We start from the raw sequence: 57,671 nt of genomic DNA, 5'->3' as shown, positions 1-57,671 counted from the left end.
CTACGCATTAGCCGGAATGGGGGGATTTTTTAGCGCGGTTTCTAAAGTTCCCATTACTGCAATTGTGATTGTTTTTGAAATGACGACAGACTTTAATTTAGTCTTACCTTTAATGGTGGTATCTGTGGTATCTTATCTGGTAGCGGAGAAGGTTGTTCCTGGTTCACTCTATGACAAACTTTTAAAATTAAATGGAGTTGTTATTCAAAAAAATAGTCCGACCCAAGGGATATTAACTCAGTTAACTGCTAAGGATGTGATGCAGTGCTTGGTGGAAACTTTGGAAGCAGAAATGACGGGAGATGAAGTGATTAAGGCTTTTTCTCGTTCCCATCATCGCGGTTTTCCTGTAGTAGAAAATAATAAATTAGTCGGCTTAGTTTCCCAAACTGATTTACAGAAGATTCGGAATCATCTTTTGCCCCATGAAACTCTTTTAAAAGAAATTATGACACCTAAGCCGGTGACGGTGACACCAGCAGATAGATTAAGTCATGTTCTCTATTTATTAGATAGATATCAAATTAGTCGTTTACCTGTGGTAGATGGTAAAAAATTAATTGGGATTATTACTCGCGCTGATATTATTCGTGCTGAAGCAGATCATTTGAATGGCGAAAATGGGGTGACAGGTCCCCAAGCAGAACCTTCTTATTTAGTTTACCAAACTCGATCGCCTAGTATTGGGAGAGGGAGATTATTAGTTACCATTGCTAACCCGGAAACCGCCCCCGTATTACTAGAAATGGCTGCCGCTATTGCCCGCGATCGCCATTATGAAATAGAATGTTTACAAATCATCTTAGTATCCCGTCACATTTCCCCAGCGGAAACCCCAGTCAACACCGCAAAAAGTCGCCGCTTACTCCGACAAGCCGAAAGTTTAGCCAAAAAACTGCACATTCCCATTCATACCCAAATTCGGGTCGCCCATGATGTTGCCCAAGCAATTTTAGAAACAACTAAGGAACGATACATAGATCTAATTTTCATGGGTTGGAAGGGAAATACATCTACCCCCGGCAGGATTTTTGGCAATGTTGTAGATACGGTAATTCGTCAAGCAAATTGTGATGTTGTTTTAGTAAAATTAGGCAATAATTGCCATTCATATCAACAATTTAAACGATGGTTAGTCCCTATGGCTGGGGGACCAAATGCACCCATAGCCATCAAATTATTACCGGCTTTAGTCACTTTGAAAAATGAGATAGAAATTCGCTTAACCCAAGTAGTTAAACCTGGGGAAACAGCACCTGATATGACAGTTTTAGAAGCATCTACCCGGCAATTAATGCGTCACCGTAATTTACAAGGCAATGTTGTTGCTGCATCTTTACAAGCTGAATCTGTCACCACTGGAGTAATTGAGTTGGTGAAAACTGAAGGTTTCGATGTTGTAGTCTTGGGTGCTTCCCGTGAGGGACTATTACAACAAGCCATTCAAGGAAACATCCCCGAAGCGATCGCCTCTGGTGTTGATATTACGGTAATTTTAGTCAGCAGCGCAATGTCTTAACTATGATTTATGTGATTTTAATGAGTTATTGACCATCTTTGTTCTGACAAAAAATATGCATCAAATTACATCATAAAAATCATAAAAACCATAAAAATCATAGTTTAGACACCATTATCGAGAAGCAAGCTGTGGATCTGCCCAAATGCTACCTCTTTCACCGAAAGTTACTGCCTGATCCCCTTCTGCTGAAATATCTACAGTTCTACCATCATTAGTCACTTGCAATAAAGGCCAATTTTCCTCCCCTAATTCACCAGCACGGAATAACACATTATTAGGTTGCTTTTTACTCCAACCTAACAAAATAGCTATTTTTTCGTGATCATCTTCGGATTGCACAGGACTAACTACATTGAGATGATTTTGTTGACGATTCCAAATTACAGCCTGATCTGTGGCATCTGCGGTATTAAAAATAGCCACAAATTTACGGGCTAAAAAGCGATCGCCTTTTTCAGACCAACTCACAGGCACTAATACACCCATATTTCCATCACGATCCGTTTCTACTGACAAACTAGCCTGTCTCTTTAACAGCGGATCAATTACCAAGCTAGTTGATGTCATCACCCGTAACCGCTTGGTTTGTCTATCTTCCACAAACAACACACTATTAACTCGGCTATTGTGCATTTCCGGTTTTACTTGCATTTGCACCCGACTATAAATCGCATACCTGCCATCAGGAGAAACTACAGGAATACTCCGATAGTAGCGGACACCAGAACCACCTTTCCCCCCAACCGCTTCTTGAGTAGCCAAAATCCATTGCCAAGGGATGGGGTGGGGACTACCTATAGGATCAGTTTGTGCCGTCTCTGACTCATTTTGCTGTTCACTAACAGGGATTTCTCCAGTTTTAGGTATAACTGTTGATGTTGCCAATTCCTTAGATACAGCATTCTCACTGACTGGAGAATTTAAATCAGCTTCTGCTTTTGCGTCTTGTGATTTTTGAATTAAATTAACTTGATTAACCGATGTTGGGTTTGGAAATTGTGCCACATTAACTGATGTTACAGTTTCACTAACAACATTATTCCCCACTTGATAACTTTCTCTTTCTATCCCTGAAGTCACGCCATCTTTCGGTAATGAATGTATCCCTTCACCAACGGATATTTTTCCTGTTTGAGAGTTAACTTGAGCAAATTGTAAATTTAACTGCTTAGTAGCAGAATTTTCTGTCAATTTTGGATGAGATTTGCTAATTCCCGAACTCACAATTGCTGCTTCTAATTGTTTCGCTAAGGTAGCATTAATAGATATTCCCACGAAAGGTGAAATTATAATAACTATGGCAATGTACTTGAGAAATGGTTGAACACGGAACCATCCTGACACCAAAAGGGGTTTAAGCATGATGAGACTCTCTAGGGGGCAGTTGCTAAGTGCGGGCAGTATTTATACGGAAATGGAAAAAAGCTATGACTATATGTATATCAACAAACCAAAAGCTTTTACGAGATAATTTAGAGACTTCCAAGAAATAAATTATCCCAAGAAACGAACCACAGAGGCACAGAGTACACAGAGAGAGAATTTTTGCATCAGTTTTGGGACATTTTTTTATTTGGAAGTCTCTTATTCAAATGTTGCATTGCTTTACAAAAGTTTTATTATCACCATTTACCCCCTCATAATCTTTACATAATATACAATCATGACGGGATAGAAGTTAACAGTAAATTACATCTGTTAATAAATACCATCATTATTGTCAGTTCAAGCAACATCCATATTTAATACCAGTAGAATACAGGTATGTTTATCAGGAGTGTAAATTCAAGCATTCAGCCGTCAGCACTTGATTAAGAATCGAATTGATCAGCATTCTGAATGTTAATTTACTGATGTCAGTCTCCCCCATTCAAAACCCCTAAAATCCGGTTTTGGCTGAACACCTACGTAGCCAAAATCTAGAGATGATATTAAAACTTGTCTTAGAGGTTGTTTTAAGTAGTGAGACAGAATTAATTACACAATTTTATTGCGTAAGCGTTGCGTGGCGTTAGCCATATGGAACGAAGTGAAATCAAGCAATTCCAAGGGTTGTGATTGCTTCCCTTCGCTCGCAATGACTGTAAATATTTTTTCCAATTACTTAAAAGTCTAAATTCATACTAACTGAGGCGAATATAATTCGTCAAAAAGTTTTCAAACATCCTTTTAAATCAAGTAATTTCCCAATAATATGCTTTGTTTCTGGCTGGATATAATAGCGCAGGACTTACCCGATCAGAACCTATATATTGGCAAATTCAGATTAACTGATGCACGATCAATAGTAAACAAAAACATTAAATTCATACACCAGAACAACAAACTGTAATTTACACTCGTAACCGCTGCGATTAAGCAAACACAGTCTACTTTGAACTTGGGCAATTATCGAATAATTTTGATTTAGTAGAGAAATGACCAACTCTAAAACACAGCCAGACGCACAAAATCCGTCAACAGTAGATGCAAATAATGATAGGCTTCCGAACCGAAAGCATCGCCGAACTAACTACCTGGACTATTGATAGTTTATCGAAGCTGTTTTTACTCAACTAATAGTAAACACTATACCATCAAACCATGAAAATTTATTTCCCATAATCAAAAATGCTCAACATAATTTTACTAATATTCAGATGTCGCAGTTGTCAGTGATGAGGAACACACTTACCATTAATTAATGACTCATGACTCGTAATTAATGATTAATAACTAATGAAAATAGTATTTTTTGGCACTCCAGATTTTGCGATTCCCACCTTTAAAAAACTCTTGGAAAACAGTGATTTTCAGGTACTTGCTGTAATTACCCAACCAGATAAACGCCGAGAACGTGGGAATAAACTGACACCTTCCCCCGTGAAAACCTTAGCTACAGATCATCATATTCCAGTATGGCAACCGGAAAGACTCAAAAAAGATGTTGAAACCTTAACACGACTCAAGCAGATGGAAGCAGATGTGTTTGTAGTCATTGCTTATGGACAAATTTTGTCTAAGAAAATATTAGATATGCCAAAGCTAGGTTGTGTCAACGTACATGGATCAATTCTCCCTCAATATCGCGGGGCTGCACCAATTCAGTGGAGTATCTACAATGGTGAAAAAGAAACCGGGATTACAACTATGCTTATGGATAAGGGCATGGATACAGGTGATATGCTCCTCAAAGCAACTACACCAATTAATTTACTAGATAATGCTCAGATTTTAGCGGAAAAGTTAGCGATCGCTGGTGCAGATTTACTCATAGAAACCCTATATAAACTAGAACGTCAGGAAATTACACCAACTCCTCAAGATCATGCCACAGCCACTTACGCATCTTTGATTCAAAAACCAGACTATGACTTAGACTGGGCAAAAAGTGCCATCCAATTACACAATCAAATTCGCGGCTTTTATCCTAACTGTATTGCCAGCTTCCGCAATCAACCATTGAAAATCATTGCTACTGTTCCCATAGAGTCAGCGTACATTCAAGAATTACCAGAGCAGTTACAGGAAAAAATTAACAAAATACCTAACTTATCAACTATATCAGGTCAACCTGGAGAAGTAGTAAATATTACTAAAGGACTAGGAGCAATTGTCCAAACAGGGGCAGGTTTATTACTGCTGCGGGAAGTGCAATTAACAGGTAAACGTCCCCAATCAGGATGGGATTTTGTCAATGGGACTCGATTAACTGTTGGTGAGGTAATTGGTAATGGGTAATTGGTAATGGGTAATTGGTAATGGGTAATTGGTAATTGGTGATTGGTGATTGGGTAACATCGTCTCTCCATCTGTTTCCTGTTCCCTGTTCCCTGTTCCCTAATTTTCATAGAACCGACAGGATTTACATGGTCCTTCTGGGTTAACAGCACAACGGATAATTTCTGAAAGAGCATTATAATGACAAGTAGCATCACCGATAACCCAACGTCCCTCTACTAAACTTTTTTCTTCCGGTCTTTGGGCTTTTTGGACATAAATAGCGATATTGTGTAAACTATAGCGTCCTCCTCTAAGCTGATATCTATGGCAACGCTCTAAAACTGCGTAGGTTTTACCTTCAAAATCAAGATAGTTTCCCGGTTGGGGTGTCCAATCAAGTTGTAACTTACCAAGAGACTGACGCGGATGTGTCAAAATTACCTCAGTGGGTAAAGAATTTAGCTCCATGATCAGTTTATGTGATGTGATTTACATACATATAGAGTATCGCAATATTTTGGCGATATTTTTGCTTCGTTCCCCATTTTTGTAGCAACGTTTGATGAAACGTCTTTACAGGATTATAAAGTCATTTAAAAGTTAATATTCCATTACAACTTAACCAGGGCTGATCAATCTATAGAGTATAGATCACAGGTATGATAGATGACCTCCAGAAAACGACTGTTAATTTACACATCTTTACAAATTGCCATGTTTGACAGGGAGTAAGTTGGGTAAACACTAAATGGCGATGTTGCTGATTACAGCTATATAACAGCAATTTTGGGGGATAAATTAGTTAAGGTGTCTATTACATTGTTTAAAGTTATGTAGCCTTTTGCTTACAAGCTATCAAGCCCTGGGGTAAACTATGCCTTGATTATGATTATTTCACCTCAGAAGAACACCCGAAAGGAGCAGTTTTTTCAATGTCTCATACCGTAAAAATCTACGACACCTGCATTGGCTGTACACAATGCGTCCGCGCTTGTCCTACTGACGTACTAGAAATGGTTCCTTGGGATGGCTGTAAGGCTGCTCAAGTGGCTGCTTCTCCCCGCACTGAAGACTGTGTAGGTTGTAAGCGTTGTGAAACTGCTTGCCCCACCGACTTTTTGAGTATTCGCGTTTATTTAGGCGCTGAAACAACTCGCAGCATGGGCTTGGCTTACTAAGAATTTCATTTCTAAATTCTTGGTCTTTTAGCGCTGAGGAGTGAGAGCGGGAGAAACATTTAGATTCTTTCCTCATTCCTCAGCATTTTTGTTGTCAGTTGTCCGTTGTCCGTTGTTCGTTGTCAGTTGTCCGTTGTCCATTGTCCGTTGTCCATTGTCCGTTGTTATATCTATTTGTTTCCTGTTTCCTATTCCTAATAACCAATGACCAATGACCAATGACCAATAACCAATAACCAATTTGCTAAAGTGGCTTATTCATTCCAGCAACTATACTTAAAATTTAATCATCCTGAAACTGGAGTGGTTTAAGCAATGTGTGGAATAGTTGGATATATAGGCACTCAGACAGCGACAGATATTTTACTGGCTGGATTAGAGAAATTAGAATATAGAGGTTACGATTCGGCAGGAATTGCCACTATTTTGGAAGGTGACGTGCATTGTGTGCGGGCTAAGGGTAAATTACTCAATTTGCGTTCTAAACTGGAACAAATCGAAAATCCTGCCCAAATAGGGATTGGTCACACGCGCTGGGCAACTCATGGTAAACCGGAAGAGTACAATGCCCATCCTCATTTAGATACGGCACTGCGGATAGCTGTGGTACAAAATGGGATTATTGAGAATTATCGAGAGTTGCGGGAACACCTGAAGGCACTAGGACATGAATTTCGCTCAGAAACAGATACAGAGGTAATTCCTCATTTGATTGCTGAGTGTTTAAAGCATACTCCTGAAAATCCTAATTCCCCTTCGGTGTTTTTAGACGCGGTGCGAGAAGCTGTAAGTAAATTAGAGGGGGCTTATGCTGTTGCGGCTATTTCTGCTGATTACCCTGATGAGTTGATTGTAGTTCGTCAACAAGCGCCTTTAGTGATTGGGTTTGGACAGGGTGAGTTTTTCTGTGCTTCCGATACGCCGGCGATTGTTCCTTATACCCGCGCTGTGTTGTCCCTAGAGAACGGCGAAATTGCCCGGTTGACTCCTTTAGGAGTGGAAGTCTATAACTTTGCGGGAAATCGTTTGAAAAAGCATCCTCGGACTCTGAACTGGAATCCCATTATGGTGGAAAAACAGGGATTCAAACATTTTATGCTCAAGGAAATCTATGAGCAACCGGGGGTGGTGCGGGATTGTTTAGAGGCTTATTTCTCAACAGTGGAGAATGGAGAAATTACTGCGGAATCACCGGTGAAATTGGATTTACCAGCGGAATTCTACGCAGATTTAGAACAAATTCAAATTGTTGCCTGTGGTACAAGTTGGCACGCGGCATTGGTGGGTAAATATTTATTAGAACAGTTGGCAGGAATTCCAACTCAGGTACAATATGCTTCAGAGTTTCGATACGCGCCTTCACCTTTAACTGCTAATACTCTGACTGTTGGGGTGACACAATCTGGGGAAACTGCTGATACATTGGCGGCTTTGGCGATGGAAAAAGAACGCCGACAGGGGAAAGAATCTAAGTATCAAGCGCGACTTTTGGGGATTACTAATCGCCCAGAAAGTAGTTTAGGGAATATGGTGGCGAATATTATCAATACTCATGGGGGAATTGAAATTGGTGTAGCGGCGACGAAAACTTTCATAGCGCAATTGATGGCGTTTTATGCTTTGGCGCTAGATTTGGCTTATCGTCGTCAGGAGATTAGTGATTCGAGATTTGAGGAAATTCTCACGGGTTTACGGCAGTTACCAGGGGAAATTGAAGCGATTTTGGAAACTCAAGAACGTTATATTGAACATTTGGTACATGATTTTTCAGAAACAAAAGATTTTATCTTTATTGGGAGAGGAATTAATTTTCCGATTGCGTTAGAAGGGGCTTTAAAATTAAAGGAAATTAGCTATATTCATGCCGAAGGCTATCCAGCAGGGGAAATGAAACATGGACCAATTGCGTTGTTAGATGCGAAAGTTCCGGTGGTGGCGATCGCTGTTCCTGGTAATGTATATGAAAAGGTAATTTCTAATGCCCAAGAAGCAAAAGCCAGAGATTCCCGTTTAATTGGTGTAACTTCTGTAAAAGATGGAGAAGCGGCGGAAATCTTTAATGATTTAATTCCGGTTTCGGAGGTTGAGGAAATTCTTTCGCCAATTCTCACAGTAATTCCATTACAGTTGTTAGCTTATCACATTGCGGCGCGGCGTGGTTTGGATGTGGATCAGCCGAGAAATTTGGCGAAGTCGGTGACTGTGGAATAAATTTTAACATCTGGTATCCTTTAGGCAAACCACGTTGTAGAGACATTTCCTGAAAAATCTCTACATCAGCATTAAACCATCCTGTAATTGATGAGATATGTAAGGGTAAAGCAAGAGCTTCATTGGTGTCAAATTAAGCTCAAATCCCTACCAAATCTCGTTCCTAGTCTCTGACTAGGAATGCAGTTGATGAGGCTCTGCCTCTAATATTATTGAAGGCAGAGCCTTCTAGAGTTCATTCCCAGTCAGAGACTGGGAATGAGATGACTTGAGTTCTTTGCGGGATAGAGGTTTTACGTTAAGTTGACACCAATGTTACCCCTACGATATATCGAAGTCAAGGTAATTCATGTTGATTTAATATCAAGACTTACGCAAAATATTCCTCAAACCCTCATTTCTCCGTGTTCTCTGTGTTCTCTGTGGTTCGTTATTCCGTGACTCGTGCATAAGTCCTAAATATCACTAAAATTAATAACATTGACAGGTTGGCTACCACTTTTTTGTTAATTTGTCAATAGGAAATTTTTGCGATCGCTCAAATTAGATCATTTCTGAGCAAATTCATGGCTAAAATTGTTGAGGGAATAGTTATTAATTTTGTAAAGTTTTGTATTAGCCTGGGAAATTAATTTCTGAACCTACTGTCAATAAAGAGTTTGAGACTAACATCTTCTGAAAGATCTAAAATTGACAATAATAACCCAATTATGAAATTCTCTGAAATTATAGCAAATCGCTGAAAGTATAGCAACCTCGTTGATAAATAGAAAAGATTCTCAATTAATTATTAAGGAAATATAAAGGCAAATTGCTAAAAGTTATAAATATCAAAAGTATTATTGATTTTCTATAATTTAAACTTATCATATAGCCATTATGAATAATATATCTGATAAATAGCATCTAGGATAAAACTAAGAGCATATTATTGGATTATAATTCTGAGATAGCGAAGCGCTGCTACAAGCAGTTCGCTCTTTCGGTACACAAACCCTAAATCTATCCAGATTAGCAGCTTTCACAATTGAAGATGGTATCATATATTCTCGGTTTGCTTGATTACGCGCGAGGAAATACAGCGATTTGAGATCAAACGCGGTACAAAGATGGTAAATTTTAAAGATGTGAAAAAAAGAAAATAATTGAAATATATGGCAGCAGCATATTCACCACCTTCATAATCTGAGTTAGTAGATTCTGACCATGAAAAATTCAGAAAGTAGGGGCGCAGGGTCTGCGCCCAGAAACGATTCATCAATAACAGCATGAAATTTATTTACCCCAACCCATAATGGCTATTAAGAATGGTTGCTTTATTTGCGCCATGCTGTACTAGAAAATTTTTGAACTTGTTTAAGTAGGTTGGTGTTGAAAATTGTCGTTATGGCAAGGCAAAAGGCACTCATGCAAGAGGCAAGAGTGAAGAGGGTTTGGGCGATTTTACATTTCTTTACACAGTTTGGTTTTATTGTGTTCACCTACTTATAGGAATCCGGTTTGATTCCTGATAGCGTTCACGTAGTGTGCCGTTCGCGGTAGCGTGCCGGAGGCATCAGGCATAGCGTGGCGTTAGCCATATTTTCCGTTGATTTAGGGAACAGGGAAGAAGGATTTCAGTATGTACCGAGTTCTGTATGGCTACGCCACGCAAGCTATCAAAAATCAAATAGGAGTCCTATAGGATAAATCTAATGATATAATTCTGCCATACTTGACGATAAGTGTGGAAGATGCTTGAATATCATTTAAGGAAAAAATTTTGACTACGTGAGTCACTTTTATCTAGTTTGGTTGTCTGTAAATTTCCTTAACGGTTTTATATAAGCAATAAAACTAAATAAAAGGCGGAAAAATTCAAATTTTTATACTCATAATAAGTCAAGATGAATATTTAACAAAAATTGACACCATGTCCAATCAGAAGGGTTACATCATACCTAGTTTGCATTCCATAGAGGCTGAACAGCCTTCTAAAATTAGTGATATTTTGTGTCGTAAACTAACTACTTTGTCTGTGATCACTGAGTTTTTTCCTCCAGACTATGCGGCGACAGGACAGTTGATTGAAGAGCTAGTCAAACAGTTGGAGAAACAAGGAATTAAGATTAGAGTATTCACTGGACAACCAGGATATGCTTTTACTACCGCTCAAGCCCCAGCCTTAGAACAATTAGGCAATGTTCGCGTTCAAAGATCCCGATCTACTCAGGTATGGTCTAATAGGATTCGCGGAAAAGCTGTTAATGGTGTTTTATTTACATTGCGGGTTTTTTTGCATATTATCAGAAATGCTGGTAAAAATGATGTATTTTTATTAACTTCAGCACCTCCTTTTTTATCAATAGCCGGATACTTAACTCATTTATTTTTAAAATTCCCCTATGTATGTTTAATATATGATTTGTATCCAGATATTGCGATCGCTTTAGGAGTAGTTTCTCATAAGCACTGGTTAGCCAAGTTTTGGTGGGCAATCAATCGCCAGATTTGGCAAAAATCAACAGGAATTATTGTCCTGAGTCCTGCTATGAAGGAGAGAGTCCTAGCAATCTGTCCAGAAGTGGCTGATAAGGTCTCTGTAATTCATAGTTGGGGAGATCCTGAGTTAATTGTCCCGATTGCCAAAGAAAAAAATTGGTTTGCTAAACAACATAACTTGGATAGCATATTTACAATTCTTTATTCTGGTAATATGGGTAGGTGTCATGATACAGACACCATTTTGGCAACTGCTAAACAATTGCAAAATGAAGAAATTCAGTTTGTTTGTATTGGTGGTGGACCCAAACGGGAAAGTTTTATTCAAGATGTCAAGCGGTTAGGATTAAAAAACTTTCTTTTTCTCCCCTATCAAGAAAAAAGTGTGCTACCGTATTCCCTGACAGCTTGTGATTTATCATTAGTTAGCGTAGAATTAGGTCTCGAAAGTTTAGTTGCACCTAGCAAACTCTATCCAGCCTTAGCTGCGGGAAGACCCATAGCAGCTATTTGCCCAAAAGATTCCTACCTGCGACAGCTAATAACAGATGGTCAGTTTGGTATCAGCATTGACAATGGAGATAGTGATAGTTTATCTAAATTTATTCTTAACTTAAAGAGCGATCGCCAACTTGCAGAAAAAATGGGTAATGCCTCCCGCGAATATTTGCAGTCAAACTTTACGCCAGAAATCATCGCTAAACAATACATCAATGTCCTAGAAAAATCTATAACTTGAAACGTCACTCCAGCCTAATCAGCATCAGTGTGTGAACAAATTCATTCAGAGGAAGAAGCAACAGGGAACAGAAAAAACTCATGTTTAAAAACATGAGATTGAAATAATGACACTGTTTTTTTCGGGCTACGCATCTTTTAAAAACATCTTTTTCTTGACTGAGCTTTAAACTGGTGCAAATGAGTGTTTCTTATCTGTTCCCTGTTCCCAGTTAAGAGTTCCCTTTTTTTGTAACTTTTGTTTCTTATCTGTTACTTGTTAAGAGTTCCCTTTTTTTGTAAATTTCAGACAACTCAGTTAACAAAATTTAATACCTCAGACAACGTTGAATCAGGAGTTGGGCTTTGATGGTCTTTTTGATCTAAGTCCCTCCCTTACAACCTTCTTACGATCTATTGTTTAGTTGGTGATCAGGAGGCCTAAGTGCAGAAAAGGTGTGAGCGAAATCGGAAACGTTCCCAACGGAGAGCCATTTATTGTCCCATACATAGTTGTTACATAGATAGTGTTAGCCAAAAACACAGACTATTTACCGAACAAGCCGGACAACTACAAGAACGCGGTATAGCCCGACGAGAAGCAATGATGTTAGTAGCAGCTAAAACTACAGTTTCTTTACAGGGTGAGTGGTTAGAGGCTTTTTGGTGCGAAGAGTGCCAAGAAACAAAATGGTATCATGTGCGTAAGCATGAATCCAAGTATGAGATATCTCTTGCCCCAGCCGAACTTTGGCAACAAGCAACAGGTGTCATTCATCCCCATCGCAATCCTTCTGTGGGAGAATTTACCTATAGGCAATCCCGAATGCTTGGGGGTAACAGTGTTAAAGACTTTTGGATAATGAACTGACATGAAAAAAGCTCTCATTTGTGGAGTATCTGGACAAGACGGATCTTATTTAGCACAATTGCTGCTCAATCGAGGCTATACAGTTTGTGGAACATCCAGAGATGCCCAAATATCACCTTTCCAGAACTTAGTTCACTTGGGTATTAAAGATCAAGTAAAGCTGGAGTCAATGTCCTTAACTGACTTCCGCAGCGTCTTACAGGTACTCACAAAAATCCAACCAGATGAAGTCTATAATTTAGCAGGACAAACTTCCGTAGGTTTATCTTTTGGACAACCTGTAGAAACTTTAGAAAGTATCGCTACAGGGACACTAAATTTATTAGAAGCCATTCGCTTTTTAGGCGCAACCATTAAAGTTTACAATGCAGGTTCTAGTGAATGCTTTGGTGATACTGGCAATGTAGCAGCAGAAGAAAATACTGCATTTCGCCCCAGAAGTCCTTATGCTGTAGCTAAATCTGCTGCTTTTTGGGAAGTAGCTAACTACCGAGAAGCTTACGGTTTATTTGCCTGTTCAGGAATATTATTTAATCATGAATCTCCCCTGCGTCCAGAAAGATTTGTCACTCAAAAAATTATTGCTACTGCCTGTCGGATTGCCCAAGGTAGTCAAGAAAAATTATATTTAGGTAATATGTCAATTCAGCGGGACTGGGGTTGGGCGCAGGAATATGTGGAAGCCATGTATTTAATGTTGCAGCAAGATCAACCTGATGATTATGTAATTGCAACGGGAGAAAGCACTTCCTTAGAAGATTTTGTCGCAGCAGCATTTACATCTGTAAATTTAGAGTGGCGTGATCATGTGGTGGTTGATAGTAGCCTATTCAGACCTACAGATTTGGCGATCGGTAAAGGTAATCCCCGCAAAGCCAAAATCCAATTAGGATGGGAAGCTAAATATAAGATGGCAGATGTGGTGCAAATGATGGTAAATACAAAGCCAACCAAGCAATTCAAATAGCAAAACAAGAATCCCAAAGGGCTGAACAAGAATCTCAAAGGGCTGAACAAGCTAATAGGGAGTTGTATGAATTAAAGCAAAAAATGCGATCGCTTGGTATTTCTCTTGACTAAGCCTTGATCAATAGACATCGCCAAAAAAGAAGCCTTCACTCTATAAAATAAAATAAGAAAATCAGATCCCCGACTTCTGAGAGAAGTCGGGGATCTGAAACTCTAGTAGTTCGTCAAATTTATTTTGACGGGTAATGATCGGAAAAAACTTCTGTTCTTCCCTCCACTACCTCCCCTACCTCCCCTACCCCCTACCTCCCCTACCCCCCCTACCTCCACTACCTCCCCTACCTCCCCTACCCCCCTGCTTCCCTTCACCCGTCATTTTCGGGTTGACAGACTACTAGGGTGGCGGTAATTGAGATATGCTTTGTTGATCTTGAAAGCGATCGCTAATTTATGAAATCTCAAATTAGTCCTTGGGGAAATTCTTTAGCCTTCACTCTATAAATAAAATAAGAAAATCAGATCCCCGACTTCTTAAAGAAGTCGGGGATCTGAAACTGTTGATCTTGAAGGCGATAGCGAAGCGCTGCTGCAAGCAGTTCGCTTGGTTACATGAAACTCTTTAGCAGGTATCAATTATTCAGATGAGTCAACCAAAATATACTGATAATAAAGATGACATTTGAATCAGAATCTCTGAACTTAACGAACTACTAATTAAATCTGTGTTATTCTATTATCCATCCATTAGGGACTTCCAATTAAAAAAATACCCAAAAATTTCTTGTGGTGCGGGACGAATTGCCCGCTAATAATCAAGGACGGGCAGGATGCCCATCCCACAAAATTGGGTAATTTATTTTTTGGTGTTCCCTTAGAGAACGGCGATCGCAAACCTGTATAAAATCAGAGTTACAAAAGATAGATTCGATTATTGTTGTCCGAGAGTGACAGAACCGGGATAGTATTGAACAGTGAGTTGGGCTTTGATGGTCTTTTTGATCTCAGTCCCTCCATGCAACCTTTTGAGGATCTCTATTAAGATCTTGATCAAGAGGCCAAAGTACCTTAACGGGTGACAAGGCGGTTGAAGATGAGATGTGGCAATAATTTGAGAAAATAAGGGAGTAAAAAAATAGGGACAAAGAAGCCCCCGAAGCAAAAAATGTTACCACAATCATATCAAACAATTTTCCGAAAGCATTTGAGTGAACAGCAGTATTTGACACTAGAGATATTGTTGTTATTAATACAGGCTCATCGCCAAGTAAAACTGTCAAAATTGGCCAGCTTGTTTCCCCAACCAATTAAATATGAAAGCAGGAAACGTAATCTACAAAGATTTTTAGGAATAGGTAAACTCTGCGTAAAATTATTATGGTTTCCATTGATAAAATATTGGATTAGACAATCGTTAACACCAAAACAACTGAATCGAGAACAGCGCCGTTATTTTCATAAAAAACAGTATCAAAAATATGGTTATTGGATGGTAGCACTGGATAGAACACAGTGGAAGGGGCGAAATATATTTATGGTGACATTGGTATGGGGTACTCATGCCCTACCACTATATTGGGAAACATTAAATCATGTCGGAAATAGTAATTTACAAACACAGAAAAGATTAATAAAGACAGCAATAAAGTTGTTAAAAAAATGTCGAATTGTGGTGTTAGCAGACAGAGAATTTCATAGTCCAAAACTGGCTAAATGGCTTGATGAGCAAGGAGTTTACTTCGCTTTACGCCAGAAGAAAAACCTTTATTTTCAAGAAAAACCTGAACAAGAATATCAAGTTCTTAAAAATCAAGGATTTAAGCCAGGAATGTCGAGATTTTATGAAAAAGTTAAATGTGGTAAAGGGGATGAATTAGGCTTATTTAATATCGCTGTTTATTGGAAGAGAAAATATCGGAACTCTGGACCAAAAGAACCTTGGTATATCTTGACGAATCTACCAACTCTCCAACAAACTTTATGCCTCTATAGATGTCGATGGGGAATTGAGCAATTCTTTAAGGATTGTAAAACTGGTGGTTATAATTTAGAGGATACTAAAGTAAATGAAACTCGCTTTTTAGCTTTAGTATTATTGATTGTCATTGCTTATAGTTTAGCCACTATGCACGGTCAACGGATGAAAAAATTAGGTATAGAGACTTATGCCGGACGTATTCAACAACATCAGGACAAGTACCCACGTCAAAGTGATTTTAGCTTTGCTCTCTACGGACAACTATGGATTTATGGTATGGAATTATGGGCTGATTTAGCTCTGAATTTAATCAATCTCAAGCCTCATAAACGCCTCTTTTTTCAACGGGGCTTTCAGGCTCTATCCCTTATGAAACAAGCTCTTTAGCCGCCTTGTCACCCGTTAAGGTCTGATACAGTTATTCGCACGATTTTCAATGCTAACCTACTTATACTATTCAAAGACTTTAACCAAGAAAATTTGATGAAAAGATTACTTGTAACAGGCTCATCAGGTCTAATCGGTTCGGAAGTATGTTTATACTTTGCTTCTATTGGGTGGGAAATTCATGGTGTTGACAATAACCAAAGAGCAGTTTTCTTTGGATCTCAAGGAGATCCGCGCTGGAATCAACAACGACTGCAAAACTCCATTAAAGGGTTTGTTCATCATGAAGTAGATATCCGCGATCGCCAAGGGGTACTCAATTTAATTGAAAGTCTCCAACCAGATGCTATCGTGCATACAGCAGCCCAACCTAGTCATGATCGGGCAGCAGCCATTCTTTTTGATGATTTTGATACAAATGCAGTAGGAACTCTGAATTTATTAGAGGCTGTGAGGCAATTTTGCCCAAAATCGCCCTTTGTGCATATGTCCACAAATAAAGTTTATGGCGATCGCCCGAACACAATTAAACTCAAAGAATTAGATACCAGATGGGATTATGATGATCCTATTTATGAGCATGGTATTCCAGAAACTTTTATTAAAAATCCTCGCATAGCAGAAGTATATAATCTTGGAGGAGGTAAGCAAAATAGCTGCTCAATTCTAGAAGCATTTAATTTAACTGAAAAATATAGTAATAAAGCCATGCTTTCTACTTACGTACTAGAAAATCGTATTGGTGATCACATTTGCTATTATTCCGATTTAACAAAAATGCGTGAACATTATCCTCACTGGGATATTACAATTTCCTTAGAAGAGACAATTAAATAGATAGTTGAATCTTGGCAACAGCAATTAAATACAGGAGATAATTAACAATGTATCAAAGTGATGTGTATAGCAAACCTAGCTATGAGCCATTACCTCCTCAACAAACACTGCCAACGATGTATGATTTACCTAGCGAAGATCCAGAGGAGCCAGGTTTGCCAGACGAATTTCACCTGTTACAACCAGAATTATTGCGTAGCACCTTTCGTCCACCTTCTTATGCAAGGTATCAGCTTACCTAATGATCAATAGGGTTGAGAAATTGTCCAGTCTGAAAGTCATTATTACTAATTTTATGTCTAAATCACCTCTCTACGAAACAGATTTCATGGATTGGTTAACTCAACAAAAATTAGCCTTAGCTAGTCGAGATATCACAGCTTTGGATTGGGAGAATTTGGCAGAAGAGTTAGATGCTATGGGTATTAGTGAAAAAAATGAGTTAAAAAATCGGTTAATAATTTTATTAACTCATTTGCTAAAATGGCAATACCAATCTTCTAAACGTTCTATTAGTTGGTTTACCACCATTGCTAACCAAAGAGATGATTTACAAGATCTACTTAATGAAAAACCAAGTTTAAAACAATATATTCCTGATATTTTACCCAAAGCTTATCGAAATGCGAGAAGAGAAGCATCAGCAGAAACAGGTTTAGCATTAAGTACGTTTTCAGAAATTTGTCCTTATGATATACAAGAAATATTAAGTCCTGAATTCTTGTGTAACACGACAGATGATTTTGAAAAAGCTATGTAGTGAGCTAATCAATCATGTATCAGATAAATCCACCATTATCTTTCCCTGAAACTTGTCCTTATTCTTTAAGAGAAATTCTCAATTGATAGTTTTTTTATCAAATATTTGCAAAATAACATTCCCCTGGCAGTGGAATTAATTGCTTTATCTGAAATCATAGATCAAGATATATTGTATGGTGCTGTGACTACTGGGAATTTGTGGCAATTTGGTAAATTAGATAAAATTGAAAAAACTATCTATCAAGATTTAAACCTTTTTAAGATTCCTGATGATTTGCTATATTTAGGTAAAATTTTATTAGGTATTTTAGCGTAATATTGGGAAGCAAGTATTCAGAAACTTTCTTGAAACTTATGAAGTATGAGTTAAAGAAAAGCAAAAATTGCACCATTGATTATAATGAAATTATGTTACTATTAGAGGATGTTTTAAAAGTTTTTAATGTATAAATAAACCCCTCTCCAAACCTCTCCCCGACGCGGGGAGAGGCTTTGAAACCCATCCTCGAATATTCATTTAGTCTATCAAATACCCTTTTGTCGTCTAGGGTGGCGGTAATTGAGATATGCTTTGTTGATCTTGAAAGCGATCGCTAATTGATGAAATCTCAAATTAGTCACTTGGGAAATTCTTTAACCTTCACTCTATAAATAAAATAAGATAAGATCCCCGACTTCTTAGAGAAGTCGGGGATCTGAAACTGTTGATTTTGAAAGCGATAGCGAAGCGCTGCTGCAAGCAGTTCGCTTGGTTAAATGAAACTCTTTAGCAGGTATCAATTGTTCAGATGAGTTAAGCAAAATATACTGATAATAAAGATGACATTTGAATCAAACACTAATCAACTCTGTGTTATTCTATTATCCATCCATTAGAGAATGGCGATCGCAAACCTGTATAAAATCAGAGTTACAAAAAATAGATTCGATTATTGTTGTGCGAGAGTGACAGAACCGTGATAGTATTGAACAGCGAGTTGGGCTTTGATGGTCTTTTTGATCTCAGTCTCTCCATGCAACCTTTTGAGGATCTCTATTAAGATATTGATCAAGAGGCAAAAGTACAGAAAAGATCTGACCAAAATCTGGAACTAAGAAAATCAGATCTCCGACTTCTTAGAGAAGTCGGAGATCTGAAACTGTTGATCTTGAAGGCGATCGCTAATTTATGAAATCTCAAATTGGTCGTTGTTTATGATAAAATAAATAATTCAGGGGAAAAAATGAGTGAAAATTGTCGAGCGAACTGCTTGCAGCAGCGTTTGGCTATCGCCCTTAAAGAATATAGACTATTAATTTTTATTTAGTCCACGTAAGTAGACTTAATTTGTGTATTAGCGATTTATAATCGCCGATAGCGTAGCTAAACTCATAGATAATCATCCAAAGCATCAGGAGGACAAATCCATGGCAGCAATTACAGCCCGCGAACTAGAGTTGCAAATGCCCGATGCCAGTAAACTTTTAAGTGATGAACCAGAGATAGAAAGCTCCCTGCACTATATGCAACTGTTATTGCTAGTCACCTGCCTCGAATGGGCATGGCAAGAGCGGGATGATTTTTTCATTGGTGCAAACCTGAGCATTTACTTCAGTCGCCAACAACTCAAAAATCGTGACTTTCGAGGTCCAGATTTTTTCCTAGTCAAAAACACCACCAGAGAACCACGCAACTCATGGGTGGTCTGGGAAGAAGACGGACGTTATCCCGACCTGATTATTGAATTACTGTCCGACTCCACCGCCAATGTAGATCGCACCACCAAACTAGACTTATACGCAGAGAGATTTCATACCCCTGAATACTTTTATTTTTCACCAGAAACCTTAGAATTTGCAGGCTTTAGACTAGAGTTTAATAAATATCGCCCCATCACGCCCAACGCCCAAGGATGGCTATGGAGTGAAGCCCTGGGCTTTTTCCTGGGTATTCACAATGGCCAGTTGCGTTACTTCTCCTTAGAAGGCACTATCATCCCTACCCCCCAAGAAGCCGCCAAAGATGAAATACTCAAAGCCAACCAAGCAATTCAAATAGCAAAACAAGAATCCCAAAGGGCTGAACGGGAATCTCAAAGGGCTGAACAAGAATCTCAAAGGGCTGAACGGGAATCTCAAAGGGCTGAACAAGAATCTCAAAGGGCTGAACAAGCTAACACGGAATTGTATGAATTAAAGCAAAAAATGCGATCGCTTGGTATTTCTCTTGACTAAGCCTTGATCAATAGACATCGCCAAAAAAAAGCCTTCACTCTATAAATAAAATAAGAAAATCAGATCCCCGACTTCTCTAAGAAGTCGGGGATCTGAATCTCTAGAGTGGCGGTAATTGAGATATGCTTTGTTGATCTTGAAAGCGATCGCTAATTTATGAAATCTCAAATTGGTCCTTGGGGAAATTCTTTAACCTTCACTCTATAAATAAAATAAGAAGATCAGATCCCCGACTTCTCTAAGAAGTCGGGGATCTGAAACTGTTGATCTTGAAGGAGATAGCGAAGCGCTGCTGCAAGCAGTTCGCTTGGTTACATGAAACTCTTTAGTAGGTATCAATTATTCAGAGGAGTCAACCAAAATATACTGATAATAAAGATGACATTTAAATCAGAATCTCTGAACTTAACGAACTATACTAAACACGGTGAGATTTAAACTTTTGCCAAATGACAAAGAACCCAGATGTGTAGGGGTTTAGCTCATGCTTTACCCCTACGTTTAGAATCAAACAATCAAGCCGTTTTGAGTATACTAATTAAATCTGTGTTATTCTATTGTTCATCCATGAGAGAACGGCGATCGCAAACCTGTATAAAATAAGAGTTACAAAAAATAGATTCGATTATTGTTGTCCGAGAGTGACAGAACCGGGATAGTATTGAACAGTGAGTTGGGCTTTGATGGTCTTTTTGATCTCAGTCCCTCCATACAACCTTTTGAGGATCTCTATTAAGATATTGATCAAGAGGCCAAAGTACAGAAAAGATCTGACCAAAATCTGGAACTTTTTCCACAAGACATCTAATATTGTCATTCAGAGGGAACAGGGAACGGGCAACAGGGAACAGGAAAAACTCATGTTTAAAAACATGAGATTGAAATAATGACACTGTTTTTTTCGTGCTACGCATCTTTTAAAAACATCCTTTTTTTGACTGAAGCTCTAAACTGGTGCAAATGAGTGTTTCTTATTTGCTCCCAGTTAAGAGTTCCCTGTTCCCTTCTTTTGTAATTAGGCGATTAAAGAAATAAATATAATTGGAAGATTTTCAGGTGAGAAAACCAAGTACATTGTCTAAGAAAGTTTTGTTCACCTACTTAGTGAAGACTCCTTCAGTCAAGAATTTAAAAAATTTAGTTGAGATAGATCATTAAAATTTTATGCTAGAAAATAAAACAATTTTAATTACGGGTGGAACAGGGTCTTTTGGCAAAGCATTTGTCAGAAATATCCTAGAACGTTATCCCAATATCCCTCGTTTGGTTATTTTTAGTCGGGATGAACTCAAGCAGTTTGAAATGGCTCAAGAATTTCGAGAGCAAGACTTTCCAGGGCTGCGCTATTTTTTGGGTGATGTCCGGGATCAAAATCGCCTAAGAAGGGCTTTAGAAGGAATTGATATTGTCGTTCATGCAGCCGCATTGAAGCAAGTTCCAGCAGCGGAATACAACCCCATGGAATTTATTCATACAAATGTCCTTGGTGCAGAGAATGTAATTCAGGCTTGCTTGGATACTGATGTCAAGCGAGTGGTGGCTTTGTCTACCGATAAAGCAGCAGCGCCAATTAATTTGTACGGGGCAACTAAACTATGTTCAGATAAATTATTTATTGCAGCAAATAATATTAAGGGTAAACGAGAACTGAGTTTAAGTGCGGTGCGATATGGCAACGTTATGGGTTCTCGTGGTTCAGTAATTCCTTTTTTCCTCAACAAGCGCCATGAAGGGGTGATTCCAATTACTGATCCAAACATGACACGGTTTAATATCATGCTGCAAGAGGGAGTGGAAATGGTGCTGTGGACGATTGAGAATGGTGTGGGAGGGGAGATATTTGTGCCAAAGATTCCTTCCTACCGAATTACTGATGTAGCCAAGGCTATTGCCCCAAATTGTGAACATCGGATTGTTGGTATCCGTCCTGGGGAGAAAGTCCATGAAGAAATGATTACCAGTGCTGATTCCTTGACAACGGTAGATTTGGGTAAGTATTATGCAATTTTGCCCATAACTAACAGTTATAACGTGGAATCATATTGCGATCGCATGAACGCCACCCCAGTAAAACCAGGATTTAATTATAATTCCGGTGAAAACAGTCAGTTTCTGACCGTAGAAGAGATTCGGGAGTTAATTCAAACTCATGTAGATCCAAATTTTCGGGTTTGAGTAATATATCAGCTATCAACACCGGGCTTGTTTAAAAAATTTAATTTTATTGTGGTTTATTGTGGCATTTATCAATCTCCTGAGAAAAACTCAAACAAAATGGTTAACCCCATTTAAAATCTTCAGTACCCCGTCCTATCAGCAAATTGGGTTAACAATAAACCGGAACAAAAAGTTACTACTTTTGTCCTTTACCAGTAACCTACTAGCTGCTTCTTTAGAAACCGCCACCTTGGGGGTAATTTTTTTAGCGCTAGGGGTTCTAGAGTCTCATAAACTCCCTCACTTACCCAACCAAATAGCGTCCACATTTCCCTGGTTAGCTCAAAAATGGACTGGGGACAGCCAAACAATTTTTTTAGTCCTCATTGCCTTAGCAGTAGGGTTGCAATTAACACGCAGCCTCATGGACTATGTGAGTAAAGTAGCTACTGGAGATTTGACAGCCCGGATTCAAGCCCAGATGACAGAAACAATCTTTGCCCGGATTATTAGTCTCAGCTTTCCCTGTGCTAGTCGCTATAAAGTGGGAGACTTAAGTACCCATGTTAGTGAAGGAGGTAGCACAATTGACCTACAAATGAGAAATTGGAATCTGCTGCTGACTGGAGTGTTTTTAGTCCTAGCCTACTCAGTCACAGTCCTAGCAATTTCCGTGCCTCTGTCCGCAGTTGCAGTGTTATTGTTTATAGTTTTGATGTTTGTTCAACGCTGGTTACTGCCCCGCATTCGTGCCACTTCAGTTAAACTTTCCCATGCCCAGGTAGATGTTTCTAAAGACATGGTGGAAAATATCCAAGCCCTGCGAGTGGTGCATACCTTTGGTCGTCAAGCCCAGACAATTGAACGAGTAAGATCCCTACAGCAAGAAGTTCTAGGCTTTTTACAGCGCCAAGTGCGGTTAATGTCCATTACCAGCCCCCTGAATAATAGCTTAACGATTTTAGTGGTTGCTGTTTTATTAACAGCCGGTTCACTGCTCCTGCGGCGAGAGCAGTCGGCAGTGTTGCCATCTCTAGCTACCTTTATTTTGGCACTAAATCGTCTGTCCATGCAGATGCAGGGAATAGCTGGAACAATGCAGCAGTTGGCGGAATACTCAGGACGGATGTTACGCATAGATGAAATTTTATATACAAAAGATAAAGAGTTTACTCGTTCGGGCGGCACAGAATTCACCGGACTTAAATCCGCTATCAGCTTTACTGAAGTATCCCTCCACTATGATGGAACTACCACCCCATCTCTGGTCAATGTGTCATTTAAATTACCAAGAAATTCAGTCACAGCCTTAGTGGGGGAGTCTGGGGCTGGTAAGTCCTCCATCGCAGATTTGCTGATTGGCCTATATGAACCCACATCAGGGCAAGTCTTAGTAGACGGATTGGCTTTACAATCCTATAGCTTAGAAAGCTGGCGCAAGGGGCTGGGAGTGGTTAGTCAGGACACCTTTATTTTTAACCAGAGTATCTTAGAAAATATCCGCTACGGATTGCCCCAAGCAACGGCAGATGAAGTGCGAGATGCTGCTCATTTAGCTCAAGCTGATGGGTTTATCTCCTCTCTCCCCCAGGGTTATGATACGGTGGTAGGGGAGCGGGGCTATCGGCTTTCAGGTGGGCAAAGACAACGGATAGCACTGGCACGGGCAATTTTAATGCAGCCGGAGATATTGATTTTAGATGAGGCTACTAGTGCTTTAGATAGTCAGTCTGAACGCTTAGTACAGGAAGCATTAAATCAGTTTGAGCGCGATCGCACCGTGTTAGTTATTGCCCACCGTCTTTCTACTATTGTCCGTGCCGACCAAATTATAGTCCTAGAAAAAGGACAAGTGGTGGAACAGGGCAATCACCAGGAGTTATTGGAACTAGATGGGAAATATGCCCACTATTGGGCGCTGCAATCAAGAGAGAAATAAAGCAATACTATTCACTACTTTTAGTAACAGTAAAATCACTTATGAATAGCACAAAACGTCAATACTACTCCTTAGTCGCGCCAGCTAGGGAAATTTACAAAAACTCAGGTAATGTTTCCTCTTTTTTGAGAAATTCATGAGGTATAAATTAAGTATGAGTCCGAACTCAAAACCATTTAGTTTCTAGGGTTGATTTTTAACACCTTTTTAAGTTTTCAGTTTTATGAACTATATTCCCTACGGACGGCAAAATATTAATCAGCAAGATATTGATGCAGTAGTCAGCGTTTTACAGTCAGACTGGTTAACCCAAGGACCAGCGATCGCTCGATTTGAAAACTTAGTAGCTGAATACTGTGGGGTAAAATATGCAGTGGCGGTGGCTAGTGCTACAGCGGGGTTACATATTGCCTGTTTAGCTGCGGGGTTAAGTTCTGGTGATAGACTGTGGACTGTACCTAATACCTTTGTAGCTTCTGCAAACTGTGGTTTGTACTGTGGTGCGGAAGTGGATTTTGTGGATATTGATCCTCAAACCTATAATCTCAGTATTCCCGCCCTAGCTGACAAATTAGCCCTAGCAGCAGAACGGGGGAAATTACCTCAAGTTGTGGTTCCAGTCCATTTTGCTGGGCAATCTTGCGACATGAAAGCGATCGCTGAGTTGTCACAAAAGTATGGCTTTCAGGTGATTGAAGACGCAGCCCATGGTATAGGTGGACGTTATGGCGATCGCCCTATTGGTTGTTGTCAGTTTTCCGATTTGACTGTATTTAGTTTCCACCCAGTTAAAATCATCACTACTGCCGAAGGAGGCATGATTTTAACCAATCGTCAAGACCTCTATGAAAAGTTGATCCGGCTGCGGAGTCATGGTATTACCCGCGATCCTCGCTTTATTCAGGGAGATTCCCCAGGACCTTGGTACTATCAGCAGTTGGAGTTGGGTTATCATTACCGGATGACTGATTTACAAGCCGCTTTGGGTGCAAGTCAGATGGAAAGGTTGGATACCTTCGTCAAGGGTCGTCATGAGTTGGTAGCAAGATATAATATTGGCTTGCAAGATTTACCTGTGACTAGACCTTATCAACATCCTGATACCTATTCGAGTTGGCATTTATACGTAATTCGGTTACAACGCCATTCCATCAATCGCTCCCATCGAGAAGTATTTGAGGCACTCAGAACCGCAGGAATTGGAGTCAATGTACATTATATTCCTGTTCACACCCAGCCCTATTATCAGCAATTGGGATTTAAGCAGGGTGATTTTCCTGAGTCTGAATCTTATTATCAGGAGGCGATTAGTTTGCCGCTTTATTATGATTTGACTGAAGACAATCAAAATTATGTTATTAAGACGTTAGGGGAGATTTTACAAGATTACATAGGAAGATAATAATAAGTAATTGGACAAAAATATTTACAGTCATTGCGAGCGAAGGGAAGCAATCACAACCCTCGGAATTGCTTCATTTCACTTCGTTCCATATGGCTAACGCCACGCAACGCTTACGCAATGACATTGTGTAATTAATTCTGTCTCACTACTTATCAACAGACATCTTGACCTGATGGAGAGTCAACATGAGTGACACATTGTATGAATCTGACTTTTATAGCTGGGCGCATCAACAATCAGATTTACTGCGTCAGGAGAAATTTGAGCAGTTAGATTTATCTCATCTGATCGAGGAGCTAACAGATTTGGGTAATCGTCATTACGATCAGTTAGAGTCAAGGTTGATGCAATTAGTGGCGCATCTGCTCAAATGGCAGGTGCAACACTGGCGACGTTCTAACAGTTGGCGAGCGACAATTCGCGTACAGCGAACATCAATTGACAAGTTGCTGCGTCGTAATCCTGGGTTAAAGTCCCGTCTCAATGAAGCCTTAGTAGAAAGTTGGTCTGAAGCTAGAGATTTAGCGATCGCAGAAACCGATTTACCCGATGAAAATTTCCCTGAAACTTGTCCTTTTCAACTAGATGAGATTATCAATCCAGATTTCTGGCCAGATCACAAGACCGTTGAATCATAATTATTTATATATAAACATTAAATTCAAAAGTAATGAAAACCATCACTATTATCCAAGCCAGAATGGGGTCAACTAGATTACCAGGAAAGGTAATGAAAAGACTCTGCGATCAAACGGTTTTAGCTCATGTTGTAACCAGAGTTAAGGCTTGTAGTAGAATTGATGAGATTATTGTGGCAACAACTACATCACCCCATGATAATTGTCTTGTTGAAGAAGCCGAAAAATTAGGAGTAAAATGGTTTAGAGGCAGCCAAGATAATGTTTTAGAAAGATATTATTTAGCAGCTAAAGAACATCAAGCAGACACTGTAATCAGAGTTACTTCTGATTGTCCTTTATTAGATGCAGAAATTCTTGATCAGCTATTATCCTATTTTCAGGAAGAAAATAGCAATGGTCTAAATATTGACTATTTAAGTAATTCATTAAAACGCAGTTTTCCGAGAGGATTAGATGTAGAAATATTTACTTATAGTGCTTTAGAATTAGCTTATAATTCTGCCACTAAAGATTATGAAAGAGAACACGTTACCCCTTATATTCAAGAAAATCCAGATATCTTTTCTTTGCATAACTTAAATAATGATGATGATTTATCTTATCATCGCTGGACTTTAGATACTCCAGAGGATTATGAATTAATTAAAATTATTTATGATAATTTATATGATAAAGATCCTTTGTTTGGAATGGATAGTATACTAAAATTTTTGGGAGAAAATCCCGATCTCATTAATATTAATGCTCATATTAAACAAAAACAACTAGGAGAATAAAAATGACCAATTTTAAAACCGAACAAGAGAATTTTTGGGCTGAAAGTTTTGGTAATGAATACGTAGATAGAAATGCTAATATTGACTTAGTTTCTGCTAATCTAGCTCTTTTTTCTCAAATTTTCAGACAAACTCAACAAATAGATTCAGTTATTGAATTTGGCTCTAACATCGGATTAAATTTATTAGCTATTAGTAAATTATTACCTAAAGCCCAACTATCTGCTGTTGAAATTAATCAAAAAGCTGTTGACCAAATGGCAAAAATGGGGGGGGGAAGGTTAATATTTATACTCAATCAATTTTAGATTTTCAAGTTGATTTTCAAAGAAATTTTGTTTTAATTAAGGGAGTTTTAATTCACATAAATCCTGAATACTTAAATCAAGTTTATGACTTATTGTATCAAACTAGTAATAAATATATTTGTATTTGTGAATATTATAATCCCACGCCTGTAGAAGTTTCTTATCGAGGTCATCAAGGAAAATTATTTAAGAGAGATTTTGCCGGAGAAATCATGGATAAATTTAATGATTTAGAATTGATTGATTATGGTTTTGTATATCACCGTGACTATCAATTTCCTCAAGACGATATGAATTGGTTTTTGTTGAAAAAGTCTAACCTTGTCTGATGAATATAATTATCCGTGCTGACGCATCTACCCAAATGGGTACAGGTCATGTCATGCGCTGTTTAGCACTTGCTCAGGCTTGGCAAACTGACGGTGGACAAGTATACTTCTGTACCCACAAAGATTTCCCCGTCACCCTCGCCCAAAGACTGGCAACTGAGGGCATAAATAGGCTGGAAATTGCACCATTACCCGGATCTTTGGCAGATGCACTGGAGACCATTACATGTTGTCAAAATTATCACAGCCCTTGGTTAGTTCTCGATGGTTATCACTTTGATGCTAGTTATCAACAAACAATTAAAGCGGCTGGATTACAATTATTGGTAATAGACGATTATGGACACGCTGATAGTTATTGTGCTGACTTCATATTAAATCAAAATATTGATGCTGATGCCAGTCTCTATCCCCGCATCAACCCAAAAACCCAATTTCTGTTAGGGTGTGAATACACTTTGTTGCGGCGTGAATTTTGGTCATGGCGCGATCATGCTAGATATCAACTACGGAAATCCCCTCCTGGTTCATCCCTGCGAATCTTAGTTACTCTAGGTGGTAGCGATCCTGATCATGTCACACTTAAAGTCATTCAAGCTTTACAACTAGTAAACAGTGATAATTTAGAAGTTATTGTTGTTGTCGGTGGTAGCAACCCGCACTACGATAAATTACAGACTGAAGTTGCAAAATCCAGAATATTAATTACTTTACAACAAAATGTCACTAATATGCCTGAGTTGATGGCTTGGGCAGACATAGCGATCGCCGCAGGTGGCTCAACTAATTGGGAATTAGCATTTATGGGTTTGCCTAGTCTTGTAATCACAGTAGCGGATAATCAAAAAGAGATTACGGCAAAATTAGATCGACAAGGTGTAATTATTAATCTGGGTTGGCATGAGGATGTAACTATTGAGGGTTTGAGTTTATCAATACAAGACTTAATTGGCGATCGCCCCCATCGGGAAACCATGAGTAAAAAAGGACAGCAGTTAGTAGATGGCAATGGTGCAAAGCGCGTTGTCTCAGCGATGGTCAGTATGTTAGCTTAGTGAGTCAAACTAGCGATCGCAAAACATATATGTTCTTGCTTTACCCCCACCCAGAGCATCAAATAATTAAGTCGTGTTAAATATAATTACTATGAAAACCGATAAATGGTTTTACGAATTATTTTTGTCGCAACCAGGGATGCTGGCAGAGTTGATGCCAGGAATTGAAGAAAACTGGGAGTTCATTTATAATGCTCCTGTTGTTAAGGAGAAAGAGTTTCGACTGGATGGAGTCTTTACGCCAGTATCAAATAACCCGATGATACCGATGGTGTTTGCTGAGGCACAAATGCAGTCCGACGCAGGATTCTATGGACGGTATTTTTCCCAATTGTTTGTCTATATTAATCAATATACAGTTAAACAAGACTGGCGGGGACTGTTGATTTTACGCGATCGCAGTCAAGGATTAGGCTGGGAAGTTCCCTACACAGAATTATTGGAAAGACGGGTAACTCAGCTATATTTGAGTGATCTGCGGGACCAGCAAGAACTAACCCCGAATTTGATGCTCTTACAGTTGTTGGTGACAGAAAAAGACAAAAGTGCCGTAATTGGTAGAAAGCTATTGCAGGAAGCCGACACAACAGGCGAGTTTCAAAGGCGATTGAGTTTAATCGAGACTATACTGGCTAATAAGTTCCCTGAGTTAACCAAGGAAGTCATTATGAATATGCTAGAGTTAGAGACTGTGGATATTACCCAATCCCGTTTTTACCAAGAGATTATTGTCGAAGGTCTTCAGGAAGGTCGCCAAAAGGGTCTTCAGGAAGGTCTTCAGGAAGGTCTTCAGGAAGGTCGCCAAAAGGGTCTTCAGGAAGGTCTTCAGGAAGGTCGCCAAAAGGGTCTTCAGGAAGGTGAGGCTAATTTAGTTATTCGTCAACTAAGACGACGACTGGGGGAATTACCAGAGAGCCAATGTTCACAAATCAAGAGTTTTCCTGTATCACAGTTGGAGTCATTAGGAGAAGCGCTGTTAGATTTTCAGGGTATTGATGATTTGGATGACTGGCTACAAAAATATACTAAATTAAGTTAATTTATAAGTATCTGCCTTAACGATACAGAGATCCCCGACTTCTTCGAGAAGTCGGGGATCTGAAACCCTCACGGTCTGCAAATCAAATATGGTTGCTATATACATGGAACAACTCAATTGAATTCACAATCATTACGCTAGAGGGTGGTTGAAAAATTCTGATTAAGACAATTACAACATTAACCAACAAACAAATGAGCAATTACATCCTGTACATCTAGAGTTTTTTTGTCAGAATCAGGATAACCAGGATTAAAGGATTTACAGGATGTTATTTAATAATTGTTGGTGGAAATTTGGGGATTATTTTGTTTATTCTGATTAAGACAATTACAACATTAACCACCAACAAACAAATAAGCAATTACATCCTGTACATCCTCAAATCCTGGATATCCTGATTCTGACAAAAATTATCCGCGTTCATCTGCGTTTATCTGCGTTCACCTCTTAGATGATTTGGGCAGAAGTATTAAATCAGGAAATATAATCAAAGGGATTATTTAATATGGCTAAACGTGAAGATTATCAACTAAGACCTTTACAAGAATCTGATTTGGAAATGGTATTAAGTTGGCGTAATTCAGAGAGAGTCAGAGCTAATATGTATACAGATCATATTATCAGTCTTGAAGAACATCAAACTTGGTTTAAAAAAATAAAAGATGAGCCAACCGTTGACTATTTAATCTGTGAATTTCAAAATCATCCTATTGGGTTGGTTAACTTTACAAATATAGATAAAAATAATAATAAGTGTTACTGGGGATTTTATTTGGGCGAAACTGCAACTCCTTTAGGTAGTGGAGGTGCTTTAAGTTTTATTAGTATGGAGTATATTTTTGAAATTGTTGATATTAGAAAAGTTTGTAGTGAAGTTTTAAGTTTTAATAATAAATCTTTAAAACTCCATAAAAGACTCTCCTTCCAAGAAGAAGGATGTTTTAAGAAACACATCTATAAGAATCTTGAATATCAAGATGTTATTTGTTTAGCCTTATTTCAAGAAGATTGGTTACAGAATAAAAATGATATAGCTAAAATCGTATTTAGGAATAAATAATGTGATTAATAATTATGTTGTAGCTTTTGTAGTCCGATGTAAACTAATATATCAGTAATTCATCTCAGATAGCAGAGTGATCATGAAGACAATAGAGATTCAAGATAGAAAAATTGGTAACAATCATCCCCCATTTATAATTGCCGAAATGTCAGGCAATCATAACCAATCCTTAGAAAGAGCCTTGGAAATTGTCGAAATAGCTGCCAAAACAGGAGTTCACGCCCTCAAAATCCAAACTTATACAGCAGATACCATGACCCTCGACTTAGATCGAGACGAGTTTTTTATTAACGATCCTAAAAGCTTGTGGTATGGTAAATCTTTATTTGAACTTTATCAACAAGCATATACCCCTTGGGAATGGCATAAACCAATATTTGATCGCTGTCGGGAATTAGGTATCATCGGGTTTAGCACACCCTTTGACTTCACCGCAGTAGATTTCCTAGAATCCCTAGATGTTCCCTTTTACAAAATAGCCTCCTTTGAAAACACCGATTTACCACTAATTCGCAAAGTTGCCAGTACAGGAAAGCCTATCATCATTTCCACCGGTATGGCAGCGATCGCCGAATTAGATGAAACAATAACCACCGCCAAACAAGCAGGTTGTCAAAACCTAATTTTACTTAAATGTACCAGCAGTTACCCATCAACACCCAAAGACACAAACTTACTCACCATTCCCCACCTCAGAGATTTATTCGATGATATCCAGGTTGGCTTATCCGATCATACCCTGGGAATTGGTGTAGCTGTTGCCAGTGTAGCTTTAGGTGCTACAGTCATCGAGAAACATTTCACACTTAACCGCGCCGATGGTGGTGTAGATGCGGCTTTTTCCATGGAACCGCAAGAAATGAAACAATTAGTTATAGAAACAGAAAGAGCATGGCAAGCTATGGGTAAAATTAGCTATGGAGTCACCGCAGCCGAACAGAAATCTTTAATATTTAGGCGCAGTCTTTACATAGCCCAAAATATGCAATCAGGTGATATACTAACTCCAGACAATTTAAGAGCTATTCGTCCCGGACAAGGTTTACCCCCCAAATACTACAATCTTTTATTAGGGAAAAAAATCAAAGTAGATGTTCAAGCGGGAACACCAGTAAAGTGGGAATTGTTAATGTAATAATGTAAGTTGCTAGTTAGGTAAATTGTCAGAATCAGGATGCCCAGGATTAAAGGATGAACAGGATGAAACCAGAGCTTTTATGGTTATCGAAAGCAATGATGATGGTTACTTAGCAATGATAAGTAGTGAGACAGAATTAATTACACAATGTCATTGCGTAAGCGTTGCGTGGCGTTAGCCATATGGAACGAAGTGAAATGAAGCAATCGCCAGGGTTGTGATTGCTTCCCTTCCCTCGCAATGACTGTAAATATTTTTGTCCAATTACTTACCGGGTATTCAAGGCACATCGCCCTAGAGTTGGTCATTCGTGCCTTAGAATTAAAAGGGGAAGTGATTATTCCTTCCTTTACCTTTTTAATACTCCCTATAGTGCGTCCTTTAACTACGCAAACTGCTGTATCACCAGATTTTTACTCGATTAACTCTTTAATGCTATGAACAAAAAAATTCTCTTTTTTAGTCCTTACGCTATTTGGCCTTTTCATTTTGAAAATGACTTAGAAATTATCAAGCAGCATATTGACCAAGGAGATGAAGTAACTTTTTTAACTTGTGATGGTGACTTATCTTCATGCGAGCCAAACAGTAACCATAATCTGTCAACCTGCCAAAGTTGTATACAAAGAAGAAATAAAGGATTTCAATTGCTTGAGATATCAAACAAAGTTAAATTTTTAAATTTTGTAAATCTTTCCAACAGTGACAGACAAACAATTAAAAATTTTCCTAAATATTTTAAAAATCTTCGTACACTGAAATTATTAACTTTAGAAAATTTTGATATAGGTCTATCAGTAGCATCATCACTTATTAGCTATTTAAGAGAACCATATCCCAATCCAAATAATTACAAAGATTATGTTAAAAGAAATATTGAATCAGCATTAATTGTATATTTATCTGTGAAAAATCACATTCAAGCAATTAAACCTGACAAAATGTATATTTTTAATGGTAGACTTGCATCTTTAAGAGCGGCAATGAGAGCAGCGCAACAGATGTCAACAAGCTTTGACATTCATGAAAGAGCAGGAGTAGCAGGCAAGTATTCATTAACAGCTAATACATATCCTCATGATCTAGAATGGAATAAAGCAGAAATTGAATCAGTATGGACTAACTCTAGCCTTCCAGAAGCAGAAAAATTTGGGATAGGTTCACAATGGTTTATTGACAGAAGAATGGGGAAAGATCAAGGCTGGTCTTCTTTCACTAGTGATCAGAATAAAGCACCTAATTTCATAGATAAAAGTAAAACTAATATAGTTATTTATAATTCGTCAGAAGACGAATTTGCAGCTATTACAGGATGGGAAAATCATATTTATAAAAGCCAAAGTGAGGAACTCTTTAGGTTGGCTCAATCTCTAAAAAATGATCAAAATATAGATATTTATCTTAGGGTGCATCCCAACCTAAAAAATATAAGTAACAGTCAAACAAAAGCTCTGACGAAACTTAAAGGACGCTATGCAAACTTTCATATTATAAGTGCTGAAGACACTATTAATTCTTATGAATTAATGGATATTGCAGATTGTATTATTACATTTGGTTCAACAATGGGAGTTGAATCTGCATTTTATCATAAACATTCATTCCTAGTTGGTGCTTCTTTCTATGAAGATTTAGAAGTATGTTCCACAATAAGCTCTCACAATGAATTGGTCAATATAATCAAAGACAGACAATTCGATTTATCTTTGTTGGTCAAGGAGGAGAGGAAAAAAAATGCAATTAAATATGGTTTTTATATGGCCACTTATGGAATTGAATTCACACATTTTCAACAAGAGAGCATATTTGTAATGACATTATCGCATAACGGTAAAACTATTAATGATTCGCTGATTTACAGTCGCATACTTGCCAAGTTTAAAAGAATTATGGTTCTTGGGTTATTTTCATGGAAAACCTGGTTCAAAATCATTGAAAGACTTATTGCGTGGGCAGTTAAAGCTCCGAAAATTTGATTGATTACAAGGTTTGAAAATGTTTCATTCCCTTACGCCTCAGTGTACTATTCTGATTTTAAAATCCAAACAAAGATTTTAAATCTTAATCAATACCTTCGCCAAAACCTTGAAATCCTATTGATATTGTAACGAGTTTATTGGGTTTCAGACCTATATTTGGGAAATTGGCATAGGTATTGTTAATAAGAGCAAATTTAGATTACTTATATGTCACTATCAACACCAATAGCCTTTATTATTTTCAATCGCCCAGATTTAACGCAAATTGTATTTGATGCTATCCGTCAAGCACAACCTAAGCAATTATTCGTAATTGCTGATGGTGCTAGATTCCCAGAAGAAGCCGAAAAATGTCAAAGAGCCAAGGATATTATTAAACAAGTAGATTGGGATTGTCAGGTTCTCACCAATTATGCTGATCATAATTTAGGATCCGGTCAAAGAGTATCAAGCGGAATAAGTTGGGTTTTTGAGCAAGTTGAAGAAGCAATTATTTTAGAAGATGATTGTTTACCAGATCTAACTTTTTTCCAATTTTGTGAGGATATGTTAGTTCGCTATCGTGACGATACTCGGGTTATGTCTATTGCAGGAACTAATATTCAAGGAAATTTCTCACTAGACTTTAGTTATTTTTTCTCAAGATTTGCTTTAATGTGGGGATGGGCAACCTGGCGAAGGGCTTGGAACTTATATGATCCTAGGATGTTAGATTGGCCAAGCCTTAGAAAAACTAGATGGCTTTATAGTATAGGTGTTGGCAAAGAAATATTTCGCTGGTGTTGGAGTAGAAATTTTGATAGAGTATATTCCGGTGCGCCTGATATTTGGGATTATCAATGGATTTACACATGTTGGCGCGAACATGGACTGACCATAATTCCATCGATAAATCTTGTGAAAAATATGGGTTATAGGAATGATGCAACTCATACTACAAGAGACCATCCTATTTTAGCCAAGCTCATAGAAAAACAAATGAATTGGCCTCTCAAACATCCAAATCAAGTGGAAATTATTTACGAGGCAGATGAGTTTATTTCAAAAAATTGGTTTGGCGTTTCCAGATTAGCCTACTTAAAATTTTTACTCAAATCAATGATAAAGAAATAAGTATGAGGTTATTCAATAACCACGAGGATCTCTCTGCTGATATCCTTATGACTACTCGTTGAGGGTAAGAATAATTTGATAAATGGTCTGTCAAATTGGTGGCTGATGGATATCCAAATGTTTATAATTACGCACAAGTGTTGAATCCTGCAATAAAACTTTACAATCTTTGCGTTTTACCCAGATAAAATCCATTGTCTATTGAGAATAGAGTCATTAATTGATCAAATTTGGTATCACCAATACCAATGCACAACTTAGACACAATCCTCAAAATCTTAACATTCAACACTTCTGATAATTACGTTCTATTAAACAACTAGTATGCTAGAAATCTTAAAAAGAACCGTTAAGTCATCAATACAGGCAATAGGACTTGATCTACATCGCCTTTCGCCCAGTCAAAATCCATTTTTCCAACTCCGCCAGGGTCTGGAGAAATTTAGTGTAGATTTAGTATTTGATATTGGTGCTAATACAGGACAATTCGCCACTGAGTTACGCTCCATAGGCTATAAAGGGCGGATCGTCAGCTTTGAACCGCTCTCAGATGCCCACAAAAAACTAAACCAAGAGGCTGATCGAGTCTCCTGGTGGCAAGTTCACCCCAAAATTGCTATTGGAGATTTTGACGGAGAAATTGAGATTAACGTCGCAGGTAATTCGGTATCCTCTTCAGTCTTACCTATGTTAGAGGCTCATGCAACGGCTGCGGTAAAATCTGCATATATCAGTACTGATAAAGTAGCGATCGCTCGTTTGGATTCTATTGCGTCCAATTATCTTAGTGGTAAAGAGAATTACTTTATCAAAATAGATACACAGGGCTTTGAATGGCAGGTTTTAGATGGTGCTCAGGAAACACTCGCCAATGCCCAAGGTGTACTATGTGAACTATCCCTTGTACCTCTTTATGAAGGACAGCGATTATGGTTAGAAATGATAGAACGACTTAATTCACAAGGTTTTAGTCTCTGGGCAATTCAAAAAGGTTTTACAGATCCACGAGATGGTCGTACCCTTCAGATTGATGCCATATTCTTCCGATTAAACATATTTGGCATAACAGGTACGGAAGAACCAACATAATTGAAAATAAACATGACAATTGGCTAAATAAATAAAAGGTAAGTATTCAATAGCACTCGTTCATACCCAGATCCCCGACTTCTTTTATTAATTGTGTCCATAAATGATAAATTGATCACAGAAGTCGGGGATCTTTTTACCTCACCTGAATTCTTACAATAAAATTATGAAATCTATCCCCATAAAGCATGAATTTGTTATTTTCTAATAAATAGACTTGATACCAAAAATTACATCAAAGGTTAATAAAAATCCATGAGTATTCTTCTGAAAAGTGATGTGAATAACTATAACAAACCAAATATTTTCCATCAAGTATTTAGTCTTTTTTCTAATTTTCGCTATTCTATTTTATTATTTGGATTAAGTATTTGGACATTATCGCCAATACTAGGTATAATACCTTTATTACTATTTTCGCAAATACATATTTCTCGGTTAGTTACTACAAACAAACCGAAACAAAATATTTTGAGTCTAAACTCTTTTTCCCTTTTTCTCGTACTCTTTACAATTACAATTATTGCATCTACATATCAGGTGATCAGTGATTTAGAAGCGTATGTGGAAATCTACAAAGGACTGGGAAATCAGCCTTTTTTTGAGTATATGACTGCTAGGAGTATGGAACCAGTGACATTCATAATCCCAAATTTTATAAAATTGCTGTTCAATTCTAATGCATATTCCTTTATTTTAGTTCAAGCTTTGACAATGAATTTAGCATTCATGCTCATTGCTATAAGATTTATGCCATCATACTATCCTACAATTATTTTGCTTAATATTACCTCCGGAAATTATTTTATCCAAATGTTTTTAATGAGACAGTTTTACGGTTTCATATTTTTAGTTTTTTTCATTTATACTTTCTCTTTGTGGCAAAAAGTTATCCTGCTATCATTAGCAATGTTTACCCATAGTAGCTTATTTCTATTTATTGCCCCGGCAATGATTGCTCTGCCCTTAAGTGATAATTTTACTCAAGTAAAGTTTCAGTTCAAAACAATGAGAATCTTAAAAAGATTTTTTAATAATTTAATCCGCAACAATTTTTTCTTTTATGGAAGTTTGATATTTATTATAATCGGACTACCTACTTTTTTAGTGTTGGTTAGAAATAATAGTAATTTGCAAGCTATATTTCCATATCTGATTGTGAAGATAGACCGCTACAAAGATTCATATAACTATTTACTAGGACTCAGTAAAGACCTATGGAAATCAGTTATTGTTGATATATGTTTTTTGCTCACATCACTTTTAATGATCAAATTCAAAGATGAAGATGTTTATTGTTACTCATGGTCTATTATGTTTTTAGTAAACCTTGTTGCTTTATTTGCGTTTTACTATTTTCTACCTGCTTTTGGAAGGTCGGTATATTTCTTAGCCGGGTTATCTGGTTTCTTTTACACCATTGTATTTAATTCTAAAAAACTAACTCATGAATTAAACCTTTTTTCGTCCATTATGTTCATGGCAATTATTACTAAAGTTCTCTACTTTTCCTACCGTATAGTTGCAGGATCTCTTGCAGGTCAAAGTCAGATATGGAGTGGCAATCCTCTTAATGCAAATATGTTTGACTATATCCAATATTTGTATAGAGGACTTACAGCAGTTTGAGATCAAAACCACAACAAAAATGTAAGAATTCAGGTGAGGTAAAAAGATCCCCGACTTCTGTGATCAATTTATCATTTATGGACACAATTAATAAAAGAAGTCGGGGATCTGGGTATGAACGAGCGCTATAGCTGAATACTTACACAAAAATTAATCGCAGAATGAAGTTTGGTACTGGTTTTCACCATTTTTATTTGTGGCATGGTTGATTACAATTTGCTGTAATTGATTGTTGCAAAATAAATAAAATAATCAGTTCAATGGCAATTTTTAACATTATTTTGATAATATGATATTAGTATCTGTAGGCTCAGGGTAAAACTTTTTAGTAAAATTTATGTTAGAAGTTGCAGCAATTTTGACCTGTTACAATCGGCGACAAAAAACCCTTAACTGCTTAAGTTCCTTATATACCTCATTATCCAGCACTCAAGACGTTAATCTTACTGTCTATCTGGTAGATGATGGCAGTACAGATCAAACAAGTGAAGTAGTATCTAGGCAGTTCCCTGAAGTTAAAATTATTCAAGGTTCCGGGAATTTATATTGGTCAGGGGGAATGCGTTTAGGCTTTGGGCAGGCTATGAAAACAGGCTATGATTTTTACCTGTGGCTCAATGATGACGTAATTCTGAATCCTAGTGCCATAAAAGAACTTTTGAACTCTTATCAAAAAAACTTCTCCCTTTTTGGGAGAGAGTGTATAGTTGTTGGTCCATTATCCAATCCCCATGATGGCCAGGTCATTTATAGTGGTTATCGCTCAGTTGGCTCAAAATTTGTACCCAAAGGTCAGATTGTTTACTCGCCAGATGAAGATTTAGAATGCCATTATTTTAATGGAAACTGTGTACTAATTCCCAAAGCTGCTGCATTTAAAGTAGGCAATCTTAATCCAATTTTTATTCATGCAATGGGTGATTCTGATTATGGCTATCGGTGTTTCTTGCACGGATTTAAAATATTCGTCTGTAAAGATATAGTAGGCTGCTGTGAGCAAGATGAGGGAGATTACAAACTGTATTCTGGTCTTAATCAAGGAAATTGGAAATCATTACCCCTTTTACAAAGGCTCAAGCTTATCACTAGCCCGAAAAATTTCCCAGTCAAACCATGGTTAGTTTATTCCTATAAATATTTGGGTTGGCTATGGATATTAAGGTTTTTAAGACCTTATGTGTTGGCAATATTTCCCCAGTTTATTTGAGTATATTATTCATGAAAAAAAGTTCTTTTTTGCTGGTCTGATATTTCTGGTTACATGACCGCTTGCTATTTAATTTGTCTTTTCAAATTCGTCCTCTAATTTTCAATAAAAATGCAAGGATTTTGAGACTCTAAATACCACATCACCTTTTTGTGATAAAAATTCGTAAAACTCTTATTAATAAAAAGTTTTATCTTTATTCAGCAAACCCTAATTAAGCGTGAGTCTGTCGTTGTTTTTGAAGAGCAGGAAGAGGTATTTGTTATCTTGTCAGCAAAAAATTAAAAACATAAAGGCTAATTAACATCCATGCAAGCTAAAATCAAAAAAGTCCTAAGATCCCCGACTTCTTTGATTGATTGTATTCGGAAAGGATAAATCTATCTTAGAAGTCAGGGATCTGGAAACAAGTGCTATAGCTGAATACTTACACATGAAGGCTAATGAATATCCATGCAAGCTAAAATTAAAAAAGTCTTAAATAAATCAGGTGACAAGATCAAAGTTCTCCATATAATTCCCTCTGTTGCAGCCGTTCGCGGCGGTCCGAGTCAGGCTATTTTAGAAATGGTCAAAGCTTTAAGAAAAAATGATATTGATGCAGAAATTGTCACCACTAACGATAATGGAACGGATTTATTGGATGTACCTTTAGGAAAATTTATAGATTATCAACAAGTTCCTGTCCAGTTCTTTCCTCGGTTTTCTCCTCCTATTAATGCAATTAGAGAATTTTCTTATTCAGGAGATTTTACTATTTGGTTATGGAAAAATATCCGTAATTATGACTTATTACATATTCATGGTATTTTCTCCTATGCTCCGACTATAGCAATGGCGATCGCACATCACCAAAAAGTCCCCTATATTATTACTGGACACGGACAACTCTGTGAATGGTCACTGCAACAAAAGACTTTCAAAAAACAACTATATATTAACCTAATAGCAAAATATTTTCTTAATCACAGTCAATCAACCCATTTTACCTCCGTTTCAGAACAAAAAGAAGCATCACCATTAAATTTGACTTCTTCCAGCTTTGTCCTCCCCCTGGGTATTTATCCCCCTCAAAGAATTCTTAATGCTCGTGAAAAGCTACAAAAATACCTGAACATCCCCGCAGATGAACCAATTATCTTATTTTTATCCCGCTTACATCCTAAAAAAGGTTTAGATTACCTAATTCCAGCATTAGGTAAGTTATCTGATTACCGCTTCACATTCATTGTCGCAGGTAGCGGCGATTCAGATTATGAAACTGAGATAAAAACTTTAGTCACAACTCATGGAATTGAAGAGAGAACACACTTTACAGGATTTGTCAAGGGCGAAACAAAGGATTTATTAATGCAAGGAGCAGATATATTTGCCCTAACTTCCTATTCCGAAAACTTTGGTATATCAGTTCTAGAATCCCTAGCTGCTGGTGTTCCTGTTATTGTTACCCCTGGTGTAGCTCTCAGTGATATAGTCCAGGAACAACATCTGGGATATGTTACAGAACTTAATATTAATGATATTGCTACTACAATTGAAAACTTCTTAGATCATCCTCAAGAATCGAAGGAAATGGGCGATCGATCCCGGCAGTTTATACTAGATAATTATACATGGGATAAAATAGCATTAAAAATGATCTCTGTTTACGAAAATATCATTCAAGGTAGGTAATAAACATTTATAGACGAGAATCCCTACATGAGAAACGTCTCTACACCCAAATTCATACTTGGTTTCAGCAACGCCATTAAATGCAGTACAGCTTAAAAAGCGATCGCTCTGGTTTCTCGACTATTGAAAAAAGGGGCGTTGCTAATTAAGGGGATGAATTTTAGTCTCACGCAAAGGCGCAAAGACGCAAAGGTAAGATTTTTAAAGGTTCAATTTGGAAATTTCATACCTCGATTCAGCAACGCCGAATTCAGAAAGTAGGGGCGCAGGGCCTGCGCCCTTCCAATGATTGATCAACAACACTATGAAATTTATTTACCCCAACCCGGAATAGCTATTAAGAATGGTTGCTTTACTTACGCCATGCTGTACTAATAGATTCTGACCATAAAAAATTCAGGGCGTTGCTGATCTTTTTCCTGAAAGTTGTCCGTTTTCTGCCGATGATCTACTTGATCCAGAATTTCTTCCCGATTAAAATTAGTAATGTACTTGTACCACACTTTTGTTTTATATTCCTTTCTTCCTTTGCGACTTTGCGCCTACCCTTCGGGATCTCTAAGAGAGATTGCGTGAGACTTTAAAATGTGGTTTATTTACCTAAAAATCGCTGTAATGTAAATTGCTGGTTAGGTAAATTGTCAGAAATGGCTAACGCCACGCTTCGCTATCAGGATGTCCAGGATTAAAAGATGAACAGGATGAAACCAGAGTTTTTATTACCAATTACCTAGTATATGGAAGGAATTGAATATTAATAACTTAACTATTAAGTAGAGGGAAGCAAAAACAATGACTGTAGCTCTAGATAAAACCATAATCTATCCCGACAGTGATGGTCAGCCCATGGCAGATAACACCAAGCAATTTCGCTGGATTGTCCTGATTAAAGAAAATCTCGACTCCCTCTTTGCCAATGACGAGACCGTTTTTGTGGACGGAGATCTGCTGTGGTATCCCGTTGAAGGTCGTCCCGATATTCGTGTCGCTCCCGATGTCCTCGTGGCCTTTGGCCGACCCAAAGGCGATCGGGGGTCATACCGGCAATGGCAAGAAGATAATATTCCTCCTCAAGTAGTGTTTGAGATTTTGTCTCCAGGCAATACCCTCAAAGAAATGAGCCGTAAATTGTTATTCTATAACCGCTATGATGTGGAAGAATACTATATATATAACCCAGACTCTAATGAATTGATGGGTTTTACCAGAGCCAACGAAGAACTCATATCCATTGAAAACATGGATCATTGGCTGAGTCCTCGTTTGGGTATTCGGTTTGAACTAACAGCGTCAACTCTAAATATTTATGATCATCAAGGCAATCTCTTCCTATCTCCGTTAGAACTACGCAAAAGCCTTGAACAGGAGAAAGCGAGGGCAGAACAGGAAAAATCCAGAGCAGAACAGGAAAAATTCAGGGCTGATTGTCTAGCCGCCAAGCTGAAAGAATCAGGTATAAATCCTGACACTCTAATACCGTAGGAGCAATTCATAAAACCTCGCGGTAAGTGGGAAACTCAGAAGAAGCCAGGGAATTAATTCCCTGTCTAATAGCTGAAGTCGGTTTTAACCGACTGGTTTGGGTAATATTAACAATACCTTGTCCATTTTTTGTAGGTCGGGTTAAGCGACAGCGCAACCCGACGCATTTGTTGGGTTATGGCTTCGCCTGCTCATTGGTGTCAACTTAGGCTACAGATGGCTTATTTGTCGACTTCCACACCCACCCAGAAATGAATTTCCGGGCTAATAAGTAAAGTTTACTAAAGTAAACTGGGGATTTTTAGTCATCAAAGGACAACTTTTGCTATTAGACTGGGAATTGATTCCCAGGCGGGCTATGGGTTTTACGTTAAGTTGACACCATTAAGCTTTTGCTTTACCCCTACCTTTAGAATCAAACAATCAAGCCGTTTTGAGTATACACCGTAGCCAAAGCATCGGGGGGATTAAGGGGGGTAATTCTGGCAACGGCAATGAAACACAGGAGATCATTAATCATGTATCAAGGTGAAGCACCTCCGCAGAAAAACCTGCCCACCATGTATGATTTACCCAGTGAGGATATTGATGAAGAATTAGACTCCACAATTCATCCTCGTCCACCCTGGGAAACCATGCCCACAATGTATGATTTACCTAGTGAAAATCCAGAGGAGCCAGGTTTGCCAGACGAATTTCATGACTTTCAACCGCAATTATTACGGGAAACCTGTCAATCTCCCGTTTATCCCAAGGAGGAAATGTTCATTGGTACGGATTTAAACTTATACTATGATGTGCGCCATTTTGCATGGTATAAAAGACCAGATTGGTTTTTAGTCTTAGGTGTGGCTGCTTCCGAAAAACAAGAAGATATGCGGTTGAGTTATGTAATTTGGCAAGAAGGATTAGCTCCATTTTTAATAGTAGAATTATTATCACCAGGTACGGAAGCAGAAGATTTAGGACAAACATTAAGAAGCGCGAATAAACCGCCGACAAAATGGCAAGCCTATGAACAGTATTTGCGATCGCCCTATTATGTTATCTTTGATAGATATGAAAATCGCCTCCGAGTATTTCAATTACGTGGGACAAAATATCAAGCAGTGGAACTGGTAGAACCAAAATTCTGGTTTCCTGAATTGGAATTAGGAGTAGGAGTTTGGTCAGGAAAATATCAGGATACAGAAGGTTTGTGGCTACGTTGGTATAATCAAGATGGTGATTGGATTCCTACTTTTGCTGAACGAGCAGAACAGGAAAAACAACGAGCAGACAAATTAGCTGAAAAATTGCGGGCTTTGGGGGTGAATTTAGATGATATTTAAAGAAAATTATTCTTAGATCATCCTCAAGAATCGAAGGAAATAGGCGATTCCTAGGTCGCGCTAGTTCCCTCCGGGACGCTTTGCGAACGCTATCGCGCCCGGCAGTTTATATTAGATAATTATACATGGGATAGGATACCATTAAAATGGTTTCCGTCTACCAAGAAATTACCCCCCTTAGTCCCCCCGATACTTTGGGGGGAAACAAAAATCTGATCCCCTCTCCTTGATAAGGAGAGGGTTAGGGTGAGGTTAAATATGCAACTTTACAAATAATTAGGGCTTGCTAGTAGCGTAGCGTTAGCCATACTTCAGGATGGGCGCAGTCCCTGCGCCCCCTACCTCCTGATAGCGCAGCGTGGCGTTAGCCATACTTTTAGCTCTCACAGACAACTTTTTCAACTGCTTTAGAACAAAGTGATAATGTCCCAGAAATCTTTATCACTCCCACATTATCCAGTTATATTTGTGATTTTTACACAGCTTGTGAGCGAATTAGCGAAAGAGTTGCTGTGACTTTAGATGCAGAAGTGTTGAATGTTAAGATTTTGAGGATTGTGTCTAAGTTGTGCATTGGTATTGGTGATACCAAATTTGATCAATTAATGACTCTATTCTCAATAGACAATGGATTTTATCTGGGTAAAACGCAAAGATTGTAAAGTTTTATTGCAGGATTCAACACTTGTGCTTTAGATGGTGGAATACCAAAAGCGGAAAATTGGCACGAACAACTATTGTTACAAATGGCAGAAATTGGTGGAGAAAATCGTCCGCCTTTATGGCCAGGTTCACTATTATTACAGTTAAATGATTATCGCAAGTTTAGACATTTAGCACAGCACAATTATAATCTGCAATTGCGAAAAGAAAGAGTATTAGAATTAGCCCAACAAACAGAAGTAATTATAGCAAAAATTCAACAGGCGATCGCTCTTTTTAACCAATGGCTAGAATCTCAAGCACAAGACACATAAATTCACAATTATTTAACTATCTAAATGCAATCAATAAACAATATAATAAATTAACACTGTTAGCGATCGCTCCTCACTATGACAGTTCTACAACTCCATCCCCCCAATACTCTACCTCGAATCACCTGGGAAAAACTACCAGCAGATTTTCCTCTACCAGATGAACCAGTGGAAAATAACCTCCAACCCCTTCTCGCTGCTGCTCTAAGAGAGTCCCTAGAATTAGCAGGTCTAATTATAGAATCAATGCTGATTGCCTCCAATTTTGGTCTATGTGCCACAGTGGATGATAAAAGCATTGTTAAAGCACCTGATTGGGTTTACGTTCCTTCTGTCCATCCTCTACCTCCAGGAGAAATCCGTCGTAGTTACACTCCTCATAGCGAAGGAGAAAACCCAGCCATTGTCATGGAATTTATATCCGCAACAGAAGGAACAGAATATTCCATTAATCCCCATTTTCCCTATGGAAAGTGGCACTTTTATGAACAAATTTTAAAAATTCCCACTTACGTGATTTTCCATCCCCAAATTGGAATTTTAGAAGTTCATAATTTAGTTAACGGTAAATACCAGCAAGAATCTCCAGATGAAAATCAGCGCTTTTGGATAGAAGCTTTAGACCTATTCTTGGGTGTATGGATAGGAAAAAAAGCCGAATTTGAGGGTTATTGGTTACGATGGTGGGATAAATCTGGAAATTTATTACTCTGGGGAAGTGAGTTAGTTAATCAAGAACGACAAATAGCAGAAAAAGAACGACAAAGAGCAGAACAAGCAGAACAAAAAGCTGTTAAACTAGCTGAAAGACTGCAAGCAATGGGGTTTAGTTCAGAAGATATTTAAGCGTTATTTTTAGTTTTGATAAACTATCAGTCTTGAATAAGATTTTGCCAAAACCAGTACCACAATAATACAACTACCCTTTCAGAACAAATGACATATCCAAATACAAAGTACGAATATTTGTACAACAGTAATCAACTTGGACACCATCATAGTTATTTGCTAAAACCACTTATAGAAATGATGTCAGAAATGCTACCCCCCCAATAACAACCAAAAACCTCGGATTTTAGATATTGGTTGTGGTAATGGTAGCTTGAGCAATTTCCTAGCACAGCAAGGTTATGAAGTTGTTGGTGTTGAAGAGTCTGAATCAGGTGTAAGATTGGCTAATCAAAATTTTCCCAATTGTCGCTTTATTCAAGGTAGTATTTACGATTTACCATACTCCGAACTAGGAGACAACTTTGATATTGTAATTTCTATTGAGGTAATTGAGCATTTATTTTATCCTAAAGAATTAGTCAGAAACGCTAAAAAATGCCTCAAACCCAATGGAGGGTTAATACTTACCACTCCCTATCATGGTTATCTAAAAAACCTAGTGATGGCTGCTACAGGGAAAATGGACAACCATTTTACCGTTCTTTGGGATGGTGGTCATATCAAATTCTTTTCTGTACCAACTATGACGGCTTTACTTAAATCAGAGAACTATACAAATATCAAGTTTAAGTTTGCAGGTAGATTTCCCTACTTTTGGAAAACTATGTTGTGTTCTAGTACCATAGTTCAATAACAAGAATTTATTTGAATATCCTTATGTTAGAACAAATTACCCCCCTCATCCTTACCTATAACGAAGAAAATAACATTAATCGTACCCTAGAAAAACTTAAATGGGCAAGTAAAATCATTGTTATTGACAGTTATAGCACAGATACAACACTAGAAATTTTGTCTCAATACCCTCAAGTAGAAGTATTTCCTAGAAAATTTGATTCCTTCGCTAGTCAATGCAATTATGGACTGTCAAAAATCACATCAGAATGGGTACTATCTCTAGATGCAGATTATGTATTAACCGATGATTTAATTAGGGAAATTACATCTTTACCAATAGAGTTAGATATAGATAGTTATAGTGTCAGGTTCAAATACTGTGTTTTTGGTAAACCCTTACGCGGTACTTTGCTTCCACCTCGCAAGGTCTTTTATAGAAAAGAAAAAGCAATTTATCAAGATGACAGACACGCCCATAGAGTTGTGGTACAAGGTAAATCTAGTCAATTATCAGCATATATCCACCACGACGATCGCAAACCATTGAGTCGTTGGTTATGGGCGCAAGATCGTTATATGGTAATTGAAAGTAAAGAACTTCTAGAAACACCAGAGCATGAACTTAGTATAAGCGATCGCCTTCGCAAACGCAAAATCCTCGCACCTTTAATCATCTTCATCTATTGTCTCATCCTCAAAGGTGCTATTCTCGATGGTTGGCATGGATGGTACTATACATTTCAGAGAGTTTTAGCAGAAATATTGCTGGGTATACATATAATAGAAGCAGAGAAAATAGATAATTAATTGGCTCAAATAACCTGCTCTTTATGACTAGGAGTTAGTCTGATGGTAAATACACTGGTTTTTGAAGTTTCCCAAGAAGAAGATGGGGGATTTGTTACTGAATGTCTCACCGAGGACATTTTTACCCAAGGAGATTCTTGGGAAGAACTCAAAGCCAATATTCGAGAAGCTGTTAAAGCTTTTTACTTTGAAGAATCAATTTTCCCAATTATACACTTATACTCAAAACGGCTTGATTGGTGTCAACTTAACGTGAAAGCCTTGTAAAATATCAGTTTCACCCTTTCTCGTTCCCATACTCTGTATGGGAATGAATTCTAGAAGGCTCTGCCTTCTATGAAAACAGAGGCAGAGCCTCTGTAATAGCATTCCCAGTCAGAGACTGGGAACGAGATATCATCAGGATTTGAGCTTAAGTTGACACCAATGAAGCTCTTGCTTTACCCCTACATATCTTGGTTATTTGTCATTTGGCAAAAGTTTAAATCTCACCCGTGTTTAGTATATATTGCCTTATCTTTGTAAATCAAAGCTATTTTATAGCAGCAATTCTCATTTTAAGGTTTCATGACATTTTAATCCTTACATTCTTATGGTTTTACAATTCTTAACGAATCCGGCGATGTGCCTCCGACAAAGTCAGAATCGCGGATTATAGGGATTAAAAGATTGAGCGGATTAGGTTGTTTGCTATGATAAAAGTTACTAAAATCCGTGAAATTAGCGCAATCCGTCTAATCCGTGATTCAGACCTTTTTCCCCGCGATCGCCTTCGCAAAGGCAAAATCCTCGCCCCTTTAATCATCTTCATCTATTGTCTCATCCGCAAAGGCGGTATTCTTGAAGGTTAGCATAGATGGTATTATACATTTCAGAGAGTTTTAACAGAAATATTGCTGAGTACACATATAATAGAAGCAAATAAAATATACTGAAACAGTTATTTATGCGTTTAGATAATTACACACTTGGAAACTATACACCCGGAGCGCCATACAGTCAACAAATTTTATGGTACTTCATTGGCTCACCCTTAGTGGAGAGTTATTGGCTGCCTATATCATCTATAAAAGTTTCGATACTGAGGCTGTTTGGTGCTACTATAGGTAAGAGTGTACGCATTAAGACACGAGTAAAAATTAAATTTCCCTGGCGCTTGACCATTGGTAATCACGTTTGGATTGGAGAAGATACCTGGATTGATAATCTAGCTAATGTTACCATCGAAAATCATGTGTGTTTGTCTCAGGGAGTTTATCTCTGTACTGGTAATCATAACTGGAATCACCCCAACTTTGAACTAATTCCTGGAGCTATTCATATTCAAGAGGGTAGTTGGATAGCGGCAAAATCAGTCATCGGACCTGGTGTTACTATTGGACGAGGAGCAGTTTTAGGGTTGGGTAGTGTCACAGGAAGATCCTTAGAAGCGAATATCGTCTACTCAGGAAATCCGGCTAAACCAATCAAAAAAAGGACAGAATGGGAAAATTTGGCATCAGACACCACCAAAAATTAGCGGAGTGCGGGTTTCAAGTCATACTTGTTAGGGTATTGTATATCGCTATAATCAATAAATTTTAGTAGTTAGGAATGTGGATTAAATAACTTACAATTCTAAATGTTGTTGTGGTTTAGCAGTATAGTTCCACTGTGGCAAAAAATCATCAAAGAAAATCTCCATTGTTTCTTTAAAACCCTCAGCAACTTTCTTACCGGTTTGGTAGGCTTTATCAATGATGGTCGTAAAAACCTGTAACCCTTTCTGAGTAGTAGCTTTTGCCATCAGTTTAGCTACAGTGTTAACACTGTCGAAAATAACACCTTTACAAGCCCGACTTAGATGTGGAAACAGCCGATGCTCAATCGGATTGTACTTAGATGTATAAGGAGGATAGTGAGCAATGCGAATTTCAATTCCAATTTCATTCACCAAAGCTTGTAATGCTTCTTTGAATACATAGTAACGAGAACTGTTGCTACCACCACCATCACATAACAGTAGTATAGAGGTAGCCAATTGGTAGCGGTTTTTGCCATAATTATTCCACCAATAACGGATTGAATCACAGGCAAATTCGCTGGTGTCATGGCTAGTACCAATTTGTATAAAACCAATGTTATCCTTTAAATCATATAACCCATGTGGAATTGCTATTCCTGTTGCCAAAGATGGAAAGTCGTGGTCTAATACCTTGATTGGAGCATCAGTATAAATACTTCCTTCTCTATATAAATTGCCAATTAACTCTTTTTTTTACTGTCCATACTAATCACTGGGTTACCCTCAGCAAAATACTGGGTTTTAAGGCTTTCAATCTTCTCAAACTGCTCATTACGATTTTCGCTACTTCCACACGCAATCATTTTCACTGCTTTGCGTTTACGAAATTTATGTTCCCAGAGTAATTGGTCTACAACTGTAACACTGATATTTATGCCTTTTTCGGCTAATAAGTCTGCTATTTGTTGACGAGTTAAGTTTGTCCATTTAATATCCTCGTCCATTGGCGAACCTGCTGTGTGTGTTTCTATTACCGTCAGGAATGCTTCATTGATTCCAGGTATCGTTAACAGTGCTTTTTTTCTTCCTCCTCCTGGACGGCGAATTCTTGGACTGCTGGTTTTACTCGGCTGTTCCAGATCCTCCATCCCTCTATTGATTGTTCTGTAGTTACATCCCAACAATTTACTTATGTATCCAATCCCCCCGTACCCAAGCTTTTTTGCTTCAATCGCTGCATACCGCCTACGGTCTTTCTCCGATAGAGATTCATAGTAATCTTGCATCTGCTTTTCTAGCATTGGAGAGTAGATTTCTATCACGATATTGTTCCCTAATACCTACTTCTTTAGTCTACTATACCCCTGTCACAACTTCTGCATTTTATTTAATCCACATTCCTTAGTGTTTATCGGCGTTTAAAATTGCTAAACTATGACTCATCCAGGTAAAAAAAAAACAGTTAGGGATCACCAAAAAATAAATTACCCAATTTTGTGGGATGGGCATCCTGCCTTCACAGGCAACTTATTAAGCAAACCCTACTTACACATCCTTGGTTATTCACCGCAAAAGAACCTATGCTTGACCAACTTACAAACGATAAAAACGCTCAGAATAATACCACTCCTGTTTCTACATTATTTCCCAATCCCACATTTTCCCAATTTTCAGAAGAGGCTAGTGATTTTAACCTCAAGTCCTTTTTTGGTGTTTTACAGCGCCGAGCAATTATCATCATAGGAGTTGCTTCCGTTGCTATGGGTGGTGTTATTTATACAACTTTTAAACAAGTACCAATTTATGAAGGCAACTTCAAAATATTAGTTGAACCTGTTAATAGTGACTCTGAACTAGGGAAAATCGACGTGGGACTCGCCAATGCCTTTAAACCATCTGGACTAGATTATGAGAGCCAAATTCAAGTTCTCCAAAGTCCAGAACTGCTGAGAGATTTTATTAAAGAAATACAAAAATCTCATCCTGATATTGATTATAAGGCCATTTTGGAAGATTTAACTATTCGTCGTTTGGGGCAATCAAAAATAATCCAAGTTAACTATAAAAGTGATAATAGTCAAAAAATTAAACTTATATTAGATCCTCTGGCTGATTTTTATTTAAAATATAGCCTCAACAAGCGACAAACAAAGCTCCGTCAGGGAGTTCAATTTGTGGATGCAAAACTACCTGAAATCCGAATTAGGCTAGGACAGTTACAAAAAGAAATGCAAATGTTCCGCCAAAGATACAATTTTATTGATCCAGAAAACCAATCTGAAGTAATTTCTTCGCAAATTCAATCGTTGACACAACAAAGACTAACTATAAATCAACAGCTAACCGCTGCCAGAGCTACTTATGACAGGTTACAGAGACGTGAAGAACAGTTAGCAATTCTCAATACTGCCCCTCTTTATCAAACCCTAATTGGTCAACAACGCCAATTAGACACCCAGCTATCTGGAGAATTAACTCGGTTTCAACCAGACAACCCAGTTATCCGCACCTTACAAGAAAAAAGATCCAACCTTTTACCTATTATTGAGGCAGAAGCAGCACGCACTATTAATATCAGAATATCTGAAGTTACGGATCTAATTAAGAAAATAGAAGTAGACAATCAATATATAGTACAAGCAGAAAAACAACTGCAATTGAAATTAGACCAGTTGCCAGTTTTGTCTCGGCAATATACTGAAATCCTACGGAATTTAGAAATAGCCAATGAAAGTTTAAATCGCTTATTAGCTGCTCGTGAGCAATTGCAAATACAAGTAGCCCAAACAGAACTACCTTGGGAATTAATCCAAGCACCTAATCAGCCTCTATATCCAATTTCTCCAAATATTCCCCTCAATTTAATATTGGGATTTGTGGCTAGTTCTTTATTAGGACTAGGTGCTGCTTCTCTGAGAGAACAGACTGATAATACCTATCACAGTGTTGAAAATGTCCAGGATAAGATAGGACTGCCTTTATTAGGATCTCTTCCCTTTAATAAAAACCTAGTTCAGAATACATCTTTAAACTTGATAAACAAAAATCAACAACCAGAAGTAGTTGTAGACCCTCTTCTCGTAAATGATGAACCAGCTAAAACTTCTGCTCGTAGACCTTCCCGATCAAGCTATTATTATGGACAGGGATCATTTTGGGAATCTTTACAAGTTTTATATAGTAATATTCAACTGCTTAATTCTGATAGACCAATTAGGTCTTTAGTTGTTTCTTCTGCTACCCCTGGAGATGGTAAAAGTACGGTGGGATTTAGTCTGGCAAAAACAGCCGCGATTATGGGGAAAAAAGTATTACTTGTAGATTGTGACCTCCGCAAACCCAAGATTCACAAACTCTCAAAATTAAATAATCTCTGGGGACTAAGTAGTTTAATTTCTTCAGATATAGATGTCAAGCAAGTAATTCAAGAAATGCCCGAACTTAAGGGTTTATCTGTGATTACGGCAGGTCCTGTACCACCTGATCCGGCGCGGTTACTCTCATCAGATAAAATGATTCAACTGATGGACTATTTCTCTGATAATTTTGATTTAGTGATTTATGATACTCCTCCTTTGTCAGGATTAGTAGATGCTAGATTGGTAGCAATTCATACTGATGGTATCATGCTAGTTGTCAGAATTGATAAAACAGATAAATCAGTCGTCAAGCAAGTTGTTGATATGCTAAAAGCATCTCCCATCAATTTACTAGGAACGGTAGTCAACGGCGAGAAATTCCGAGGACTGGGATATAACTATAATTACAGATATAGTTCATATTACTATACTAAGAGTAAGAGTTAAACACGGGTGAGATTTAAACTTTTGCCAAAAACCCACAACCCAACTGGGAATGAATTCCCAGTCTCATAACAAAAGTCATCTGAAGATGACTAAAAGAACTAGAAATTTTTGAACTTTTTCTCGTTCCCATACTCTGTATGGGAATGAATTCTAGAAGGCTCTGCCTTCTATGAAAACAGAGGCAGAGCCTCTGTAATAGCATTCCCAGTCAGAGACTGGGAACGAGATAACTAGAAATTTTTCTCGTTCCCATACTCTGTATGGGAATGGATTCTAGAACTAGAAGGCTCTGCCTTCTATGAAAACGGAGGCAGAGCCTCTGTAATAAGTAGTGAGACAGAATTAATTACACAATGTCATTGCGTTAGCGTTGCGTGGCGTTTTTCTCGTTCCCATACTCTGTATGGGAATGAATTCTAGAAGGCTCTGCCTTCTATGAAAACGGAGGCAGAGCCTCTGTAATAGCATTCCCAGTCAGAGACTGGGAACGAGATAACTAGAAATTTTTCTCGTTCCCATACTCTGTATGGGAATGAATTCTAGAAGGCTCTGCCTTCTATGAAAACGGAGGCAGAGCCTCTGTAATAGCATTCCCAGTCGGAGACTGGGAACGAGATAACGAGATAAAAATAAATTACCCAATTTTGTGGGATGGGCAAGATGCCCGTCCTCGATGATTAGCAGGCAAGACTTGTACTGAGCTTGTCGAAGTATGCCCGCACCACAAGAAACTTTTGGGTATTTTTTTAAGATGCTTCGTTTCGCTACACTCAGCACAACAAAACAGGATCATTTATTTTGCGGCTTACTTTTAGTAAACTTTAGCCATTAGACCGGAAATTCATGGGTGGGTCTGTCGGCCAAACAAATAAAGCCTTGACAAATATGGGCAGGAGGAGAATCGAACTCCTATGACCTCACGGCCGCCGCATTTTGAGTGCGGTGCGTCTACCAATTCCGCCACCCGCCCTTGGGTGTGATTTTACTATTATAGCCTATTTTTTTAGTTTGGCAATAGGTAATTAGATTTAATTTAGAAACTTTTTGGGAAATTTCCAGAAACGGATTCCTGTAAAATCTACCAATTCCGCCATCCGCCTGGGGATGGAGATTCACCTTGGTAATTAATCCCCTGATTTTGCACTAACTTTTGGTACTCCTGACTACTTGCCCAACGGTCAATTTCCCTGGCTCGTAGTACGGGGACAGGATGGCTTAATTGGGCTGTGCGGGCGGATTTGACCATTTCCCCCAATTCAGTTTTGCTAATGTCATCATAGGCGCGAGCTTGGTCTACAAAGGCATCTAAATTGAGTTGAGGCGCTAAACTGGGAGAACCACCTGCTAACTTCATTAATACTGACATGACAACTTTTGGGTTTTGAGTAGCTAACAAAGCGGCGCGATCGCAGGTAAACTCAGCACAGCGGACCCATTCTAATAATTGTGACTGGATAGCTTGAGCCAAGACAGCGCCGACATTTGGGACAATGGCAGCGGCTAAAATCAATAAATTCACAGGTGTTAAATACACACTATGATCACACTTGAGATGACCTAATTCATGGGCAATTACAGCCTGTATTTCTTCAGGTGTAAGAATCTCAATCAAGGATGTATGAATCACCACAAAAGGCTGCTTACCTCGCATGGCAAAGGTGTAAGCGTTGGGGGCTGGGTGTTGACGCACATATAACTGAGGTGGATCAATATCCAGAATTTGACAAGCTTCCAATAGTAACTTGTGTAAATCAGGAAGTTGTTTTTCTCCCACCAAAATACTAGAAGCGATATTTTCCACATAAAAAACCTGTTCAGCCATTGGACCTAGCAAATTCCGCACCATCATATCTAAACCGGGAATTTGTTTGAGGGTTTTGGTGGCTTCCAAGTCCAGAGGATGACGGAATGAATCTGCTTTTAAGCCTGTAAGCGAGGTTTTGAGTAAGGACATAGTATTTAAATTAATAAAAGATTGGGCATGGGATAATGACGGTATGAGTTATGTTATGCCTACGGCACACTGCACAAACGAGCAAAGACGCAAAGTTTAGAAGATACAAGGTTGGGTTAAAGAGGGAAAACTCAACCTTGATTTCAAACTCTTACTCTCTGCGACTCTGCGCCTCTGCGTGAGGTAAAGTCATATTCTGAATCAGCAACCCTACCTGAGCTTCAGGAATACCTGGACAAGCTACGTTAGTACCACCTAAACCACAATAACCACCGGGGTTTTTGGCTAAATATTGCTGATGGTATTCTTCAGCATAATAAAATTCAGGTGCATCTAAGATTTCTGTGGTAATTTTACCATACCCAGCGCCGCTGAGGGCTGCTTGATAAGCGTTCTTTGATGCTTCCGCTAGTTGTTTTTGCTCTTGTGAATAAACGTAAATTCCTGAGCGGTATTGAGTACCGGCATCATTACCTTGACGCATTCCTTGGGTGGGGTTGTGGCTTTCCCAGAACACTTTCAACAGTTGGGAATAAGTAATAATTTTGGGGTCGAATACAACTAATACTACTTCATTGTGACCCGTCATGCCACTACATACTTCTTGATAGGTGGGGTTGGATGTGTAACCAGCCCCATAACCTACCGCAGTGGTGTAAACTCCTTCTTGTTGCCAAAATTTGCGTTCTGCTCCCCAAAAACAGCCTAAACCAAATATGGCGGTTTCTAAGCCTGGGGGAAAAGGCGCTTTTAGAGGATTTTTATTAACGTAATGTTGTGCGGGTACTCGCATTACTTCTGCCCGTCCTGGTAAGGCTTGCTCTGGTGTAGGTATAGTTGACTTTTTACCAAATCCGAATATTCCCATTGTTTTTAATTTGTATTATGTATGATTGCTATTCTTCTTCATTGTAAAGATTTTTGTAGCTATTCCGGGTTGGGGTGAATAAATTTCATGCTGTTATTGATGAATCATTGGCAGGGCGCAGGCCCTGCGCCCCTACTTTCTGAATTTGGCGTTGCTGAATCGAGGTATGAAATTTCCAAATTGAACCTTTAAAAATCTTACCTTTGCGTCTACTCTTCGAGATCACGAAGCGTGATTGCGCCTTTGCGTGAGACTAAAATTCATCCCCTTAATCAGCAACGCCCTGAATTTTTTATGGTCACGTCAAATACTTCTGCAAAACATTGATTTATAGAATGTCGGACTTGGTTACAGGTAATGTCGGGAATCCATGCGGCTAAACTGCTGACTGGTTTATCAACAAGGCCACAAGGAATAATTTGCTTGAATCCTGTCATGTCTGGACATACATTTAAGGAAAAGCCGTGCATAGTAATCCATTTACTCACTTTTATGCCGATGGCGGCAATTTTGTATCCTTCTAGCCAAACTCCGGTAAAACCAGGAATCCGTTCTCCCTTTAAGTCGTAATTTGCTAAAACGCGAATTAATACTTCCTCAAGTTGACGCAAGTACCAATGGAGGTCTTGGCGGTAATGACGCAAGTTTAAAATGGGATAACCTACCAATTGTCCTGGACAATGATATGTGACTTCGCCACCTCTTTCAATGCGATGCACGTCATAAGCACTTTTGTCAAGATTAAATTTTATAAATTCTGGGTTTGCTCCTGTCCCTAAGGTGTAAACGGGGGGATGTTCTAGTAAAATTAGGACATCATCTAGTTCTGGGTTGTGAATACGCTCTGCAACTAGCGATCGCTGCCACTGATGAGCGGTTTCATAAGGCATTACGCCAACATTATATAGTAAACAACGGTACGGGGTTAATTGAGTGCTAGGAATCATCAGTGCATAAGTAAGGGGGAAGAGGCAAGAGGTAAGACACCCGATAAGGGACTTCCAGGAAATAAATTATCCCAATAAATAAATGAACAAACGAACCACAGAGGCACAGAGAACACAGAGAGAGAAGAAATAGGGAGGGTTTTTGCGTTAGTTTTGGGACATTTTTTTATTTGGAAGTCTCTAAGTAAGTGGGCGTTAAAAAATGTAAAAATATAATATAAACCTAACCCCCCAACCCCCTTCCCTACCAGGGAAGGGGGAGTCAAAGCCTCTTATTTCCCAAAAATATAGCGAACAAATGTCAAGCTATGCAAAGGATCTTAAAGGAACATCAAGGAAATATACTTTAGAACTCACAAAATGCTAGTTTAAATATATAACCTGAATGGGTGTTAGACGAGGAGAGCATTCAGCTAAGACAATACCAACTAATTTACTGACTGGCGGCAACTTAAAAATTTATTTGTATCAATCAGGATCAAATTTCCCAAAAGGGTTGTATTCTCTATACAATAGTGAAAAAGACTGGGGGACGAAAAAAGGCGGGGACTCCTATTTTGGTAAAGTTCCATAGAAGTAGGCGTTTAAAAGGACTATATCTCAAGCAGCCTAATTCAATAGTTTTGCTTAAATAGCCAATTGCTTAACAACCAGTTGGGAAACAAGAGGATAAATAAGCGCCAACTTGAAGATGCAAGAAGTGTTAAAAATGCTAAAAAACAATGTCTTAGGGATGGGTAACAATTTGTGTCGGTGGCAGTGATAGGCCTGACCGCAATTTCTATTCCTAACTGAAAACATCACATATAATATTGAGCGGGAGAGTTTACATGAAGCTTGTCATCCACGGTAAAAATATTGAAATCACTGATGCAATTCGTGAATATGTGCATCAAAAGATTGAAAAAGCAGTTAGTCACTTCCAGAACATCACCAATGAAGTGGATGTCCATTTAAGCGTAGCTCGCAATCCCCGAATAAGTACGAAGCAAGCAGCAGAAGTAACTATTTATGCTAATGGTAGTGTTATCCGTGCGGAGGAAAGCAGCGAAAGCTTATATGCAAGTATTGACCTAGTTGCAGATAAAATTGCTCGGCAATTGCGGAAATATAAGGAAAAAAGGCAGGATCATAAAACTCAACCTATATCAACTAACGAAGTAGTAGCACCAGAAACTGTTGCAGCGGATTTAATAGGCGATCGCACCGCTGAATTACCCGAAGAGGTTGTTCGTACCAAATACTTCTCTATGCCGCCAATGACATTAGCTGAAGCGCAGGAACAACTGCAACTGGTGGGTCATGACTTTTATATGTTTCATAATGCCGAAACAGGTGAGATTAACGTCATTTATGAACGTAATCACGGCGGTTATGGAGTGATTCAACCCCGCAATAACGGTTATTCCAACAACAGAAATGGCAAATCTGCTAATGTTAATGTTGCTGTAGCAGAAAAATCTCACTCCAAATAAAGTCTGATTAAATTCTTTATATGTAGAGACGTTTCATGAAACGTCTCTACTAGTCTGTCAACCCGAAAATGACGGGTGAAGGCAAGCAGGGGGAGAAGAGAGGCAGGGGGTAAAGCACTGCTGATATGTGTCAACTTAAGCTCAAATCCTTACCACATCTCGTTCCTAGTCTCTGACTAGGAATGCAGTTGATGAGGCTCTGCCTCTAATATCATTGAAGGCAGAGCCTTCTAGAATTCATTCCCAGTCAGAGACTGGGAACGAGATGAAAGAGAGTTAGATCCCCGACTTCTCTAAGAAGTCGGGGATCTTATTTTATTTATGCTGCTAGTTGTTGCAGGGTTTTTAATGCTTCTTCAACGTGGCCTTTAAAGTTCAACATAGAATCAAATACATATTGAACAATACCATTTTGGTCAATTAGGTATGTAACTCGACCGGGAATAAAACCAAAAACGGCAGTTGCGCCATATTGTTTTCGGACTTTATCACCTTGATCACTTAAAAGTGTAAAAGGTAAATTGTATTTATTTGCAAACCTTTGATGAGATTCCCTAGAGTCACCACTCACACCAATAACT

The 57,671-nt window shown here is 38.3% G+C and carries 46 protein-coding genes, 1 tRNA gene and 3 pseudogenes (2 of these 50 only partly in view); 41 read left to right on the top strand and 9 right to left on the bottom strand.

What is annotated here, in order from left to right; translation table 11 throughout:
- A protein-coding gene (locus AA650_RS04465; protein WP_053538125.1) for a chloride channel protein crosses the window boundary here: on the top strand, positions 1–1,519 show its 3' portion. The gene continues 1,091 nt to the left of window position 1, outside the view; the window shows 1,519 of its 2,610 coding nt (coding positions 1,092–2,610); the start codon falls outside the window, past its left edge; it ends in the stop codon at positions 1,517–1,519.
- Between the two features lie 114 nt (positions 1,520–1,633).
- Here AA650_RS04465 and AA650_RS04460 read toward each other — a convergent pair whose 3' ends face one another.
- Positions 1,634–2,884: a hypothetical protein gene (locus AA650_RS04460; RefSeq protein ID WP_053538124.1), complete on the bottom strand. Its 1,251-nt coding sequence runs from the start codon at positions 2,882–2,884 to the stop codon at positions 1,634–1,636.
- A 1,356-nt stretch (positions 2,885–4,240) separates the two neighbouring features.
- Between AA650_RS04460 and fmt the strand changes: the two genes are divergently transcribed.
- Positions 4,241–5,242: a methionyl-tRNA formyltransferase gene (gene fmt, locus AA650_RS04455; RefSeq protein ID WP_053538123.1), complete on the top strand. Its 1,002-nt coding sequence runs from the start codon at positions 4,241–4,243 to the stop codon at positions 5,240–5,242.
- Between the two features lie 99 nt (positions 5,243–5,341).
- Here fmt and AA650_RS04450 read toward each other — a convergent pair whose 3' ends face one another.
- Entirely contained in the window at positions 5,342–5,692 is a 351-nt protein-coding gene (locus AA650_RS04450; protein WP_053538122.1) for a DUF6464 family protein, read from the bottom strand.
- A 464-nt stretch (positions 5,693–6,156) separates the two neighbouring features.
- Between AA650_RS04450 and psaC the strand changes: the two genes are divergently transcribed.
- Positions 6,157–6,402: a photosystem I iron-sulfur center protein PsaC gene (psaC, locus tag AA650_RS04445; RefSeq protein ID WP_015080270.1), complete on the top strand. Its 246-nt coding sequence runs from the start codon at positions 6,157–6,159 to the stop codon at positions 6,400–6,402.
- A 72-nt stretch (positions 6,403–6,474) separates the two neighbouring features.
- On the opposite strand, the gene AA650_RS27590 is transcribed toward psaC, so the two are convergent.
- The gene (locus tag AA650_RS27590; protein ID WP_199924375.1) at positions 6,475–6,642 is read right to left on the bottom strand and encodes a hypothetical protein; all 168 of its coding nucleotides are present in this window, start codon (positions 6,640–6,642) and stop codon (positions 6,475–6,477) included.
- A 75-nt stretch (positions 6,643–6,717) separates the two neighbouring features.
- Between AA650_RS27590 and glmS the strand changes: the two genes are divergently transcribed.
- The 36 genes and pseudogenes from glmS (at position 6,718) to AA650_RS04265 (ending at position 48,055) form a co-directional block, all read left to right on the top strand.
- The gene (gene glmS, locus AA650_RS04440) at positions 6,718–8,613 is read left to right on the top strand and encodes a glutamine--fructose-6-phosphate transaminase (isomerizing) (RefSeq protein WP_053538121.1); all 1,896 of its coding nucleotides are present in this window, start codon (positions 6,718–6,720) and stop codon (positions 8,611–8,613) included.
- Between the two features lie 1,912 nt (positions 8,614–10,525).
- Positions 10,526–11,833: a glycosyltransferase family 4 protein gene (locus AA650_RS04435; RefSeq protein WP_053538120.1), complete on the top strand. Its 1,308-nt coding sequence runs from the start codon at positions 10,526–10,528 to the stop codon at positions 11,831–11,833.
- A 423-nt stretch (positions 11,834–12,256) separates the two neighbouring features.
- Positions 12,257–12,682 (top strand): hypothetical protein, encoded by a 426-nt coding sequence (locus AA650_RS04430; RefSeq protein ID WP_053538119.1) that lies wholly within the window; start codon positions 12,257–12,259, stop codon positions 12,680–12,682.
- A gap of 1 nt (position 12,683) precedes the next feature.
- Positions 12,684–13,649 (top strand): GDP-mannose 4,6-dehydratase, encoded by a 966-nt coding sequence (locus AA650_RS04425; protein ID WP_053538118.1) that lies wholly within the window; start codon positions 12,684–12,686, stop codon positions 13,647–13,649.
- A gap of 1,164 nt (positions 13,650–14,813) precedes the next feature.
- Positions 14,814–16,013, top strand: coding sequence for an IS4 family transposase (locus AA650_RS04420; protein WP_053537530.1), 1,200 nt, complete (start codon positions 14,814–14,816; stop codon positions 16,011–16,013).
- 96 nt (positions 16,014–16,109) lie between these two features.
- Positions 16,110–16,850 (top strand): NAD-dependent epimerase/dehydratase family protein, encoded by a 741-nt coding sequence (locus tag AA650_RS04415; protein WP_053538117.1) that lies wholly within the window; start codon positions 16,110–16,112, stop codon positions 16,848–16,850.
- Between the two features lie 47 nt (positions 16,851–16,897).
- Positions 16,898–17,077 (top strand): annotated as a pseudogene (locus AA650_RS04410) (hypothetical protein); the annotation flags it as partial.
- 68 nt (positions 17,078–17,145) lie between these two features.
- Positions 17,146–17,610 carry a DUF29 domain-containing protein gene (locus AA650_RS04405; RefSeq protein ID WP_053541184.1) on the top strand — a complete coding sequence of 155 codons (465 nt, stop codon included), beginning with the start codon at positions 17,146–17,148 and terminating at the stop codon, positions 17,608–17,610.
- A gap of 105 nt (positions 17,611–17,715) precedes the next feature.
- Positions 17,716–17,928, top strand: a complete 213-nt coding sequence (locus AA650_RS04400) for a hypothetical protein (RefSeq protein WP_053538115.1) — start codon at positions 17,716–17,718, stop codon at positions 17,926–17,928.
- A gap of 1,091 nt (positions 17,929–19,019) precedes the next feature.
- Entirely contained in the window at positions 19,020–19,826 is an 807-nt protein-coding gene (locus tag AA650_RS04395; protein WP_053538114.1) for a Uma2 family endonuclease, read from the top strand.
- Positions 19,827–20,990: 1,164 nt separating this feature from the next.
- Positions 20,991–22,001, top strand: a complete 1,011-nt coding sequence (gene pseB / locus AA650_RS04385) for a UDP-N-acetylglucosamine 4,6-dehydratase (inverting) (protein ID WP_053538112.1) — start codon at positions 20,991–20,993, stop codon at positions 21,999–22,001.
- A gap of 184 nt (positions 22,002–22,185) precedes the next feature.
- The gene (locus AA650_RS04380; RefSeq protein WP_199924374.1) at positions 22,186–23,922 is read left to right on the top strand and encodes an ABC transporter ATP-binding protein; all 1,737 of its coding nucleotides are present in this window, start codon (positions 22,186–22,188) and stop codon (positions 23,920–23,922) included.
- Between the two features lie 223 nt (positions 23,923–24,145).
- Positions 24,146–25,324, top strand: coding sequence for a UDP-4-amino-4,6-dideoxy-N-acetyl-beta-L-altrosamine transaminase (gene pseC / locus AA650_RS04375; protein ID WP_053538110.1), 1,179 nt, complete (start codon positions 24,146–24,148; stop codon positions 25,322–25,324).
- Between the two features lie 188 nt (positions 25,325–25,512).
- Positions 25,513–25,965, top strand: coding sequence for a DUF29 domain-containing protein (locus AA650_RS04370; RefSeq protein ID WP_053538109.1), 453 nt, complete (start codon positions 25,513–25,515; stop codon positions 25,963–25,965).
- Positions 25,966–25,997: 32 nt separating this feature from the next.
- Positions 25,998–26,744: a cytidylyltransferase domain-containing protein gene (locus tag AA650_RS04365; RefSeq protein WP_053538108.1), complete on the top strand. Its 747-nt coding sequence runs from the start codon at positions 25,998–26,000 to the stop codon at positions 26,742–26,744.
- A 2-nt stretch (positions 26,745–26,746) separates the two neighbouring features.
- Positions 26,747–27,052 (top strand): hypothetical protein, encoded by a 306-nt coding sequence (locus tag AA650_RS27585; RefSeq protein ID WP_199924373.1) that lies wholly within the window; start codon positions 26,747–26,749, stop codon positions 27,050–27,052.
- Positions 27,031–27,381 carry a pseudaminic acid biosynthesis-associated methylase gene (locus AA650_RS27580; RefSeq protein ID WP_199924442.1) on the top strand — a complete coding sequence of 117 codons (351 nt, stop codon included), beginning with the start codon at positions 27,031–27,033 and terminating at the stop codon, positions 27,379–27,381. Before AA650_RS27585 ends, AA650_RS27580 begins: the two co-directional genes overlap by 22 nt.
- On the top strand, positions 27,381–28,436 hold the full coding sequence (gene pseG / locus AA650_RS04355; protein WP_053538107.1) for a UDP-2,4-diacetamido-2,4,6-trideoxy-beta-L-altropyranose hydrolase: 1,056 nt from the start codon (positions 27,381–27,383) through the stop codon (positions 28,434–28,436). Before AA650_RS27580 ends, pseG begins: the two co-directional genes overlap by 1 nt.
- A 91-nt stretch (positions 28,437–28,527) precedes the next feature.
- Positions 28,528–29,475, top strand: a complete 948-nt coding sequence (locus AA650_RS04350) for a DUF2887 domain-containing protein (protein ID WP_053538106.1) — start codon at positions 28,528–28,530, stop codon at positions 29,473–29,475.
- 508 nt (positions 29,476–29,983) lie between these two features.
- Positions 29,984–30,538: a UDP-4-amino-4,6-dideoxy-N-acetyl-beta-L-altrosamine N-acetyltransferase gene (pseH, locus tag AA650_RS04345; RefSeq protein WP_053538105.1), complete on the top strand. Its 555-nt coding sequence runs from the start codon at positions 29,984–29,986 to the stop codon at positions 30,536–30,538.
- A gap of 82 nt (positions 30,539–30,620) precedes the next feature.
- Positions 30,621–31,676, top strand: coding sequence for a pseudaminic acid synthase (gene pseI, locus AA650_RS04340; RefSeq protein ID WP_053538104.1), 1,056 nt, complete (start codon positions 30,621–30,623; stop codon positions 31,674–31,676).
- A gap of 440 nt (positions 31,677–32,116) precedes the next feature.
- Positions 32,117–33,655, top strand: coding sequence for a hypothetical protein (locus tag AA650_RS04330; RefSeq protein ID WP_053538102.1), 1,539 nt, complete (start codon positions 32,117–32,119; stop codon positions 33,653–33,655).
- A 210-nt stretch (positions 33,656–33,865) separates the two neighbouring features.
- On the top strand, positions 33,866–34,771 hold the full coding sequence (locus AA650_RS04325; RefSeq protein ID WP_053538101.1) for a hypothetical protein: 906 nt from the start codon (positions 33,866–33,868) through the stop codon (positions 34,769–34,771).
- Positions 34,772–35,095: 324 nt separating this feature from the next.
- Positions 35,096–35,860, top strand: coding sequence for an FkbM family methyltransferase (locus AA650_RS04320; RefSeq protein WP_053538100.1), 765 nt, complete (start codon positions 35,096–35,098; stop codon positions 35,858–35,860).
- A gap of 255 nt (positions 35,861–36,115) precedes the next feature.
- Entirely contained in the window at positions 36,116–37,489 is a 1,374-nt protein-coding gene (locus tag AA650_RS04315; protein WP_053538099.1) for an EpsG family protein, read from the top strand.
- A gap of 337 nt (positions 37,490–37,826) precedes the next feature.
- Positions 37,827–38,696 (top strand): glycosyltransferase family 2 protein, encoded by an 870-nt coding sequence (locus AA650_RS04310; protein ID WP_053538098.1) that lies wholly within the window; start codon positions 37,827–37,829, stop codon positions 38,694–38,696.
- 498 nt (positions 38,697–39,194) lie between these two features.
- Complete coding sequence (locus AA650_RS04305) at positions 39,195–40,370, top strand: glycosyltransferase (protein WP_053541183.1); 1,176 nt, start codon at positions 39,195–39,197, stop codon at positions 40,368–40,370.
- Between the two features lie 792 nt (positions 40,371–41,162).
- Entirely contained in the window at positions 41,163–41,852 is a 690-nt protein-coding gene (locus tag AA650_RS04300; protein WP_053538097.1) for a Uma2 family endonuclease, read from the top strand.
- 518 nt (positions 41,853–42,370) lie between these two features.
- The gene (locus AA650_RS04295; RefSeq protein WP_053538096.1) at positions 42,371–43,183 is read left to right on the top strand and encodes a Uma2 family endonuclease; all 813 of its coding nucleotides are present in this window, start codon (positions 42,371–42,373) and stop codon (positions 43,181–43,183) included.
- 668 nt (positions 43,184–43,851) lie between these two features.
- Positions 43,852–44,160 carry a hypothetical protein gene (locus AA650_RS04290; RefSeq protein WP_335337445.1) on the top strand — a complete coding sequence of 103 codons (309 nt, stop codon included), beginning with the start codon at positions 43,852–43,854 and terminating at the stop codon, positions 44,158–44,160.
- Between the two features lie 78 nt (positions 44,161–44,238).
- Positions 44,239–45,006 carry a Uma2 family endonuclease gene (locus AA650_RS04285; protein ID WP_053538094.1) on the top strand — a complete coding sequence of 256 codons (768 nt, stop codon included), beginning with the start codon at positions 44,239–44,241 and terminating at the stop codon, positions 45,004–45,006.
- Between the two features lie 256 nt (positions 45,007–45,262).
- On the top strand, positions 45,263–45,745 hold the full coding sequence (locus tag AA650_RS04280) for a class I SAM-dependent methyltransferase (RefSeq protein ID WP_234413303.1): 483 nt from the start codon (positions 45,263–45,265) through the stop codon (positions 45,743–45,745).
- A 23-nt stretch (positions 45,746–45,768) separates the two neighbouring features.
- Positions 45,769–46,536, top strand: a complete 768-nt coding sequence (locus tag AA650_RS04275; RefSeq protein WP_053538092.1) for a glycosyltransferase family 2 protein — start codon at positions 45,769–45,771, stop codon at positions 46,534–46,536.
- A gap of 42 nt (positions 46,537–46,578) precedes the next feature.
- A complete protein-coding gene (locus AA650_RS04270) occupies positions 46,579–46,803 on the top strand; it encodes a type II toxin-antitoxin system HicB family antitoxin (RefSeq protein ID WP_053538091.1) in 225 nt (74 codons plus the stop codon).
- 497 nt (positions 46,804–47,300) lie between these two features.
- Positions 47,301–47,471 (top strand): annotated as a pseudogene (locus tag AA650_RS27575) (glycosyltransferase family 2 protein); the annotation flags it as partial.
- An 11-nt stretch (positions 47,472–47,482) separates the two neighbouring features.
- A complete protein-coding gene (locus AA650_RS04265) occupies positions 47,483–48,055 on the top strand; it encodes a WcaF family extracellular polysaccharide biosynthesis acetyltransferase (RefSeq protein WP_053538090.1) in 573 nt (190 codons plus the stop codon).
- A gap of 90 nt (positions 48,056–48,145) precedes the next feature.
- Here AA650_RS04265 and AA650_RS27570 read toward each other — a convergent pair.
- A pseudogene (locus tag AA650_RS27570) lies at positions 48,146–49,044 on the bottom strand (ISAzo13 family transposase).
- Between the two features lie 576 nt (positions 49,045–49,620).
- Here AA650_RS27570 and AA650_RS04255 point away from each other — a divergent pair.
- On the top strand, positions 49,621–51,846 hold the full coding sequence (locus AA650_RS04255) for a GumC family protein (protein ID WP_053538089.1): 2,226 nt from the start codon (positions 49,621–49,623) through the stop codon (positions 51,844–51,846).
- 886 nt (positions 51,847–52,732) lie between these two features.
- Here AA650_RS04255 and AA650_RS04250 read toward each other — a convergent pair.
- The 4 genes from AA650_RS04250 to lipB all read right to left on the bottom strand — a co-directional run bounded on the left by AA650_RS04250 (position 52,733) and on the right by lipB (position 55,615).
- Positions 52,733–52,816 (bottom strand) — tRNA-Leu (locus tag AA650_RS04250).
- Positions 52,817–52,924: 108 nt separating this feature from the next.
- The gene (locus AA650_RS04245; protein ID WP_053538088.1) at positions 52,925–53,800 is read right to left on the bottom strand and encodes a M48 family metallopeptidase; all 876 of its coding nucleotides are present in this window, start codon (positions 53,798–53,800) and stop codon (positions 52,925–52,927) included.
- 151 nt (positions 53,801–53,951) lie between these two features.
- Positions 53,952–54,668 (bottom strand): peptide-methionine (S)-S-oxide reductase MsrA, encoded by a 717-nt coding sequence (msrA, locus tag AA650_RS04240; protein WP_053538087.1) that lies wholly within the window; start codon positions 54,666–54,668, stop codon positions 53,952–53,954.
- 272 nt (positions 54,669–54,940) lie between these two features.
- Complete coding sequence (lipB, locus tag AA650_RS04235) at positions 54,941–55,615, bottom strand: lipoyl(octanoyl) transferase LipB (protein ID WP_053538086.1); 675 nt, start codon at positions 55,613–55,615, stop codon at positions 54,941–54,943.
- An 830-nt stretch (positions 55,616–56,445) separates the two neighbouring features.
- Between lipB and hpf the strand changes: the two genes are divergently transcribed.
- Positions 56,446–57,090 carry a ribosome hibernation-promoting factor, HPF/YfiA family gene (gene hpf, locus AA650_RS04225; protein WP_053538084.1) on the top strand — a complete coding sequence of 215 codons (645 nt, stop codon included), beginning with the start codon at positions 56,446–56,448 and terminating at the stop codon, positions 57,088–57,090.
- Between the two features lie 319 nt (positions 57,091–57,409).
- Here the strand turns inward: hpf and AA650_RS04220 are convergent, their stop codons facing one another.
- On the bottom strand, positions 57,410–57,671 hold the 3' portion of the coding sequence (locus AA650_RS04220; protein WP_053538083.1) for a peroxiredoxin. Its footprint extends 197 nt past the window's final position; the window shows 262 of its 459 coding nt (coding positions 198–459); the start codon falls outside the window, past its right edge; the stop codon is at positions 57,410–57,412.

Origin of the sequence: Anabaena sp. WA102 (genome assembly GCF_001277295.1) — a bacterium.
Taxonomy (GTDB): domain Bacteria; phylum Cyanobacteriota; class Cyanobacteriia; order Cyanobacteriales; family Nostocaceae; genus Dolichospermum; species Dolichospermum heterosporum.
This window is presented reverse-complemented; position numbering and strand designations above follow the sequence as displayed.

Bases quoted from the DNA above. Each gene is read 5' to 3' on its own strand.
- AA650_RS04460 (WP_053538124.1), bottom strand. From the start codon at position 2,884: ATGCTTAAACCCCTTTTGGTGTCAGGATGGTTCCGTGTTCAACCATTT.
- fmt (WP_053538123.1), top strand. From the start codon at position 4,241: ATGAAAATAGTATTTTTTGGCACTCCAGATTTTGCGATTCCCACCTTT.
- AA650_RS04450 (WP_053538122.1), bottom strand. From the start codon at position 5,692: ATGGAGCTAAATTCTTTACCCACTGAGGTAATTTTGACACATCCGCGT.
- psaC (WP_015080270.1), top strand. From the start codon at position 6,157: ATGTCTCATACCGTAAAAATCTACGACACCTGCATTGGCTGTACACAA.
- glmS (WP_053538121.1), top strand. From the start codon at position 6,718: ATGTGTGGAATAGTTGGATATATAGGCACTCAGACAGCGACAGATATT.
- AA650_RS04435 (WP_053538120.1), top strand. From the start codon at position 10,526: ATGTCCAATCAGAAGGGTTACATCATACCTAGTTTGCATTCCATAGAG.
- AA650_RS04425 (WP_053538118.1), top strand. From the start codon at position 12,684: ATGAAAAAAGCTCTCATTTGTGGAGTATCTGGACAAGACGGATCTTAT.
- AA650_RS04420 (WP_053537530.1), top strand. From the start codon at position 14,814: ATGTTACCACAATCATATCAAACAATTTTCCGAAAGCATTTGAGTGAA.
- AA650_RS04415 (WP_053538117.1), top strand. From the start codon at position 16,110: ATGAAAAGATTACTTGTAACAGGCTCATCAGGTCTAATCGGTTCGGAA.
- AA650_RS04405 (WP_053541184.1), top strand. From the start codon at position 17,146: ATGTCTAAATCACCTCTCTACGAAACAGATTTCATGGATTGGTTAACT.
- AA650_RS04395 (WP_053538114.1), top strand. From the start codon at position 19,020: ATGGCAGCAATTACAGCCCGCGAACTAGAGTTGCAAATGCCCGATGCC.
- pseB (WP_053538112.1), top strand. From the start codon at position 20,991: ATGCTAGAAAATAAAACAATTTTAATTACGGGTGGAACAGGGTCTTTT.
- pseC (WP_053538110.1), top strand. From the start codon at position 24,146: ATGAACTATATTCCCTACGGACGGCAAAATATTAATCAGCAAGATATT.
- AA650_RS04370 (WP_053538109.1), top strand. From the start codon at position 25,513: ATGAGTGACACATTGTATGAATCTGACTTTTATAGCTGGGCGCATCAA.
- AA650_RS04365 (WP_053538108.1), top strand. From the start codon at position 25,998: ATGAAAACCATCACTATTATCCAAGCCAGAATGGGGTCAACTAGATTA.
- AA650_RS27585 (WP_199924373.1), top strand. From the start codon at position 26,747: ATGACCAATTTTAAAACCGAACAAGAGAATTTTTGGGCTGAAAGTTTT.
- pseG (WP_053538107.1), top strand. From the start codon at position 27,381: ATGAATATAATTATCCGTGCTGACGCATCTACCCAAATGGGTACAGGT.
- AA650_RS04350 (WP_053538106.1), top strand. From the start codon at position 28,528: ATGAAAACCGATAAATGGTTTTACGAATTATTTTTGTCGCAACCAGGG.
- pseH (WP_053538105.1), top strand. From the start codon at position 29,984: ATGGCTAAACGTGAAGATTATCAACTAAGACCTTTACAAGAATCTGAT.
- pseI (WP_053538104.1), top strand. From the start codon at position 30,621: ATGAAGACAATAGAGATTCAAGATAGAAAAATTGGTAACAATCATCCC.
- AA650_RS04330 (WP_053538102.1), top strand. From the start codon at position 32,117: ATGAACAAAAAAATTCTCTTTTTTAGTCCTTACGCTATTTGGCCTTTT.
- AA650_RS04325 (WP_053538101.1), top strand. From the start codon at position 33,866: ATGTCACTATCAACACCAATAGCCTTTATTATTTTCAATCGCCCAGAT.
- AA650_RS04320 (WP_053538100.1), top strand. From the start codon at position 35,096: ATGCTAGAAATCTTAAAAAGAACCGTTAAGTCATCAATACAGGCAATA.
- AA650_RS04315 (WP_053538099.1), top strand. From the start codon at position 36,116: ATGAGTATTCTTCTGAAAAGTGATGTGAATAACTATAACAAACCAAAT.
- AA650_RS04310 (WP_053538098.1), top strand. From the start codon at position 37,827: ATGTTAGAAGTTGCAGCAATTTTGACCTGTTACAATCGGCGACAAAAA.
- AA650_RS04300 (WP_053538097.1), top strand. From the start codon at position 41,163: ATGACTGTAGCTCTAGATAAAACCATAATCTATCCCGACAGTGATGGT.
- AA650_RS04295 (WP_053538096.1), top strand. From the start codon at position 42,371: ATGTATCAAGGTGAAGCACCTCCGCAGAAAAACCTGCCCACCATGTAT.
- AA650_RS04285 (WP_053538094.1), top strand. From the start codon at position 44,239: ATGACAGTTCTACAACTCCATCCCCCCAATACTCTACCTCGAATCACC.
- AA650_RS04275 (WP_053538092.1), top strand. From the start codon at position 45,769: ATGTTAGAACAAATTACCCCCCTCATCCTTACCTATAACGAAGAAAAT.
- AA650_RS04270 (WP_053538091.1), top strand. From the start codon at position 46,579: ATGGTAAATACACTGGTTTTTGAAGTTTCCCAAGAAGAAGATGGGGGA.
- AA650_RS04265 (WP_053538090.1), top strand. From the start codon at position 47,483: ATGCGTTTAGATAATTACACACTTGGAAACTATACACCCGGAGCGCCA.
- AA650_RS04255 (WP_053538089.1), top strand. From the start codon at position 49,621: ATGCTTGACCAACTTACAAACGATAAAAACGCTCAGAATAATACCACT.
- AA650_RS04245 (WP_053538088.1), bottom strand. From the start codon at position 53,800: ATGTCCTTACTCAAAACCTCGCTTACAGGCTTAAAAGCAGATTCATTC.
- msrA (WP_053538087.1), bottom strand. From the start codon at position 54,668: ATGGGAATATTCGGATTTGGTAAAAAGTCAACTATACCTACACCAGAG.
- lipB (WP_053538086.1), bottom strand. From the start codon at position 55,615: ATGATTCCTAGCACTCAATTAACCCCGTACCGTTGTTTACTATATAAT.
- hpf (WP_053538084.1), top strand. From the start codon at position 56,446: ATGAAGCTTGTCATCCACGGTAAAAATATTGAAATCACTGATGCAATT.